Genomic DNA, 57,671 nt, shown 5'->3' with positions numbered 1-57,671 from the left:
CTTATCTCGCGTCTTAGCTCCAATGATTTTCTTCGTAGGTCGTTTTGTTATCATCAGTAATCACTCCTTCTTAGAAAGGCAGATCATCCGAGTTAACATCAATCGGTGCCTTTGAATTTGCAAACGGATCTTCATTACCCTGCATATAACTCGGTTGATTGTTATTACCGCCATATTGCCCCTGTGAACTGCCTTGATACTGTCCACCTGTATTTGTACTAGATTCGTAGTTTGATGCGCCCTGTGAGCCTCCTGTGCCGTTTTTCGGCTCTAAGAATTGGATACTGTCTGCTACAACGTTCGTAAAATAGATTCTTTGCCCGTCTCTCTCATACGAACCAGTGCGTATAGATCCTGTTATCCCTGTTAAACTACCTTTCTTTAAGTAGTTAGCAGCATTTTCAGCAGTTTTTCTCCATGCTTCAATCTGGATAAAGTCAGCTTCATTCTCGTTATTCTGATTTTTGAAAGTTCGATTAACAGCTAACGTAAAACGTGCTCTTGCAATACCTGATTGAGTGTACGAAATCTCGGGATCTTTAGTTAGCCTTCCGATAAGCTGCGTTTGATTCAACTTTTAATCCCTCCTTATATTCTCTTTTGTACCTCTTTACCGTTGTTGTACTGATGCTATATTTCTTAGCAATATCAATATTTCTCGAACCATTTTTGAATTCCGTTTCTAATACCTCATAAGGAACCTTGGTTCTAACATCTTTATTGCTTCGTATTTGTATTCCATGTTGTTCAAGCAGCCTTTTGATTGTTTTGCCATCACACCCTATTTGCTTCGCAATTGTATTGCAACCAATGTTTCTGTCTTCTAAATAGGTCTGAATTATCAACTCTTCTTTATTTTTAATAGACCAATCTCTTTCGCCTGAACGATATGCATGAACAAGATTTTCTGAATGTGTACACCATTCCAAGTTTTCTACATTGTTGTTAATAGGATTAGAGTCTATATGGTTAACCAAATTCTTTCCTTCAATGATTGGTATGAAAGCAAATGCTACTAACCGATGTACTTTAAGAGATTTACTTTTTTGTCCAGGTTTCACTAACTCCACTTTTTGATAACCCGTAGTTGTTTTAGATTGTTTTAATACTCGACCCTTCATATAACAATGAAATTTGTCACCTCTATAAACTGGCCTATCCAGGGATCGAACTTGCCCTCTATTACTAACTTCATACAGCCCTTCATAACCAACAACAGGTTTCCAAATCTCATCATCTTCAAAATGAAATGCCAGTTGTTCAGTTAATGTCATGCTGTTACCTCCAGTAGTTCAGGGTTTTCGTATATGTTGCCGACGACTTCGATATAATCGTTTTCACCATCCAATAAACATTCCTCACAATGTTTAACAACAGCTTGTAAATAAGAAACATCAGGACAATATTCATTTATTACAAATCGTTGAACATCGTCACAATCTGCCCAATTCGGAATGTATAGCTCCAGTATGTCACCTTCATATATCTCCTTGCCGTACTTATCTTTTAAGCCTGTCCATCGCCCTCTAAACTTAAATTTAGCCCGTCTGTAAGTCTTAGACATCAATTCTTTTAAGGTGTAAATTTGCACAATATTTTTATCTCGATCGTATAACCTGAATTTCATTTCACTGAAAATCTCTTCTTCAGCAACAAATTGGCCATTTGGATTTCTAGCTTTAAAATGCTCTTCAATGTAATGTTCGCTAGGTGTTGTTAATTTTAAATTTTGAATATTATTATTCGAACGGTCTCCATCTATATGATGAACAAGCTCTTTTCTAGGTGTTAAATAACGTCCCAGGTAATTCTCCATAACCAACCTATGCAAAGGAACGTAACCTCTTTTATTTGCGTATGGGTGATATGGTGCTTTTGCTAGTACATATCCATTTTGCTTATAAAACCCTTTACATCCTGCGCGAATTTTCATTTTCTTCGCATCCCACGCCCGAAACTTAATCTCTCTACTCATGCAGCCATCGCCCCTTCCATTCGTGAAATAAGATAATCCGTAGCCTCATCAGCATCTTTAAGCCCTACCAAGGCTCTCAATTGCTCCAAACGTTTATAAGCCATGGTTTCGTTTTGTTTGCCTCCGAAGCGCTGAAACTGCCCTAAATACAAAATGATTTGGTCTATTAAAAATTGTTCATTTATCATCCCTTCACCCTCCATCAAGGGGCTGTTGCCCCTCACTGATTTAAAATTGCATTGAATTTACTCAAGCGACCTTTAGCGATTTCTCTTCGAAAACTAGTAGCCTCATTTTTAACTGGTTGCGACATTTCGATTAATCTATCAGGTATCCTCTTGCCTATTTGCTCTGGTAAATCTTTTGGATTGAGATTTGATGTTGCTAGAATAGGTTTTTTTCTACGACTACGGCCATCAAATATTTGGAACATAGTTTCTAGCACCCAATCACTTATTTTTTCTGCCCCTAAGTCGTCGATAATCAACAAGTCACAAATCATTAATGCTTTCATGATTTGTTGTTCACTCTCGTTATTGTTGCGATTGAAGGTAGCTTTGATTTTGCTTAGTAACTCTGGCATTGATATGAAAACTATTACCTTACCTCGAGCAGTTAAATAATTGTGTACTGCTGCAGCTAAATGAGTTTTACCATTCCCTACATCGCCCCACAACAAGAGAGATTCAGCACCAAATTCTTCGAAATGTTCTGCATAGTATTTAGCAGCCTTGAAAGCTTTTTCAGAACCCTGCCGCATTAAGAAATTATCAAAACTAGCATTCAAGTATTTATCACCAATATTGCTGATAGAGAATAAAGTACGTACCTCATTTTCCTCTTTAGCTCGTATCAAACGTTCAACCTCTGCCTTTTTAATGTCCTGCTCACATTGGCATACAGGTTGCACCCAGCGAGTTCTACCAAGGACCTCAACTGGAATCGCCTTGATTTCATTTCCGCAATGGCTACATACTTCGCTAGAGTGAGAGGCCGTCATATTCTTCGTTACTATGTCGTTCATAGCTTTGGCTATTGGTTGCATCTCGTTGAACCTCCTTCATTTTCAACCGCAATTGCTGGTAAGTAGTGATCATGTCTTTACGCCAGTTGATCAATGTACCTTCTGCATATTTAATTTTGTTACGAGCGTTGTTTAATACCGCGTTTTGTAATGCTGCTAAGATTAAATCCACGTCTTTGTAATCATCCAAGATGTAACCAAGGTGTTCAGCGATTGTTGGAAGAACAGGTGTAATGTTTTGATTTGTAAATTCAACTAATCTAGCAAAATCAGATTGAGAAGAAACCGACTGACCGACTTCACTGTCTGTTGTTTGTTTTTCTTTTTTATTTTCTTTTTGTTTTTGTTTTTCTGTTTGTTTTTCTTTTTGTCCACGTATCGTATTTAAATAATTACGTAACGTATACGTATCGTAAATTTCGTTTTTGACAGCTACAGTTATCGAAACATTTGCCTCTGCTCGTTCGTATTCAAACTCTTTCAAAGTGTTTATTTTTGCAATTACAGTTTCATAATTGACTGGAATTTCAGGATGTTTTAAATTCCAGAAATCTACCACTTCCCTTAAATCTGTTGTTCCAGATTTTAAATTATTAAATTTGTTGTAAGAGACTACTAGGTTTGAAATCTCTGAACCCCCACCGTTTACTTGAGGATTGATATGATCCAGTTCAATATCTTTTAATTGAAGTTTTAACCCTGTGTAGAAGCATCTTTGACCATCACGCAAAATGATGTAATCACGTTTAGTAATGTTGTCCAAATCTTTTGGTTTAGATTGTTTAGATGGTTCAGCATAGTTACTAGCACCGTTCAACACATTGGTATACAGCTGCTTCAAACTTTCATGGGATACTGAACCAACAACAAACTCTAATAAAGAAGTATCTTTAACATCCTCTAATTCACGTCTAACGCAGTCCATTATTGGTTTACCTGCTTTTATGAGGTTGTAACGGCCCCAGTTCCGTATCGCAATTTCCCTTGTTTCTTCGTTGTAGCGAATCAATTTATGGTGATCCAAGAAACGCTGCATTAACGCATTTATTACTTCTGGCGAATAACCCAATTCGAATGCCATATGCTTTTTTGTAATTTGATAAACACCGATTTGCTTCGTGTGTTCATTTGTTAATAAATAAAGGAAAAATAATTTGTCTTCTGGTGTAAATTCTTCAATTACTTTGCCGTCTGTCCATAATGATGTATAAACATATCTAAATTTAGCCATTTGCCCTCGCCCCTCCTAGTACGTTTTCACTGGCTCCCAATCATTTGCATATGCTGCCTCATTGAACTTATCTACTGGCATATCAATATTGACTGGCTCATATGTTTCAAGCCATTTTGCGACATCGTAACTGATGGAAGCTCTATTACCGAATTTTTCAAGCATGTAAGCTTTGTATGCCTCTGAATGTGCTATTACTTCATCTATTTCTGGTTGCCCTGGCTTTTGACGATCATTCCGAACGATGATGAAAGCGTCTTGAATATCATCCATTGTGATATCACCATCTGGATCACTGAAATCTGCTACTTCAATATCTGCAGCTAGATAACGTTCATCTTTTTCTTTGTGCTTTAAAACAATGACAGGAACAGTAGAAATAATTTCATCCTCTCCACCAAAGATGTTTTGTTGAAATACTTTCATGGTTCGCCCTCCATATTTTCAATATTCAAATTTTTAATCACAGACATATTCACAAAATCCACAAGAAATAGAATTTAACATCACTAGGATTACGTTTTCGTTTCTCAATGGCCTCGAAAATCACCTCTGTTGCATTCTCCTTAAATGGCATTGATGGTATTTCTGGAACCTCACTAGGTTTAACCTCATGACCATGTTGTGAGTATGGCGTGTCTGTTGCTAAGAATTGTTGACTAATGCTATTTCCTGTTAGCATTACAGCATCTTTCGAGTGGATTGAAACGTGTCTATACTTACCACTCTGTTCAAGTTCCGATTTCTTTTGTCTGATGAATTGTTGTAGTTGAATACCCATACATTTGTCCCTCCACACTTTTTAAATTAGACCCCTATAAACCTTTAACTTCTGAATCAGCTCATAGCATTGTTCTTCATCCATCATGCCGATATGAGCCTTTTCAGGTGGTAAATTCATTAATTCTTGCATTACTTGATACGCCTTGCCCCTACCCATTTTTCGATATTTTCCTTTCCATAAAGGATCAAACATCGAATGAGCTGTTTTTCGCATTGAACGTAATCGTTTATTTGCTAATGTACCAAGTGGTGTTTTCCCTTTTCCATGCGTTCCTACATAAGCATCACAAGGTCTACACACGTACATATTCACACCATAATCTTGACCATAAAATTCTTTACTGGACATAAACTCAGCCTCGTTACCACAGTAGCCACAAATCATTTCTAAACCTCCTATAACAACCTCTGTTCACGCTCACAAACTGCAAAACTACCACCCACTTTGATAATTCGATAGTTTGGGTAACGTTGCATGTACTGCAGCACCAAACGTCTGATTTCATCGTTATCCTTCGCCTGCTCAAATATCCAAGCAGGCAGAAGGACTTTGTGAGGTATATTACTGTTCAATAATCATTTCCTCTTGAACTGGTTCTTCTTCAACAACCGAATAGTCAGTTACATCAATAACTTCACTCATATCCTTTGAAACCTCTGTTTTAATAGTTTCATCAGCCTCAACAACCTTTTGAAGCTCAATTGACTTAGGAGCAAACTTTAATACTTCTTTTAGTACTGTCTTTTTGGCCATTGCGTCATAATTGGTCTTCCAAGGACTTGTCCAACCCTTCTGAACTGCTTGAGAGAACTTGTGAGCATGTTTTTCAATTCGTTCTCTTGTCCAGTAAACAAAGTCGTATCCTCCGTTTTTCAAGTGGTATACAGCATAGTAGCCGATTGGCTCGCCCTCTGGGTTTTGTGAAGGAACATGTACTAAATCTTTGTGTAATCCGTAAGAGTATGAAAATTCATCTTCTTGGTACACTTCATGGGCATAAATAGCTTTGTATTGACCACTTCTAACAGCTAGGTCAATTAAGCCTTTATAACCTAACTGGAACTGAACCTGTTTTCCGTAAGGGATTAAGTACGCTTGCCCTAGCCCTGTATTTGGTTCAACACCTAGTTGAGCTGATTGCATAAGTGCTGCTACAAAACTGATTTGGTCGCACTCTAGTAATTTTGGTGTTGTTCGAACTGCTGTTAATGCAATTCGAGCGATACGATCAGAATCCATGTGTTTCGGTAAAGCGCGTTGGATTTCAGGACCCATCTTTTTTAACAATGCATTTAATGATGATTCAGGCGTTACTTGCTTTGATACTTGATTCTGTGACTTTGCTTTTAATTCATTTGTAGTAGCCATTTATTAAGCCTCCAATTTTTTAATAGTTAGTCGTCGTGAAGATGATGGTTTAATGAATTTTTCATATACATCTGGAACTTCAACTTTTAGTCGCTTACTATCAACATGATTCGAAACAACTGTTTTATATGTCACCTTATGACGTTGAGAGTGCCCCTCTGAAGCGTTTTCTAACTTTAGCTTTAGCTGATTCTCGTACTCTTTCTTTTGCTGCTCTAACGCTTTAATTTCGCATGAAATGGAATCAATAGCGTCCAACAATACATCATCATCTTTCGTGAGCATGATGGCCGTTCCATCGTCTTGAGGGTACATTTTTTTGATCAATTCATTGGTAGCATCCGAGCCGTCAATTGGTGGAGCTAAATCTTTTAGGACATGGTTTTCCCAAAAGTCTTTCTCTCGATCTATGAGAATTTGAATAAATTCCTCGTCACGTTCAATTTCCTTCCAGATGAATTTATTGCCACCAACAAGTACAGCGATATATGCCTTTTCAAAGCCTGTAACAGCTAGATAATGATGGACTTGGCATAAATAACTTGCTGGAATTTCTTCACCCTCCCAAGCATCTTTCACGTACTCACTAGCTGTTTTACACTCAAGCACTGCTCTTTCTCCAACAACAACCCTATCAAGGTTAGCAAGCATAAAATCATGTTCTGGATGGACTAACATCTTATTTAATCGACGAACCTTTTTTCCTGTTCGTTTGGCAAACTCTTGAGCTACAAAATCTTCTAATGCATTCCCGAAATATACAGCTTCGTTATCGACTTCCTCATGATATTGACCAGTCTTTTCTAAAAACACTTGATAAGCACTTTTATATTGATTGAATCCCATAATTGCACCAACATCTGACCCACCGATACCAGCGCGACGAGCGTCTAACCACTCGTCGCGACTCATATCAGCAGTTGTAATTTTTGCTAAAACCATGCAAATTACTTCCTTTCGTGATATGATGGTAAAAATGATTTGTTAAGCCACTATTACGAGTAGTGGTTTATTTTTTTGTGTAAAATTTCGCATTGTAGTTATCCTCTAAATACGTATGGATGTTGTCTAAATGAACGATATCGCCATTCGAAAACTCCATATAATCATCGTTATAAACGATTAAGCTACCGTAGATATCTCGAAAATCTCTCTCAATATACCGAAATGTAGGTACGCTATTTACGGATTCAATCGTTCCCAACACCATTGGATTTTCAACTTCCATAAGTTGTCGCATGTGCTCACCTTCTTTCTGATGGCATCCCATCAAGCAACTTACAGTGGCAAAGCATAACCGTAGGGAGACGGTGCTGTAAGCTGCTTGACGAGAGCGAGATAAATCTCGCAAACGTCGTAACTTGTGGTATAATAGATTTGTATATAAGTTGTCATGGCTGTTTAATCTTTCGCTCAGATTAAGCAGCTTTTTTATTGCCATTTAACTTCTCCAACACCCTCTTATCACAGAAGAAATGTACATAAATTAACCTCTGCTTTAGTGTCATGTGTCGCCACGCTCTAGGCTTGATGCGCAAGTTTCTTCACCACCTGAACTAGTATTCCTCGTTGGTTTAAATCAGCAACCGTTGCCCATAACTCTTTTCGCTTATGAAGTTTTTCTAGTTGATCCAGTGAATTATGTAGGTCTCGTTCTAGTTGTTTTGCTATGTTGATACGACCTGCTTTTACGTGTAGTTTGATTACATCTGTTAGATCATCTATGCAAGCTAGTTCTCTTTCAATTTGTTCATCTATATTCATTTAATAAATCCTACCTTTTGAAGATATTTATAATGGTCCATCCATACACCTGTGTAGCTTATGCCAAGGTGCTCAGTGGTTACTGCGATAAAGTTTGCCAGTGCTGTTGCTGCCTCGACTGCTTCCTCAATCATGTCCATGATGTTTTTCCTTTCGAAGTGCTCAATGGCATCACTCGGTTTTGCTAGGCTTGTACTAGTTATGGCATCCAAGGCTTCTTGGAGTTCTTCTATTGTTTTCTCACGCACACTACAGCGATGGAGGTCTACGTTTGGGCCGTTCAAGTAAATAGGGCCTGTTCCTGTATACTCATGCTGCACTGCTAAAGCAAGCTTCGGATTATCAAACCGATTAACCAGTGTTCTACTAATATCCGATGGCACTTTAGCACGGCCATTTTCATATCGAGAAAGCCGTTCCCTTCCAACACCAATGTCTAAGCCAAGACTTAGCTGTGTCTCACCACCCCTTAATTCTTTTATTACTCCCCCAACTGTATTTTCAGTGACATTCACATTTACCACCCTTTCTATTTAATTAAGGTCACATTTCAGTCTAAAGTTAACTTGGTTGCAACCATCAAGTTTCAGTAATTTGTGTATAATAATGGTTAAGAGGTAGATTTGCCCCTACCTCTTAGATTTCTACTAGATTGGTAGTTTGATTTATCTTGAGGCCATTTGCCCTGGCCTCTCCTATGCTCTTAATAATCTAAGCCTTTCATTTTCACTCACATAGATACCAAGACGTGAGTTCATGTATGACACATTATTGTTTTTCCATGCCAATACTTTGTCTCTTGGATAACGAGCACTTAATGCTAAACACTTTGGAAAGCCATCCATGCGAATTATTTTTTCTACTGTTGGTAATTCGCAATTGAATATTTTAGCTACATCTTCTTTTTTTAAGTTTGGTGGTAGAGAATTTTCGAATTTCGCTTTTTCTATCTCTCGGCCATCTTCTACACCCTGCTTATATGCTTTTTGAAACAAATCAGCTAATTCAGCGTTTAATAACGCTTCTTTTAGTTCATCTATTGTTAGATTCATAGTTTCGCCTCCAATCTCAAGCGCTGGTATAGCGCCTATCTTATTCGTTAGAAACTTTTTTTAAATACTCATTTGCAGCATGTAGGAAACCTTTCGAAGTATCGATGCCGTTTTCTTCTAAAATAACTAACAATTTTTCAATTCTTTTTTCATTCAAATCCGAAGTTAGACTTGTAACAGATTCTATTATTTCAAGCGATTTTTTCATCTCTTTGTTGAAATCAAACAGCGGATCATAGAAGCTGAACAGAGTTACACCTCCTACATCTTCTAAATACTCATCGAAAAGATTCGAGTTTGATCTGGTCACTTTTTCGAAATAAACGCCCATCGGATAAGAATCTGTTTCTTCTTCTCTAACGAATGAATAGTTGTAACAATCAACATTTAATTTTTCTGCTATTTTCAATACGTCGTCACTGATTTCTTTGGCAATTAAACAAACCCTTTTGATATTTTTGTCAAAAGAATATTCAAATGTTTGATAAACGTCCTTCCTCTTTGATTTGCCGATTTTCAATTCTAAAGCGAACTGGCCGTTTATCGAAATATCAGATCTTCCGAACCCTAAGTATTCTTGTCTTTTAATGCTTTTTTCATCACCGTAATAATCAATGAAATCTTTAAAAATCATGTTTTCTAAATCCTTTTCGAAACGGAAATTTTCTTTTTCAATTTGAATTCTTTCATCACAGATTAATAAATTTTTATAATTGCGACCAAACAAGATTTCTTTTTGATTCTCTTGATGCAACTTATATTCTTCATCTTGAACAACGACTCCGTTATACGCATCAATGAAAATTTCATAAGCATCGAAACTGGATTGTACGAGCAAATATTTTGCATAAGCATGGCAATATGAAACGAACGTTGAAAAATTTTGTTTTTTACCAAAAACTCTGAAATATTCACTCTTATAATGTGGGTGCATCATATTTATTACAGCTAAATACTTAATGTTGATTACATTAGACATTTTTAATCCTCCTATGCTAGTTGTTTATTACCTTCAATGAGCTTTAACTTCATTCGCTCCATCGTTGGTAAAATGCCTTTTGCTTTTAAAGTTTCGTAAAGGAATAAACGCCCTTTTTGCGTCCACTTTGTATGAAGTCTTACACCAGTGGAACCATCTGGCTTTTTGTATTCTTTCGTTTCAGATTTTGTGTAGCCTTGACCTTTGAACTTGCTATACAGTAACCATTGTTTATTCAAGCTGTATTGAATGCCATGCTCGTTTAATAATTTATTTAGTGCGTATGCACTCATTCCGTAATCCTCTGCAATCTGCGAAGTTAGGAGTAAATCAGTACATTTCAGTACTTCGTCAACGTAAGTTACGATTGGTTGCATATCATCTACTTGTTGCTGATACATTTGCTTTTCGATTTCAAGTTGTTCGTTCTTTTCAACTTCTTTGACTAACGCCAATAAGGCTTCTTTGTAATTAGTTGGTAATTGTGGTTGCGTTTGAACGATTTTCAATTCACCTTTACGCAAACTTTCTAATAAGTCGTATACGAAGTCGTAAAATTCATCTGCTTTTGGTTGTTGGCTTTTTCGGATGACTTCGTAAATACCTTTTTCGTTGTAGATGAACGTTTCGTATTGCTTACCATCAGTTCCGACCAGTTTGGTCTGTACTGAAAATTGGTCAAGACGTTCCTCGTGTCGCTTATGAATTTTACGAATAGCTGTTTCTGGTTCTGAATATTCAAGCGCTTCACCTATTTGTTTGCGCGTCATAAACACATCGCCATTTTCGTTTTGCCATAAATCACATACAACAGAATTGAATGCTCGGCTTTGAACTAAGATTAAATTCATTGTTATTCCTCCTTGTATCACGCTGTTTTCTCTTGTGCATTTTTTGCACAAAATTCAATAAAAAAAATCGTCCAGTCAATACCTAATACTTTAGCAATAGCTTGTGCAACTTTTACACTTGGTTTTAATCCATTCTCTATTTTGGTGTAATAAGAGCGTTCAATTCCCACCATATTTGATACTTGTTCATGGGATAATTTGAGAGCTTTTCGCTGTTCCTTTAAAATTTCTGGAAACATGTCACCACCTCCTTTGTGCATTTCTTACACATAGTATATCGTGCATTTTTTGCACAGTCAATACATTTTGTGTAGTTTTTTCACAAATTATTTATTGTGCAAAAAATTCACCTATAATAGAGAGAATAGAAAGGAGCGTACTGTATGAAATATGGCGAGATATTAAAAAAATTACGAACTGAAAAAGGTTTGTCTCAAAAAGAACTAACTGACCGCCTTACAATCAATAGATCAACATATGCTCGTTATGAAACTTCTTCAACACAACCTGACTTTGAAACCTTAAGTAAATTAGCTGACTTTTATGATGTATCTGTAGATTATCTACTAGGTAGAACTGATAACAAGAATGCTTTACATAAACAAGCTGGTATCTCGGACGATGACTATAACAATTTAAGTGCATATCAAAAAGAAGTTATTGATTTCTTCTTAACTAGAGAAAATTTGTTTTTTAAAAACCAACCCGAAAATTTGCTTGATGCTTTAGAGCAATTCGAAGTTTATTACGAGGTATGGAAAAAGCAACAAGAAAATAAGAAGTGATTTTACATTCTTATGTAGACTTTCCAGACATTTAAAAATTCGCCTTTCCACTGGTGAATTTTTTTGTTAACATCAAAAGAACATATGTTTGTAAAAGAGGGATGTTATGACGTTTGTTTATACTCATTTAGAAGATTACGTTCGCGATTTATACACTAGTATTGGGGTAACTAAACCTTCTCACTTAGATCCGCGGATAATTGGCCCGAAGCTTGGCTTCACAGTAATTTACTTACCAACAGATTCAGTAAGTTACGACAATATAATAATTATAGATTCAAGATTATCTAAGCAAGAACAATGGCAAGAATTTTGTCATGAATTAGGCCATGTAATCTCACATTCTGGCAATCAAACAAAAACTCACCCTTTATTTAGAGAGTACCAAGAATGGAAAGCGAATAATTTTGCTTTGCAAGCTTGTGTTCCTACTTTTATGTTAAATAAAATTAGACTTCCTATAGATGAAGAATTGGCGACTATTAAAATTTGTCTACTTTTCAAAGTTGAATATGACTTCGCTGAAAAGAGACTCAATCATTACTTTAACAATCATTTTTTTAAGAATTGTAATCTAGTTGAAAGGAGTTATTAACATGGGATATGTACAGAAAATCAGTAAGAACAAATTTAAACTTATCGCTGATTTAGGTTATCGGGGTAATCGTCGGATTCGTAAAACAAAAAATGTAGAAGCGAAAAATGAAAAAGAAGCGCTACGATTACTGATCCTGTTCGAAGAAGAAATGAAACAAAATAAAGATGTCTATTTTAGTGATATTGAATCTATCACTCTAAATAATCTATTTCCACGATGGAAAGAAAATTATGCAAAACAACATTATAGCGCACGATCATTTCATGATAACTGTACACATTTAGAAAAGCGTATTCTTCCTATTTTCGGCGATATGAAATTAAAAGATATTAAAAAAGTGGATGTAGTTTTTTTTGTTGGTGACTTACAAAAGAAAAAGCGTAGATTAGATGGTGATGAAAGTGAACTGGCCCCCTCAACCATCCATAACATATACAAAGCATTCGCTAGTATTATGAATGTAGCTGTTGAATGGAATTTAATCGAAGAAAGTCCATGTAAAAATATAAAACTACCCAAACTCAAATATGAAGAAGGAAAAGCCTACAATGAGGGACAAGTTAAATTGTTGTTTGAGCGATTAAATAATAGAGAGACTGCTGAAAAACGATTGTTAGTTGAACTGGCTGTAGTAAGCGCTGCTCGACAAGGTGAACTAGTAGCCATCGAAGAAAAACACTTAAACATAGAAAACAATACCTTATTAATTGAACAAGCTTTAGTTAATTTAACTGGAGAAGGAATCATTGTAAAAGAGACGAAAGGTAAAAGAAAACGAGTTGTGACTATCCCTTCAAATATCATGAATGATTTAGTTACACTTGCTGCAGTAAAAAAATATCAATTAGAAGAAGCTGATGACGAGCGAGAATGGGAAGGACATATTTTTCTTTTCTCAAATGAGTTTGGTAAACCCTATCGTCCAGATTCAATAAGTCAGTGGTGGGATCGTTTTATGAAAAGGAATCCAGATTTGCCTAGAATTCGTTTTCACGATTTAAGACATACTTCGGCTACCCTATTAATTCATGCTGGTGAACATCCTAAAGTTATTCAGTCGAGATTAGGTCATTCTAATATCACAACTACAATGAATACTTACGGACATCTTTTACAAGAAACAGATCAACGAGCTAGTTCTCATTTTGATAAACTTTTCGATGAAAAAGAATGATTTGGGCACCTCTTGGGCACCAAACAAAGAATTATACATTCTTGCATAAAAATAAAAAGCCTTACAACCGTTGTGGCTGTAAGGCTTTGCTTGACGTCCCAGGAGGGATTCGAACCCCCGACCGACGGCTTAGAAGGCCGTTGCTCTATCCAGCTGAGCTACTGAGACATGATGTCGTTTCTTATGTATTCCATAGGAAGGACAATATTTATTATATGTACTTTATAGCATAATGTCAACATTAATTTTACTATGCAGGCAAGGTTTCCCTCATATATTTTATCATATGTTGCTACAGCATCCATTATACCATTTCTTCACCCTCTTAACAGGACGGATAGCAAAATATTTGCTACACTATTGGCGATAAAAAAGTAGGAGGTTTGTGGATGTTTAAAGATTTAGTCGTTATTGTCACAGGTGGTGCACAAGGGATTGGTAAGGGTATTACGCTTGCATATGCACAACAAGGTGCAAAAGTGGTGATTGCTGATTTGAATGCAGGCTTAGGTCAACAGTTAGAACAGGATATGCTTGCTCAAGGCTACTCTGCATTATTTGTGCCAACGGATGTGACAAAGGAACAGGATATCATCCATTTAATGCAGCGAGCTGTTGAGCAATATGGGACCATTCATATTTTAATTAATAATGCTGGGAAGTTCCAGCATCAATCTCCCTATGAGGTGACGTTTGATGAGTGGCAGGATTTGTTGCAGACGAATTTAACGGGTACCTTTTTCTGTGCCAGAGAGGCTGCAAAAGTGATGCGGCATAATGCAAAGGGTGGTTCCATTGTTTCGCTGGCCTCAACGCGAGCTGAAATGTCAGAGCCTCATACAGAAGCTTATGCGGCTACAAAGGGTGGTATCATCGCGTTAACACATGCTTTAGCGCGATCTTTAGGGCCAGATCAAATTACAGTGAATTGTATTTCACCTGGGTGGATTGAAACAGGTGATTACGAGGCACTACGGCCAATCGATCATGCGCAGCATTTGTCAGGAAGGGTTGGTCTGCCTGAAGATATTGCACAGGCTTGTCTCTATTTAACAAACCCGATCAATAACTTTGTGACAGGTATTAATCTTACAGTTGATGGTGGCATGACGAAGAAAATGATGTATGAGGCGTAATTTTGTTGTCTCTTCTTTTCTTTCTTGTTCTTCATACTCCGAGATTCCTTAGAGTATGCTACTGTAGGAGAAAGAACAAGAAGGAGTGAAGCCTTGTACCCCTATTCAAATGGTTTTTCATTAAGCCAGCTGTATCATGCCCCCTATACGCAGTATACGGCTCCGATTCGTCACATTTTACAGTCAAATGATTACCGACGCTGTATTAGTAAAGACGAAGCAGACTTTATGGCTATGAACCGCTTACTTTGGATGGAGCATGTGAATTGGACACGGATGACTATTATTAGCATTGTGTTTAATTTGCCTGATTTACCCTTTGTGCAGCAGCGTTTGCTACGCAATGCAACCGATTTAGGGAATTGTTTACGCCCCTTTTATGGTGACTCCATGGCGGATCATTATGCAGCTTTAATTAAAGAGCATCTGGTAATTGCGGCTCAATTAGTGACAGCTGCTGCGAAAGGTGACGCTACCACAGCGGAAGCTAAAGAGAGGGAATGGTATCGTAATGCAGATGATATTGCTTTCTTTTTGCATACAATCAATCCATACCTAACTAGAGAGGCCGTACAAAAAATGTTTTATACGCATTTAGCTTTAACGAAAAATGAAGCTGTCACGATGATACAAAAAGATTATCAGGCAGATGTAGAGGTATTTGATGAAATTGAAGCAGAGGCACTTGCGATGTCAGATATGATAGCCAGCGCCATCGTTATGCAATTTTGTTACCTCTTTTAATGCAAAAATCTTGATGGATTTATGATCATTTTATGCTCAACTGCTGGAGGAAAAACTCTCGCTGTTTTGTTTTTAGCATAATGAGCACGAGGCTGCATGCCCTGAAGTTTCCCCTTCATAAAAGAGGCTAATGTATTGCTTTCAATCGTTACGTTGGCTCTTTTTAATTCCCATGGGGAGTGGTGAATATCAATGCGAAAAAGTGTATCCTTCCATTTCGCCCATGAATGGTAGCGCTCTACAATCCATCGGTCAAAATTAGTATTGGTCTTGTCTCCTATTGTATAAATAACCCTCAATCTTTCGTCACATGCTTTGTAATGGCTTGTGTATGAATAGTGATTCCCTCTTTGTTTTACTAGGATGTTGGAATGGCGATATGGCAAGCTACCTATTGCCGTAATTTTTGATAAGAAATAATTCGTCACATCTAAATGAAAAAAATAGATGCCTTTCATGCCGTTATACTCCACATATGTTCGGACATTCAATTGTAAATAGGTATTCATCCCAGGAAGAGGTGGTAGAAAGCGTAGCCGATGTCGATAAACTTTAAAAAGGACAGCACTAAGCCAGGCATTTTGTTCAAAGAGATCGAGCTTCAGTTCTTTAGGTACATGTTTTTCAAGTTCTTGAGGGGCTATCGGCCAATGTAAAAATAGAACATCTTGCCATGTTTGAGTCATCATCCACATAGTAAAACTCCTTTCTAATCACTAGTTTTTCCTAGAAAGGAGTTCTTCAAACAAACGGTCTATTGATTTTGCTCAGCAGACTCTATTTCGACATAACGATAATATAAGTTTCGTAATTCAGATTCTTTATATAAGCCTAAATGACTTTTAAATTGAGGATGAACCATTATTCCATGAGCACGTAAAACTTTGACAAACCAACCCTTTGAATACTTATGCACCGACCCTATTCTCCTTTATTTTTATTCATACATAGAATATGCGTTTGAATACGGTAGAGTGCCTTTATACAAATAAAAAACGAGAGAATAAATAACTCTCGTTTTTTACTTATGTGCCACAAAACGTACGATATGGTTGATTAGCGTGTTCAGGTAATGAAGCGTATTCTTGTTGTTCTTTCGCATGAGCATAAGGCTGAGCTAGGACTTTTAGTAGGTTGTTCATCACACTATAATCGCCTTGTTCTACAGCCGCTTCCAAAGCTTCTTCTACCCTGTGGTTACGCGGAATAACAGCTGGATTATGTTGGCGCATTAATTGTTGTGACATGTCTTTGTTTTGCTGCTGTCTTGCTAATCGAGCTTGCCATTTGTGATACCAGTCCTTAAAAGCTGGTGCGTTAAATAATGGGGAATCCTCCAATTGCTCAAACGATAAGGCGATAAATGTATTCGTATAATCTGCTTGATATTGCTGCATAAGCTGAAGAAGCTCTTCAACAAGCTGGATGTCTTCTTGCTCCTCATTAAAAATGCCTAGCTTTGCACGCATTCCTTTCAACCAATTTTCTACATATAATTTTGGATACTGTTGTAGCGTTTCTTGTGCCAGTTGAATGGCTTTTTCTTGATCATCATCAATTAAAGGTAGTAAGGACTCTGCTAAGCGCGTTAAATTCCAGCCACCGATATTGGGCTGATTTCCATAAGCATAGCGTCCTTGGTGATCAATCGAGCTAAACACAGTCGCAGGATCATAGATGTCCATGAATGCACAAGGACCATAATCAATGGTTTCACCGCTAATGGTCATATTATCGGTGTTCATGACGCCATGGATAAAGCCCACTAACTGCCACTTTGCTATAAGGGAGGCTTGTTTCTTTATGACTTCATTTAACAAATAAAGATAACGATTTTGATTGCCAATATTAGCTGAGTAATGTCGTTCTATTGCATAATCAGCTAAAAGCTGTAGCTCCTCATCTGTCCCCCATTGCGCAGCATATTGAAATGTCCCTACCCGCAAATGACTACTTGCAACTCTTGTGACAATAGCGCCTGGTAGTTCCGTTTCTCGAATAATCATTTCACCTGTAGTGACTACTGCTAGACTACGTGAAGTTGGAATCCCTAGTGCAAACATCGCTTCACTAATAATATACTCCCTTAGCATTGGACCTAATGCGGCTCGCCCATCTCCACCCCGAGAATAAGGTGTTCTACCTGATCCTTTTAGAGCAATATCATACCGTTCCTTTTGGGGTGTGATTTGCTCCCCATATAATAGAGCCCTACCATCACCTAGCATATTAAAATGACCAAATTGATGCCCTGCGTAAGCCTGTGCAATCGGTTCGCCACCTTCTGGGATTGTATTACCAGCTAAAACGGCTAATGCTTCCTCACTCTTTAAAGCCTGAATGTCTAACCCAAGTGAGGCTGCAACTGATTCATTTAATAAGATCAATTTTGGTGAACGAACAGGATTTAACGATATGTCGGAATAAAAAATACTTGGTAGTTGAAGGTAACTATTATCAAAATGCCAGCCAATTGTTTTTTTCATGTTTTCTCCTTTATTGCCTTTACGATTTATTTTTGCTATTTCAGCATGAATCATTCATAGGCAATTTTACCATTATCAGTAGCCCAAATAAAAATCCGCATACTTTACTAGTTATGCGGATTTTCTCTATTATTGTCGATCAAATGTATATGTAGCCATACATTGATTATCATCTGTCATGCAATCAACTTTAAAAGATGTCGCATTGATTTCCACAACAGCAAAGCTTTTCTCTTTACGACCACGTGGTTTTAATAAGCTGCCTGGATTTAAAAATAGGATATCATCCATCATTTCGGCACCAAGAATATGTGAATGACCAAAGCAAACGATCTGTGCACCTACTTCTTTAGCACGATAGGATAATGATAAGATGGAATTTTTCACATTGAATAAATGACCGTGTGTCACAAAAATCTTTACATCATGGACCATGAACATTTCTTCTTCAGGGAAAGCCTTCTCACGATCACAGTTTCCACGTACTTTTTTCAATCCTTCTAATGCCTCATGTGAATAGGGAAGTTCACTATCTCCACAATGAACCACAATATCTATTTCAGGATAAAAACCTTTAACCTTTTCGATGACATGGCTGTCACCATGTGTATCGCTCATAACAAGCATTTTCATGGATATCACCTCTTATTTGATAAGATTCGGTAATTGCTCCTTTAACTTGCGAATTGCATTGCCTCGGTGAGAAATAGAACCCTTTTCCTCTGGTGAAAGCTCAGCCATCATTCGATTTAAGCTTGGCACAAAAAAGATTGGATCATAGCCAAAGCCATTCGTTCCACGCTTTTCATGGGCAATGACGCCTTCACATGTACCAAATACCGTTGTTGTTGCGAAATCAGGTCCTGCAATTGCAATACAGCAGCAAAAACGTGCTGTACGTTTGTCATCTTCGACACCTTGTAAATTTTCTAACAGTTTAATCATGTTTGCTTCATCGTCATGGTCACCAGCATAGCGAGCGGAGTACACACCTGGCTCACCATTTAATGCATCTACTGCTAAACCACTGTCATCTGCAATAACAATGGTATTAAGCTCCTTCGCCAATGCTTCTGCTTTTAAGATGGCATTTTCTTCGAATGTTGTTCCTGTTTCTTCTATTTCCATATCTGGTGCCACTTCAAACATTGTTACGACTTCATAACCAAGTGGTCCAAATAATGCTTCAAAATCTTTTGCTTTTCCTTTATTTTTTGTGGCGATGACTACTTGTTTCATATTATTGATTCCCTCCAACTTTGTGTGCCAGTTCACCAAGCGTTATTTTTTGAAGCTCAACTAATTGTTGTATGCCTTTTTCACCTAATGCTAACAATTCATTTAGTTCTTCACGAGAAAAAGTAGCTTCCTCACCAGTACCTTGTAATTCAACAAATCGTCCTGCGCCTGTCATCACAATGTTCATATCAACAGCTGCAGCCACATCTTCTACATAATTTAAATCAAGAATAGCGCCTTGTTCTTCAACGATCCCAACACTTGTAGCTGCTAAAAAGTCTATTACTGGGAATTTTTCAAATGGCTTTTCTTCAGCAAATTTAGCAATGGCCTGTGTCATGGCAACAAATGCTCCCGTAATGGATGCTGTACGAGTACCGCCATCCGCTTGAATGACATCACAGTCAATCCATACAGTACGTTCGCCTAGCGCTTCTAAATCGACAACAGCACGCAATGCACGCCCAATCAAGCGCTGAATCTCCATTGTACGACCATTGACTTTCCCACGAGAGGATTCACGTGGTGTCCGTTGAGCGGTTGCACGAGGCAACATGGAATACTCGGCTGTAATCCACCCTTTCCCTTGCCCACGTAGAAAACCAGGTACCTTGTCTTCAATCGTTGCGGTGCAAATTACTTTTGTATTGCCTACTTGAATTAATACGGAGCCTTCAGGGTGTAATAGATACTCACTATCTATTTTCACAGGTCGTAGCCCATCTGCATTTCTACCATCATATCTTGTCATATATTTCGTTCCTCCTAAAAACTTTCGCGCCCTCATCTTATCATAATTTGTGCCATCAAAAAAGTACTCGGTGGCTTATGTACAATGCTGAAAACGGCAAAAATCAGCCTAGCCTGTTGCTAAGCTGATTTTTTATTTTAATGTGATACGTTTTATGTCGAGAGTACCTTGCTCTAACCAATTCTCAGCAATCGAACGGAAAATTGGGACAGAACCAGTTGCAAAAAATCTATGAGCAGGCACCGCATTTGCATTTGCTAAAGTGCCATTATACGCTAACATTTCCTGTACATCCTTTGCTGTTTCCTCCGCAGAAGATAAAACATTCACATCTTCTCCGACAACAGCTTCAATTTGTTTTTGTAAAATAGGATAATGTGTACACCCTAAAATAACCGTATCAAATTGTCGATTTTTCAACGGCTTTAAGCCTTCTGCTATTAAATTATTTGCAAAGTCACCTTTATATTCGCCACTTTCTACAAGTGGTACGAATGTGGGACAAGCTAGTGGAATAATATGTGTTGACGTATTGAGTGACAATAAGGCTTCTTCATACGCCCCACTTTTAATTGTTCCTTCTGTTGCAAGCACAACGACTTCATGTCGCTTCGTTTTTTTTACAGCTGCACGTGCGCCAGCATTGATAACACCTAGTACTGGAAAAGGCATATTTCTTTGTAAACTTTCGAGTGCTACTGCAGTCGCTGTATTACAAGCTATAACGAGCATCTTAACATTCATTTTTTCGAGTGCTTTTGCCATTTGCCAAGTAAAATTCCGTACTTCCTGACGACTTCTTGGACCATACGGACACCTTGCTGTATCGCCAATATAATAAATCGTTTCGTTTGGCAATCGCTTCATGATTTCTTTTGCTACGGTTAAACCGCCTACTCCTGAGTCAATAACGCCTATCGGGGCATTCATACTTTCCGCCTCAATCCTGTTTCATGTGTACATGTAGTTTTTCTAAATAGCTTGATAATTGCGCGACTTCTTGTTCATTAAAACCAACAAGCATCTCTTGCAAATATTGCTGTCTTTTTTCAATTACTTCTTGAATGATACGTTCGCCCTTTTCGAGAAGATGAACGACAACGACACGGCGATCATTTTCATCACGCACACGCTTGACTAATTCATTTTTCTCCATTCGGTCCACTAAATCTGTTGTCGTGCTAAAAGCTAAATATAAACGGTTTGATAATTCGCCAATTGTAATATCACCAAGCTCTTCTAACCACTGTAATGCAACAAATTGTGGCGGCGTAATCGCATAATCGGAAACAATTTCTCTTCCCTTTTGCTTCACGATGGCCGCTATATAGCGTAATTCCTTTTCAACCGTTGCAACGGTTTCAGGTGAGTGCTTTGTTACTTCATCCGACATATAACTATTTCACTCCTAAAAATACGTTGAATAGTTCTATTTTGTCGTTTTTTTCACGAAATAGCAAGTGTCCATTAGTCTAATTTAAATTCTTCCAAGCGTAACAGCTCAATTAACGCCTGAGATCGATTCGTTACACCTAGCTTTTGAATTGTATTGGAAATGTGATTTCGCACTGTTTTTTCACTAATACCAAGCTGCTCTGCAATATCTCTCGTTGTTTTTTCAGCTAATAAAAGCGCAAATATTTCACGTTCTCGGTTTGTTAAAAGAGAACGATGATGAGAGCCATTCATTCAGTTACACCCTCCTCCCCCGCACGTATTGTAACTTATGTTAAGGGGCAGGAAGCGGTGACGGCTATTTGCATGATTATTCCATGTTTCCTTAAAAATTTCGAAAATTACATTGTTACATTCATAAATTTTACGTAAAAAGCAAAACCTACTATTTCAATAAATTCACATATACTTATATGTTGAACTAGTGGGGCAGAATGGCCAACTGAATGAATTTCGTTTTTTCTTCCTCTGAAATCGGCACACTTTTACCTGTACGAGGATCCATTTGTACAATTGTCCCACGACCAGTGAAACAGATTTCGTCCTTTTGATTTTTTGCTAGATAGTGAATGTCCATCGACGAATTCCCAACTTGCGCGATTTTTGTATAGATTCGTAGTACATCATCAAAGAATACCTGCTTTACATAATCGCATTGTAAATCGGCTACAATAGGTATAGATTTCACATTCTCTTCTCCAACTGGGGGCATTAAAATTCCTAAATGTCGGAAGTAATCAATTCTTGCTTGCTCAAAATATGTAAAGCTAATCGTATTGTTCATATGACCATACATGTCTGTTTCTGAAAATCGCACTCGTACCTCGCTAAAAAATGAAAAACCCTTTTCCCACTCTTGAAAATTATCGATATAATTTGCCTTCATGATATACCATCCCCTGTCATGTAATTGCACGTCTTTTATCAATCAACGGCAAACAAAATGAATATATATTCATTATAAAAGAAAATGCTATATTATCATAGAAAAAATGTAAATAAACAACTTGATAAATTTCATTTCTATAACTATAAAAAACTCCCTTACACTTCGTGTAAGGGAGTTCAGCTTGTCCGTATATTAGTCTACGTAGTGGTCAGAACCGAAGAAGTTACGGAACATTTGCACTGTAGTTGCACGGTTTAATGAAGCGATGGATGTTGTTAAAGGAATACCTTTTGGACATGCAGCAACACAGTTTTGAGAGTTACCACAGTTTGCAAGGCCACCGTCACCCATAATCGCATTTAAACGTTCATCTTTAATCATAGCACCAGTTGGGTGAGTGTTGAAAAGACGTACTTGTGATAATGGAGCTGGTCCGATGAATGAAGCTTTTTCAGACACGTTTGGACATGCTTCCATACATACACCACAAGTCATACATTTAGATAGTTCATAAGCCCATTGACGTTTACCTTCTGGCATACGTGGACCTTCACCTAAATCATACGTACCATCGATTGGTACCCATGCTTTAACTTTTTTAAGCGCGTTGAACATACGTTCACGGTCAACTTGTAGGTCACGAATAACAGGGAATGTTTTCATTGGCTCCAATTTAATCGGCTCTGTCAATTGGTCTACTAGTGTAGAACATGATTGACGTGGACGGCCATTGATCACCATTGAACATGCACCACAAACTTCTTCTAAACAGTTCATATCCCATGATACTGGTGATGTGTTTACACCATCTTCAGTAACAGGATTTTTTTGAATTTCCATTAAAATTGAAATTACGTTCATACCATGACGGTAAGGCACTTGGAATTTTTGCCAGTAGCTATTGCCGCCTTGTGTATCTTGACGTAAGATTTCCACTTTGACCATTCTTCCAGTATTAGCTGCGATTTGCATAACTTTTAGTCTCCTTTCGCAGAGTAGTCGCGTTTACGTGGTGGGATTAATGAAACGTCGACTTCTTGGTACGTGATGATTGGATTACCAGTAGCTGGGTCAAACTTCGCCATTGTTGTTTTTAAGAAGTTCTCATCATCACGGTTAGGGAAATCAGGTTTATAGTGTGCACCACGAGATTCATTACGTAATAGTGCACCTTTTGTCATTACTTTTGCAAGCACTAACATATTTTTAAGCTGACGTGTAAAGTGTGCGCCTTGATTGCTCCATTTTTGCGTATCATTGATGTTGATGTTGTTCCAACGCTCAGTAAGCTCATCAAGTTTTTTCAATGTATCTTCAAGCTGATCATTGTAACGTACTACAGTCATTGTAGCAGTCATCATTTCACCAAGCTCTTTATGCAGTAAGTAAGCGTTTTCTGTGCCTTCCATTTTCATGATAGCATCCCATTTCGCTTGTTCCTCTTTTACACGAGCATCGTAAATCTCTTGTGGAAGATCTTCAGCATGCTTTTTAAGGTGTTTTACATAGTCTACTGCGTTTGGTCCTGCAACCATACCACCGTAGATAGCAGATAATAATGAGTTTGCACCAAGACGGTTTGCACCATGTTGAGAGTAATCACATTCACCTGCTGCAAATAGACCAGGAATTTCAGTCATTTGATTGTAGTCAACCCATAATCCACCCATTGAATAGTGAACTGCTGGGAAAATTTTCATTGGTAATTTACGTGGGTCATCCCCTACGAATTTTTCGTAGATTTCGATGATACCACCAAGTTTAACGTCCAATTCATGTGGATCTTTATGTGAAAGATCTAGGTATACCATGTTTTCGCCATTGATACCAAGTTTTTGGTTTACACAAACGTCGAAAATTTCACGTGTCGCAATATCACGTGGTACTAAGTTACCATAAGCTGGGTATTTCTCTTCTAGGAAGTACCAAGGTTTACCGTCTTTGTAAGTCCAAATACGACCACCTTCACCACGAGCTGATTCTGACATTAGACGGTTTTTGTCATCTCCAGGAATCGCTGTTGGGTGAATTTGAATGAACTCACCATTTGCATATGAAGCACCTTGTTGATAAACGATAGATGCAGCAGAACCTGTGTTAATAACAGAGTTTGTTGTTTTACCGAAGATAATACCAGGGCCACCAGTCGCCATAATAACAGCGTCTGCACGGAATGATTTAATTTCTTCTGTACGCATATCTTGCGCTACGATACCACGACAAACGCCGTCTTCATCGATAATAACACCAAGGAATTCCCAGTGTTCATATTTATTTACTAAACCAGCTACTTCATGAGAACGAACTTGCTCATCTAGCGCATAAAGTAATTGTTGACCTGTTGTTGCACCAGAGAAAGCTGTACGGTGCATTAAAGTACCACCAAAACGACGGAAATCTAAAAGTCCTTCTGGTGTACGGTTGAACATAACACCCATACGGTCCATTAAGTGGATAATGCCAGGTGCTGCATCACACATACCTTTAACTGGTGGTTGGTTCGCTAGGAAGTCCCCACCATAAACTGTATCATCAAAGTGGATCCATGGAGAATCCCCTTCACCTTTAGTATTTACCGCACCATTAATTCCGCCTTGCGCACAAACAGAGTGTGAGCGTTTTACAGGAACTAATGAGAATAAATCAACTTCAGTACCAACTTCAGCTGCTTTAATCGTTGCCATCAGACCGGCAAGACCACCGCCGACAACAATTATTTTGCTTTTCGCCATGATTATTTCTCACTCCTCTTAAAAAATTGCAATGATTGCATGTGCTCTATCGTAGCTTCTATTGAATTATACGAAAGCTAAAATAGCAGCCACACCAACTACACTTAGAATTACGAAAAGAATGTTTGTTACGTAAGTAGCGATCTTTTGAGACTGAGGAGATTGTGTAATACCCCAGCTTACTAGGAATGCCCATAAACCGTTAGATAAGTGGAAAGTTGCTGATAAAATACCAACAATGTAGAATCCAAGCATGAATGGATTAGCAACAATATTCGCCATCATGTCGTAATCAACGTGTGTGCCAAGTGCTTTTTGAATACGAGTTTGGAAAATATGCCATGCAATAAATATCACTAAGAATACACCAGTAAAACGTTGTAAAGAGAACATCCAGTTACGGTACGTGCTGAAACGTCCTGTGTTTGGTGTAGCAGTGAATGCAATGTAGACACCATAGAATGCGTGGAACATTAATGGAATATAGATGACAATCCATTCAACTAGGATAAGGAATGGAATCTTTTCCATTACTGCGGTAGCATCGTTGTAACTTTCTGCCCCGCCTGTTGCTGTAAAGTTAATGAACAGGTGCATCGTTAAAAACAGACCTACTGGAATGATCCCAAGTAGAGAATGTAAGCGACGCCATAAAAACTCTCGATCTTTCGACAAGACTGTTACCCCCCTTAGTACTTAAAATAGCACAACAAAAGAAGTCATCATTTTGTAAATGATACTTCATTGACTGTGTATTTCATCATGGTACAATATTATGACATGTTTATTGTACTCTCAAGAGCTACGAGCGTCAAGGCAACTCGGAGTTTTTCATAGAGCTTATTAAAGAACTAATCTAGTACATGATGCGTCGTTTTTTCTCGAAAAATCTATCATTACTTTATTACCGTTAAATTTTAAGAAAATTCTAAGAAAGAAGGATAACAATGTTAAACACTCCATCTCCTACAATCTCATCATTTGGCTATGAGATCATTCGTGATCATATTCTATCTTCTATACTCGGTAAACATGAAGATGACGTCCTTTATTGGGCAGGTAAAGAGCTTGCTCGCAAGTTCCCATGTAAAAGTCAAGATGAACTTATCGCATTTTTCGCAGATGCCTGCTGGGGTACATTAGAACTCATAAAGGAATCAAAAGATGGACGTATTTTCCAGTTGACAAATGACCCTGAAATTCTTCAAATAAAGCAGCGCAGCTTTAAACTTGAAGCAGGATTTATAGCAGAGCAAATTCAACTAGCTAAAGGCTATCTGACAGAATGCTATAATGAAAAACGGGAAAAGCAACAATACGTCATGTTTACAGTCAAATGGGACGTTAAAGAACGTATTATGAATACCATTCCCTCAGAATAATTAAAAAGGATTGTTTCCCATTAAAGAATGGGATGACAATCCTTCTTTTTTCTTCCTTTTATTTCGGTCAATTACATAAAATGCTGTTTCTTCTATTATTATATGTAAAGTGCTTGCTCTAAATTAAACTCATCATGGAGAGCATTAGCTGCTTGGATCATATCATCCTGTGGTACAACAACGGACACTTTTATTTCAGAAGTACTAACCATTTTTACAGGGATATTTTCACGACGTAACCGATCAAACATACGAGCAGCAACGCCTGGATTAGAAGCCATGCCTGAACCAATAATAGAAACTTTTGCTAGTCCAATTTCGAAGTCAGCAAAACTAAATCCAAGTGATAATTTACTATCCTCTAAAACACGTAATGCTTCCGCAAATTCCTCTTTTAAAATGGAAAACGATACAGTTGGCTTCAACCCATCAATAATGGCTTGGACAATAATATCTACATTAATACGGTTCTCTGCAAGAACCGTAAATATATCTGCTAATGAAGCATTGGAAAAAGCATCATACCCTACTGTTAAACGAATAATATCTGATTCAAATGCAACACCACGAACGACTAAATTTTTTTCCATTTCCACTTCCTCCTTCAATAAAGTGCCTACTGATTCTATTAAACTTGAACGTATAATAACAGGCATTTGAAATTTCTTCGCTAACTCCACCGCACGAGGATGTATGATATGAGACCCTAAATTCGATAATTCCAACATTTCATCATAGGAAATTTCTTGAAGCTTTTGGGCATTGGGAACATATCGTGGATCTGCTGTATAAACACCGTCCACATTTGTATACATATCTACTCTCTCCGCTTCCAACGCTATGGCAAGTGCAACAGCAGTTGTTTCAGCTCCACCTTTCCCAAGCGTGGTGATATTGTGCACTTCGTCAATCCCTTGTTCTCCAGCAATAACCACAATTTGTCCCTGTGCAAAATGTTCTTCCATACGACTAATATCTATATAGTCGATACGAGCCTGTCGATACATACCATCCGTATGTATACCAGCTTGCCATCCAGTTAGAGACACAGCCTCATAGCCTGCTTCCTGCAAAGCGATGGCAAATAAAGCACTAGATAATTGAGAGCCAGTTGACAAAACTGCATCTAATTCTCTTTTCGACACATCGTCAGTTAGTTGGTGTACCATCATTTTCATCTCTTTCGCAGTGTGTCCCATTGCTGCAACGACCACTACTACATCCAATCCTTTGTCCTTTTCAGCAATCGCTTTCCTAGCAGCCTCTTGGATTTGTTCAGAAGAAGCTAATGCAGCTCCTCCAAACTTCATCACGATTTTAGCCATTTCTTTCGTTCTCCCTTCCAGTTCATGTATTTCACCAAATTATGGGGGGTAAAACCGTTTCTAGAAAACTAAAAGGCAGCCTCCACATAACGTGAAAGCTGCCTATAACATGTACAATAATCGTAACTTGCGCATGTGTGATAGCTCTCCGAAACGTTTAGAATCGACAGTCTTACATTTCTTAAATGCAAAACCAGTACAGCAATGGAACAACAATACTGTACTTCGGCAAGCTCCCCTTTCACACAATATCTCTGGACTTGTCCATCCTCCATCGTGTTACTCTTGAATCTTGCACCTCTATCATCACTTTAAAGTGAATGTATTCAATTCATTAAGCCTTAGCGTAAACAAACTAGTCACGCAGTTGGCTCTCCATAACATTGAAAACAATGTTATTTATAACCATAGCACATGCCTATTCCTTTGACAATGATTGTTGCTGAAAATAGCTAAAAATTTGGCTTGCTAAATTAGCGGGCATCCCAGCCTCCTGTAATGCTAGCTCGCTCGCCTCTCGAATTTTTTTGACTGAACCGAAATGTTTAAGCAGCTGTTGCTTTCGTTTTGGTCCTACCCCTTCAATATGATCTAATACAGATTGAATGGCATGCTTCTCATGCTGTTGACGCAAGAAGGTAATAGCAAAGCGATGGACTTCGTCTTGAATTCGTTGTAATAAATAAAAGCCATCACTTGTACGTTTTAAGCTAATCACTTCTGGTGGATCACCAAACAAGAGCTGAGATGTATTATGCTTATCATCCTTGGCTAAACCAGCAATCGGTATAACAAGACCAAGCTCATCTTCTAGTACTTCACGGGCTACTTCCATTTGTCCCTTACCACCATCAATTAAGACTAAATCTGGTAATGGTAGTCCTTCCTTTAAAACACGTATATAGCGACGACGTATAACCTCCTGCATTGCACCGTAATCATCATGCTTGGCTGCTGTACGCGTTTTATATTTTCGGTACTCCTTTTTCGCAGGCTTCCCATCAATGAAAACAACCATAGCAGACACTGCATCCGTTCCATGCATATGACTATTATCAAAAGCTTCAATTCGTAAAGGTGAACTAATACCCATTGCTTCACCAAGTGCCTCACAAGCACCAATCGTACGTTCTTCCTGACGCTCTATTAGCTGGAATTTAGCTGCCACAGCAATTTCAGCATTTTTGGTAGCTAATTCAACCAATTCCTTCTTTTGACCTCTTTTCGGTGTGAGCACTTTAATTTCTAATAATTCTGTTAAGATAGCTGCATCAATGGCTTGTGGAATAAAAATTTCTTTTGGCTTAATATGCTCTGGCTTTTCATAAAAGCGCCCAACAAATGTTAAAAATTCTTCCTCTGCATCTTGATAGATGGGAAAAATTGAGACATCGCGCTCAATCAGCTTTCCTTGACGCACAAAGAAAACCTGAACACACATCCATCCTTTTTCAACAGCATAGCCAAATACATCTCGATTTGTAGTATCACTTGAAACTATTTTTTGTTTCTGCATAACCGTATCAATATGGGCAATTTGGTCTCGGAATTCCTTCGCTCGCTCAAATTCTAGGTTTTCTGCAGCTGCTAGCATTTTAACTTCAAGCTCTTTTTTGACTGCCTCCACACCACCATTTAGAAACTTCGTCATATCCTCAATCATTTCTTGATAAACCTGACCATCAATTTCCTTCACACAAGGTGCTAAGCATTGACCCATGTGATAGTACAAGCAAACCTTGGAAGGTAATTGTACACATTTGCGCAGCGGATACAATCGATCCAATAGCTTTTTCGTTTCACTTGCTGCATAGGCATTCGGATAAGGACCAAAATATTTTGCCTTATCCTTTTTTACCTTCCGTGTCGTAATCAGACGAGGATGTTTTTCATTCGTAATTTTTAAATATGGATAGGTCTTATCATCCGTTAACATGACATTATATTTTGGATCATGTAATTTGATGAGATTCAGCTCTAAAATAAGTGCTTCAATATTTGATGACGTTACAATATACTCAAAATCTTCTATTTCACCTACAAGCCTTTGCGTTTTCCCTTCATGTGTTCCCGTAAAATAAGAACGTACACGGTTTTTTAGAACTTTTGCTTTACCGACATAAATGATAGTCCCTTGTCGATCCTTCATCAAATAGCAGCCAGGTTGATCTGGTAAAATATCCAGTTTTCGCTTTATTAAATCGTTCATTACCTACCTGCCCCCCCTAAGTAAAAATTCCCCTCATTAGAATAATGTTAGTTATTTTCTTTATTATATAACGAAAAAAAGCCGAACACATCAATTGATGGCTCGGCTTTGTGAACTTCATTCATTACGCATGTTTTGCGATAAATGCTTCTAAAGCTTCTTTTGGTTGGAAGCCTACTGTTTTGTCAACTAATTCTCCATCTTTAAATAATAGTAAAGATGGGATTGACATAATTTGATACTGAGCTGCAGTACCTTGGTTATTGTCAACGTCAACTTTTACAATTTTAGCCGCACTACCTGCTGCGTCCATTTCTTCAAGAACTGGCCCAATCATTTTACATGGTCCGCACCAAGCAGCCCAAAAGTCTACTAGTACTAACCCTTCTTTAATATCGTCCTGGAACGTAGCATCTGTTGCATGTACAATTGCCATTTGAAATCCTCCTTAAACTTACTATGCTTGTAGTATAGCATGGATAAATTCACTTGAGCGAACAATCTGCCTACAATGTATTTTTTATGCAAATCTGTGTCGAAAAATCAATACACAGTCATTAATTGACTTGATAACGACCCTTCAATACATAGGTTAACGTAATAAAAAGGTAAATAGCTAACGTAATGCCTGTCACAATAATAGATGTGGTGAAAATAATTCCGATGAGAATCGCACTTAACGCCAATATAGCTATCCAAGTCGTATAAGGGAACCATTTTACTTCATAGGCACTTGTGTGCTCTGCTTGTTTTTTACGTGATTTTAAATGTGCAATCGCAATAATTAACCAAATAAATAACACAGTATAACCAAGTGATCCCATTAGAAAATCAAATGTTTTGCTTCCCGCATATAAAGATAAAATGACCCCTAAATACATCGCTAAAGTACACATTAAAATAGCATATACTGGTACTTTTCGTTTCGATAAATAAGCAAAGATTTTAGGCACACGTCCATCTACAGCCTGTGTATATAGTACGCGTGATGAACCATACAGTCCTGAATTCATTGATGAAATAATGGCAAGTAAAACAACAGCGTTCATAATATGGTCTGCCCCTGGAATACCAACCATTTTAAAAACCATGACAAACGGGCTTTCAGGAACCCCATTTACTTCATTCCAAGGAATCAAGCTTACGATAATAAAGAATGGCAGTAAGTAAAAAGTAACAATACGTACTAATGTACTGCGAACAGCTTTTGGCACTACTTTTTCAGGATTTTTCGTTTCAGCTAATGTAATCCCGATGATTTCTGTCCCACCATAGGAGTAGATAACTACAAGCATTGCAGCAATTAATCCCGTCGAGCCATTAGGGAAAAACCCACCATGCTCCGTTAAGTTAGCAAAACCAACAGCACTATGATTTCCAAACGTCACAAGCAATAAAATAAGTCCTGCAATGATAAAGACAATAATAACAGTAATTTTGATTAATGCTAGCCAATATTCTGTTTCTGCAAAGATTTTTACGGATAATAAATTAATCGCTGTTACTAACACAGAAACAGATAGTGCTAGTATCCAAATTGGATATTCTGGTAACCAATATTGAATAAAGATAGCAGCCACGACAGACTCTGCTGCAATATTTAAAACCCACATTTTCCAGTAGATCCAATCTAGGAAATACGCAGGGTATTTACCTAACACGGATTGCACTAAATCTCTAAAGGTTCTTGCTTCTTTATTACGCACGGCCATTTCTGCTAAGCCTTGCATAACAAATAATAAAATAATGCCGCCGATTAAATACGCAATCAGCACAGATGGTCCTGCCATATCAATGGCTGCACTACTTCCTTTAAATAATCCCGCGCCAATGGCACCACCTAACGCCATCATCGTGATATGACGCGAGGTCATTGTTCTTGTTAATTGTTGCTTGTTTTTTTCCACTTTCTTACCTCCTAAATATCAAAAAAGCATACCATCTATTCCTTCATCATCAAATGAAAGAAGAGACGATATGCTATCAGCAAACCGCGGTACCACTCTAATTGGCTCTTGAGAACCCAGCTTAAAAAACCTTGTAACGAAGGTTAACCGTCAAACAAATAGAATAATCTGATAATTCTATTTGTGTTACCACTCCTAGGCAAGTTCAAAGTCTTATTGGTCTGCGTTGCACCAACCCGCAGCTCTCTTCACCGAATAACGAGCTTTTACTACTCCTAATCTTTGCGTTTCAAATCATTAATGTATCCATCACTATAATGTCTATCGTTAATTATGTCAATATTTTATTTTGCAATAATTTTCAAATAGTACTTTTTAAAATGGAAAGCAATATAAAAAAACAGGAAGGGTTACCCCTTCCTGCATCTGTATTATGCATTCACTTTTAATGCTTTAAATTCTTCAATTAGAAGCGGAATAACTTCAAATAAATCTCCTACGATACCATAATCCGCTACTTTGAAAATATTTGCTTCAGGATCTTTATTGATAGCAACAATGACTTTTGAATTGGACATTCCAGCTAAATGCTGAATCGCGCCCGAAATACCTGCTGCAATATAAAGATCTGGTGTTACAACCTTACCTGTTTGTCCGATTTGAAGCGAGTAATCACAGTATTCAGCGTCACATGCACCACGTGATGCACCTACTGCACCGCCTAGTAAATCAGCTAGCTCTTTTAATGGCTCGAAGCCTTCTTCTGACTTCACGCCACGACCACCTGCAACAACTACTTTCGCTTCTGAAAGATCTACACCTTCTGAAGATTTACGAACAACTTCTTTAATAATTGTGCGCAGATTTGTAATCTCTACAGAGATGGCAGACACATCACCTGTTTTACCTTCTGCTTTTTCTAAAGGTGTAATGTTATTAGGACGAATAGAAGCTAAGACAACGCCTTCTTTAACTTTTACTTTTTCAAAGGCTTTACCAGAGTAAATTGGTCGGATGAATACCACATCATCGCCTGCACCTTCAATAGCAGTGACATCAGATACTAGACCTGCTTGCAATTTGCTTGCAATTTTTGGCGATAAATCTTTCCCATTTGCTGTATGACCAAAGACAATACCTGCTGGTTGTTCTTGCTCGATAATAGCTAATAGTGCTTGACTATAGCCATCAGATGTATATTGTTTTAAATGCGGGTGTTCCACTGTTACTACTCGATCAGCACCATATTCAAATAATGGACCTGTTAAACCTGCTACAGCATCCCCTAAAAGTACCCCAACAACTTCGCCACCATCAGCGATTTGTTTTGCAGCTGCAATTGCTTCGAAAGAAACATTACGTAAGCTTCCTTCACGAACTTCACTTAATACTAATACTTTTTTTGACATAGCATATTCCCTCCGTTACCCTTTAAGATTCGATTGACATCAAATAATTAAACAACTTTTGCTTCCGTGTGAAGTAGATTTACCAGTTCTTTTGCTTGGGCAGAAAGGTCGCCTTCTAAAATACGGCCTGCTGCTTTTTGAGCTGGTAAGAAGATGTCTACGGTTTCAATCTTCACTTCTACATCATCTTCATCGATATCTAAATCATCTAACTCAAGCTCTGCAAGCGGTTTCTTTTTCGCTTTCATAATACCTGGTAGAGATGGGTAACGAGGCTCATTTAAACCTTGCTGAGCAGTTACTAATAACGGTAAAGAAGTTTCAATTACCTCTGAATCACCTTCGATATCGCGAACAATTTTCGCAGATGTTCCGTCAATTTCAAGTTTTGTAATCGTAGTTACATAATTCATATCCAATAAATCAGCAACACGTGGACCAACTTGCCCTGAACCACCATCAATCGCAACATTTCCTGTTAAAATTAAATCTGCATCTTTATCTTTTAAGTATTCTGCTAGTAGATAAGCTGCTGCATGTGGGTCCAGCTCATCTAAATCATCTTCTGTATTAATAAGCACTGCTTCGTCTGCTCCCATAGCAAGTGCTGTACGTAATTGCTTCTCTGCATCCTCGCCACCAATTGTCACCACTGTTACCTTACCACCAGCAGCATCGCGAACTTGGATTGCCTCTTCAATGGCATATTCATCATAAGGGTTGATAATGAATTCTGCGCCGTCCTCTTGGATTTTACCACCCGACACAACGATTTTTTCTTCTGTATCAAATGTGCGTTTAATTAATGCAAAAATGTTCATATATCCATACCTCCTGGAACGTTTTATAATTCTAAGTAAACTTATAAATATTATATATTTTCAGTTTCGATAACGCCGATAACATACTGAACGTTGCTATCGACATTTGGAAAATTATTTGCCAGTAAACACAGGCTCACGCTTTTCAATGAATGCTTGAATTCCTTCTTTGGCATCTTCTGTGACAAATACTGTCCCAAAGGATTTAGCCTCTGCTTCAATGCCTTCATAGAATGATGCATGCTTTGCATATTGCAATGTTTGAATAGCTGCTTTTAAAGCAATTGGGCTTTTCTTAGCAATGCTCTTAGCAATCTTTAACGTTTCTTCTAGCAATGCTTCGTCTGAGAATGAACGGTTTGCTAAGCCCCACTGAACAGCTTCATTACCAGAGATTGGTTCACTCGTAAACATCATTTCAGCAGCCTTTGCTACTCCAACATAGCGTGGTAAGCGCTGTGTACCACCAAAACCAGGAATAAGCCCTAATTGTAATTCAGGTAAACCTAATTTTGCTGATTCAGTGACAAATCGCATATGACAGCTCATTGCTAACTCAAGCCCTCCGCCTAATGCCGCACCATGGATGGCTGCAATTACAGGCTTAGAAAACGATTCAACACGCTCAAAAACCTGCTGCCCGTTGCTAGCTAGCTTTGTAAATTCCTCACCAGATTCTACCCCAATAAATTCTTTAATATCTGCCCCTGCAGAGAAGAAACGGCCTTCACCATGAAGTACAAGGACTCTTACAGCATCATCGTGTTCTACAGCATCAAGCACAGCGTTAACTTCTGCAATAATACCGCGAGATAATGCATTTGCTGGTGGACGTGCAATTGTAATAATCGCTACTCCATCTTCTACTTTCCAACTTAGAAATTCCATTTCTCCACATCCTTTTAAGCTTTAATACCGTTCAGGATTAATGCCTGAACCTTTGGAACCTGTTCCATCAAATCATATCGATAGTCATTCATAACCCACGACGTAATAGTTTCATCAATTGTTCCAAAAACCATTTGTCGAGCCAAGCGTACATCCATCGTCTGATTGAACTCACCTGTAAGCATACCCTCGATTAAAATTTGATCAAGTAGCTGTAAATACTCGCGCAATACGGAATTAATTTTTAATCGTAAGTCTTTGTTTGACTGGCGAAGCTCTAATTGTGTGACAGTTGCTAGGTATCGATCTGTCGCTAGAACATTAAAATGATTTTCAATCATTCGTGAAAGTTTGTCTTTAGACGTACTCCCCTTTTCTATTATATCTTGTAATGACTCTACAAAAACAGCCATTTTTTCATTAAAGACAGAAATTAATATATCTTCTTTATTTTTAAAATATAAATAGATTGTTCCATCGGCCACCCCTGCCTGTTTGGCGATTTTCGATACTTGCGCTTGGTGATACCCATTTTCCGCAATAACGATGACAGCTGCATCAATAATTTGTTTATATTTTGGCTTATCTCGTTTCACTTTTATATCACCACCTAAAAAACATGCGCACGTCGATATGACGTGTAAACCTAAAAAAATATGAAAATATGAATGGTCATTCATTCATATTTTCATATTATATTTTACAGCATTGCTTGTCAATACTTTCACACGTATTTATTTCGCTTCTTTATTCGCTAATTTTGTTTTTTCTTCTTCAACTAACGTACGACGCAAAATTTTTCCTACAGCTGTTTTTGGCAGCTCTTCTCTAAATTCATAATAACGCGGAACTTTAAAAGCTGCTAGATGCTGACGGCAATATTTATTTAATTCGTCCTCAGTAATCGAATATCCTTCTTTTAATACAATATAAGCTTTAACTGTTTCACCACGATACGGATCAGGTATGCCTGCTACTACGCACTCTTGGATCTCTTCACGTTCATATAACACTTCTTCTACTTCACGTGGATAAATATTAAAGCCGCCTGCTATTATTAAATCTTTTTTACGATCTACTACATAGAAGAAGCCTTGCTCATCCATATAACCAAGATCACCTGTTAAAAACCAACCGTCAGCAAATGTCGCAGCTGTATCCTCTGGACGGTTCCAGTAGCCCTTCATTACTTGTGGTCCTTTAACAGCAATTTCACCAACTTCACCAATAGGTAGCTCTTCTGTATCACCTGTACGTAAAATAACCGCTTCTGTATTTGGCCAAGGTAAACCAATCGAGCCAATCACCCGCTTCCCCCAAATTGGCGTAGCATGTGTTACAGGTGAGGTTTCTGTTAACCCATATCCTTCTACTAGCTTTCCACCAGTCACTGCCTCAAACTTCTCTTGCACTTCAATCGGCAATGAAGCAGAGCCACTTAGGCATGCCTTAATGGATGATAAATCATAATTCGCAATGTCTGGGTGATTTAAAAGGCCGATGTATAAGGTTGGTGCGCCGGGGAACAGTGTTGGTTTTTGTTTATCAATCGTCTTTAATGCCGTTTCAGCATCAAACTTCGGTAAAAGCACCATTCTATTTTGAGTAAATACAGATAAAAGCATAACAGTTGTCATGCCATAGACGTGGAAGAATGGTAGAATGCCCATAATGGTTTCTTCACCATGAACACATTTATACATCCAAGCATCACACATTGTCGTATTGGCAATTAAATTTTTATGGGTCAGCATAACGCCTTTTGGAAAACCTGTTGTCCCTCCCGTATATTGAAGGAGTGCTAGGTCTTCTTCAAAATCAAATGGCATATTGTCAATTATCTTAATTGGTGCTGAACGCATAATTTCTGAAAACAGATGATTTTGGCCGCTATGTTCAACCTTGACACTAAAGCCATACTGCTTTTTTTGAATAAATGGATAGACTAAATTTTTTGGGAATGGTAAATAATCTTTAATAGCTGTCACAATGACATTTTCAAGAGCTGTCTCTTTCATAATTTTCATGACTCTCGGATATAAAATATCCATTACGAGAATCACCTTTGCTCCTGAATCAGCCATTTGATATTGAAGCTCACGTTCAGTATAAAGTGGATTTGTTTGTACTACAACAGCACCTGCATACATGGCACCATAGTAAGCGATTACACTTTGTGGCGTGTTAGGCAGCATAATTGCTACTCGATCTCCCTTTTCCACACCTAGTGCTTGTAAATAGTTTGCGAACCTTAAAGCTGACTCATATAGCTCGGTGTACGTCAAATCCTTTCCCATAAAATGAATCGCTACTTTGGATGGATTCTTTTTATAGGCACGTGTCAAAAACTCTTGCACTGGAATTTCCTCAAACGTTAAAGACGATGGTACTTCTTCAGGATAATTTGCTAGCCATGGTTTTGCTGTCATACGTCCTCTCCCCTTTGTCCCAAACTTTGTCAATTCTTATATTTATTATAATGAAAAAGAAATACAGTTTCAAACAGAAAATAGAAAATAAATGCTTTTTCGATTAATTATTATGCAATTAACAACATTAATATGATTGATATTTATCGGGATTTATTTGAATACACCTTATGAATGCTCGTTCATTATTGAGTTACTCCATAAAAAAATAATCAGCATATTCCTATATTATAAAAATAATTTTTCTACCCTTTAATAGAGTTATATGAAAGAAAGTTAATAGGTTGTAGTAGAAATTTATGCTATGTACAATTAACAAAAAACGCATCCTCATAAAGAGAATGCGTTTTTTATTTAAATCGTTAACATATAGTAGACACCTACTGCCAAAAATGCAATACAGACAACGATTAGTACTTTTGCTAATTTTTCCATGTCATGACACTCCTATGCAATACTTGCCCCAATTACAAACGAAAGACCGACTGAAATGGTAAAGGAAATGAAACCAACTGAGCGATTATCATTGGCAATCTCTTGATCAACGTTAAAACGAGGTGTCATAAATTCAAATAAGAAATACGCTACAATCAATAATGTAAAGCCAAAAAGGCCCCAACCGATCATTTCACTTAATGTACTATGACGTGCAATGGAAAAGCGGAAGATATTACAAATCCCTAGTATTTTCCCACCTGTTGCAAGAGCCACAGCGACATTACCTTTTTTAATTTCTTCCCAATTTTTATATTTCGTAACGACTTCGAACAATGCCATCGAGACGACTAAACATAATACTACAACACTAAAATATCCTGCCGTTTCGATAATTGGATATCGCCAAAAGCCAGAATTCAGCATTTTTCTCCGTCCCCTTTATAGCTTATTTCAATTCAACAATTGTGACGCCTAAGCCCCCTTCACCGGCTTCACCAAAACGGAAGGATTTTACGCGCTTATGCTTTTTCAAATAGCTTTGAATACCTTGACGTAAAGCCCCTGTACCAACTCCATGAATAATGGACACACGACCATAATTAGAGAGTAATGCATCATCAATATATTTCTCTGTTCTTACGATTGCATCCTCATAGCGTTCACCACGTAAATCTAATTCTAGTTTCACATGACTATTTCGATTTTTCACACCAGCTGTTCGTAATACAGGCTCTTTTTCAGGTTTAATATACTCCAAATCACTATCTGAGATTTTCATTTTTAAAATCCCCATTTGGACAACCCATTCGGTATTCGACACCTTTTCTAACAAAGTACCTCGTTGACCATAGCTTAACACCTTTACCTCGTCTCCGACAACTAAGTTTTGTGCACGAGCTTTGACTTGTGCCGCCTTTTTTAGCACTTTATTGTCTTCAAGTGGTGTTGCTTCTTCCAAGCGTTTACGTGCTTCAATCAATTCATGCTCCTTGACAACTTGATCAGCATTTTTACGCATTTCTCGAAGCTCTGCAATAATCACTTCTGCTTCACGTTTTGCTTCATCAACAATTTTACGCGCCTTTTCCTTCGCCTTCTTATCAAGCGCCTCTTTACGCTCCTCATAAGCTTGCAATTTATCTTGAAGCTCTTTACGTAATGTTTCTGATTCTAATAGCAATGCATGCGAACGCTCTGCATCATCTTCAGATTGGCGACGTGTTTCTTCCAATGAGGCAATCATCGATTCAACCTCATGTCGATCGGTTCCAGTAAAGCCTTTAGCACGATCAATAATGGATTCAGGTAAACCAAGACGACTGGAAATTTCAAATGCATTTGAGCGCCCAGGTACACCGATAAGTAGACGGTAGGTCGGGCTCAAAGTTTCAATATCAAATTCTACACTGGCATTGACTACACCTGGTCGATTATAGCCATAAGCTTTTAGCTCAGGATAGTGAGTTGTAGCCATTACACGAGCACCGCGCCCATGTACTTCGTCTAAGATTGAGATGGCTAAGGCTGCCCCTTCCTGTGGGTCAGTACCTGCCCCTAACTCATCAAAAAGAACAAGTGATTCGTGATCAAATTTTTGTAGGATGTCAACAATATTAACCATATGGGACGAGAACGTAGAAAGTGACTGCTCAATTGATTGCTCATCACCAATATCGGCAAATAATTGCTCAAATACAGCAAGTTCTGAGCCATCTAATGCTGGCACTGGTAATCCAGCTTGTGCCATTAATGTACACAGACCAACCGTTTTTAATGTCACCGTTTTACCACCTGTATTAGGACCTGTAATGACAATAGCTGTAATGTCTTTACCAAATTCAATATCATTTGGAATAGCTGATTCTATTGGTAGTAGTGGATGACGTGCACGTATTAGTCGGATATAGCCATCCTGATTCATTTTAGGCATTGTACATTTATTGGCTTGGCCATATTTGCCCTTTGCTAAAATGACATCGATATCACCTAATACCTTCACTAAGTTAAATAAATCTGATGCTACTTCTTGCACCATTGCACTTAATGCTAGTAAAATACGTTCAATTTCTGCCTGCTCTTTCATTTTCAAGCGATGAATTTCATTGTTTGCTTGGACAACAGAATCTGGCTCAATAAATAAGGTTTGACCAGAAGAAGATTGGTCATGGACAATCCCACCATAGTGGTGACGATATTCCTGCTTTACGGGAATAACAAAGCGATCATTACGAATTGTCACAAGTGTATCAGAAAGCATTTTCGCTGCATTACTTCCCCGAATTAAACTTTCCAGCTTAGAGCGGACTTTCCCTTCTTCAGCACGCAAAGATTGGCGAATAGAGCGCAATGTTTGACTAGCAGAATCTAAGACAGCTCCATTGTCGTCAATACAGTTATTAATTTCATGTTGCAACCCTGTTAGGACAGGCATTGCTTCCTTTTTGGAGATGAAATGGGGAATATCAATCACTTCATCGGCTTCTAAATCTTCAATAAAATTACGTAGAATTCGGCTTGCTCGAATCGTGCTCGAAATTTCCATTAGTTCTACTGCTGCTAACATGCCTCCTATTTGAGCACGTCTGGCAGAGGGACGGACATCAAAAATTCCGCCCATTGGTACATTGCCCTTCACACGCAAAATGGAAAGTCCCTCATCCATTTCCTCTAATAATTGTACTACTTTATCAAAATCTGTTTGTGGCACAAGCTCCTCAATGGCAGATTTACCAATGGAGGAAGTACAATAGGAAGCCACTTGTTGCCTAACTTTATCGTATTCTAGTGTTTTCAATGCGCGTTCTGCAATCACTGAGAACACCTCCTCAGCCTATTTATTTCGTTGTATGAACGCTTCAAACTGTTCACGCGTCCATGTATTCACAATCATATCTTTCGGTAACCATGCTCTATTTGCATAGCGAACCCCAATATCCATAAAACGTAAATGTGCAATATCATGCGCATCTGTGTTGATGGCTACTGGCACACCTGCAGCGCATGCCATTTCTAAATGTTCTACACATAAATCGAGACGATACGGATTTGCATTTAACTCTAAAATTTTACCATATTCCTTTGCCCAGGCAATTAACTGTTTCATATCAGGATTATAACCATCGCGATCTTCAATAATTCGACCAGTCGGATGGGCAATCATATGAACATAGGGATTTTGCATAGCTGTTAGTAAACGTGCCATAATTTTATCTTGTGATTGTGTAAAACTAGAATGAATGGAAGCAATAACAAAATCGAGCTCTTTTAACACCTGATCTTCGAAATCAAGGGAGCCGTCTGGTAAAATATCCATCTCCGTCCCTTTAAACAAATGAAAATCTGGATGTGCTGCATTAAATGCCTCAATTTCTCCACGCTGCTTTTCTAAACGCTCTGGCGTTAATCCATTTGCTACTTTTAGGAATTGCGAATGGTCTGTAATAACGCTATATTGATAGCCCCGTGCTAGTAACGCCTCGCCCATTTCTGCAACAGAGTATGCTCCATCCGACCATGTTGTATGCATATGCAAATCAGCTTTAATATCCTCTAGTCGAACTAAGTTTTGAATTATGTTTGTTTTGTCAAATTCTGCTGTTCCTGTCCGTAAGCTCGGTGGAATCCAAGGTAGATCAAAATGAGCGAAAAATGCTGCCTCGTCTTGGAACGTTAAAACGGTACCATCTTCCTGTTCCACTCCATATTCACTTATTTTTTCACCACGGGCTTTGGCAATTTGCCGCATACGAACATTATGATCTTTTGAACCTGTGAAATGATGCAACGCAGTCGCATATTCATTGTCTTTCACTAAACGGAAATCAACGCTAACTGGTTCATCTAAGTCTAAAATCACCGAAATTTTTGTATCCCCTGCCGCCACGACTTCTTGAATGGCCAAGCTATTTAACAAGTTTTCGCGTACTTCCTCAACTGCTTCTGTCACAACAATAAAATCAATATCTTTGCTAGTTTCTAATGCTCGACGGAAACTCCCAGCAACTGAAAACCGGTCTACTTCCTTCATACTACCTAGAAGCGCCTCAATTTGTAAAACCACAGGCTCAAGCTGCCAAATTGGTAGTCGTTCTGAACGATTTGCTAAATTGGCTAGCTCCTTTAAAATCTTCTCCTCAGTTTTTACAGCAAATCCAGCTAATTCACGTACTTTTCCTGCCTCACAAGCTGCCTTCAAGCTTTCTGCAGAGTCAATACCAAGCTCTTGGTGTAGTTTCGCAATTTTTTTTCCTCCCAAGCCAGGTAATTTTAGCAATGGCAGTAACCCTTTAGGTACAACCTCTTCTAACTCCTTTAACAAACTCGATTCACCTGTTAACATTAAGTCCTCTATTACAGCCGCAGTACCCTTGCCAATACCTTTGAGTTTTGTTACATCATCCATTTCGCTTAATGAACGCTCGTCCCCCTCTAGTGCTGCCGCAGCCTTTCGAAAGGCTGATACCTTGAATGGATTTTCTCCCTGTAGTTCCATATATAAAGCAATTTTTTCGAGTGTGCGAATAATTGTTTTTTTATTCATTGGTAATTCCTCCTATCGTAAAAACACTTCCCTCAAGACAGAGAGAAGTGCACAGTTACTATTGCATATAAATATACCACCAGTTTTGGAACATCTTTGTAATAATTGGTGTATGCTCCAACATCAGACCACTTAACAATGACTTCGACATTAAATTTTGTATGGCATCTACTGGTAATAAAGCGCACACATATAGCAAAATAAACATAATTAAATAGTTTTCAATCATGCCAAGTAACGCCCCAAGCCAACGATTCACTGTATTTAGCACAGGCAAATACGCGATAAAGTCAAATATCGATGCCACGATTTGCAACGTTATTTTTACTGCAAAGAAAATAACAGCAAAGGCAATTACCCGATAAAAGGTGCGGTCTAAATCTAGACTATCAATGACAACGCCAAGGCTACCTGTGTCAGTGACACCTGGATACGGAACCCAAAATACAAATTTTTGTGCTAATGGCTTATAATAAATATACGCAACAATTAGGGCTACTACAAAGCTGACAATATGCATCATCTGTACAATAAAACCTCGTTTTGCACCGACGCCTATACCAGCTAACAGTACCACTAATATGATTAAATCTAACATTCTCTTCAACCCTTTAACTTTTTCAATTCTTCTTCTAATTGCTCCATTCGTTCTTTTAATAGTAAATAATCATGAACTGTATTTACTGCTGTCAGAACAGCAAGTTTTGTGCTATCAAGTGAGGGATTATGTACGTTCATCTCGCGCATACGGTCATCAACAATCGAAGCAACAAGTCGCATATGGCCAATGGATTCAGAGCCGACCATTTTATATGTATGACCATATATTTCAACAGAAATTTTATTCTTTTCTTGTTTTTCCATAGTCGCACCCTCCTATAAATTCGATGCACACACGATTTTAGAGGCTTGTGAGCACCATCACACAAAAAAGCTATTTATTATCATACCATGAAAGGTATAAAATTGTGAACAACGAGGACAGAAAGGAACGATTAAATGGCAAATATTGTGCTTTCCATTTCAACAAATATTCAAAAAGAGGTGATGGCTTACTATGCATCGCACTTTATAGAACGAAAGGCTCCGGGAGTCGTTTTTGCGGCAAAACTACCAGATACAGCCATAACTATGTATAAATCAGGCAAATTAATGTTTCAGGGGGGCGGTGCTGAACGTGAGGCAGCACGTTGGGGAACTGTTGAAAAAACTGCTACTCCACTCTCCACTATCGGGGCAAAAGGGGATGTACTGCCTAACAATTTCGCAACCATGTCTGTCTTAGGCTCAGACGAAACAGGCACAGGTGATTATTTTGGTCCAATCACTGTAGCAGCAGTATATGTGCCTACTTCCAAAATCGAACTCATGAATGAGCTTGGCGTAAAAGATTCAAAAATGCTAACAGATGACTATATGAGGAAAATTGCACCTGATTTGCGTGCAGCCTGTGTCCATAGTGTTCTCGTCTTACGCAACGAGAAATATAACAACTTACAAGCGAAAGGCTATTCCCAAGGTAAAATGAAAGCCATGATGCATAACAAGGCACTACAAAACACACTATCAAAAATGGCACCTGAAAAACCTGAATTTATCTTAATCGACCAGTTTGCTGAACGTGGTGTCTATTACAATTATTTAAAAAATGAACGTGAACTTGTACAAGAGAATGTCTACTTTTCTACTAAAGCAGAACAATTACATGTAGCTGTGGCTACAGCATCTATTTTAGCTCGTGCTGCCTTTTTAAAGGAAATGGACCGTTTGAGTGACATTACAGGGCTTACATTAATGAAGGGCGCCTCTAACAAGGTAGATGTGCAAGCAGCCCGAATCTGGCGTAATCAGGGCGAAGAATTTCTACGCTCCATCACAAAATGGCATTTCGCCAACACTGATAAAGCACGGAAGATGAAGTAAATCATACTATTGGTTGCTTAAAAAAGCTTTTTTGGGGTTCCTGATGAGCGTGAGACGCATTAGGAACCTTTTTGAGCGCTTTCCTCATTTTTTGGATCATTCATTCTTCACCTTTTGGATCATCATCTTCACCATTCTCAAACAAAAAAAGACTGCCTCGTAAGACAGTCTTTTTTCATATATTAGCGTACTTCTGTGCCTGCAATCGTAGCAATGGCTTTTAACACTTTGTTATGTGCGGCCACTACTTCTTCGTCTGTTAAAGTACGTTCTGGATCAAAGTATGTGAGTGAGAAGGCAACCGATTTTTTACCTGCTTCCATTTTCTCCCCTTCGTAAACATCGAATACGCGGATATCTTTTAATAGTTTCACACCCGCTGCATCAATAGCTTCCATTACTTCGCCCGCTGTTGTTGTACGGTCCATTATAAGAGCGATATCGCGAGACATAGCTGGGAAACGAGGTACTGGTGTATAGGCAAGTGGTGCTTCTTGTGCCGTTGCACTTAATAGCGCCACTAAATTCATTTCCATTACATACGTGTCTTTTACACCCCATGCTTTTTGCTCTGCTGGGTGAAGTCCACCAATGATGCCGACTTGCTTGCCATCCAATAAAATGCTAGCCGTACGACCTGGATGTAAGCCATCCACTTGTGATTTCACAAATGTCATGCGATTTGCTAAGCCAAGTTTGCCAATGACACCTTCGATGATACCTTTTAGCACAAAGAAATCTACAGCTTTTTTCTCACCTTGCCAAGCATGGTCTAGCCATTTGCCAGTTAGTACTGCTGCCACATGCTCTTCCTCATATGGTTGCCCCTCATCTGATTGACCAAGGAACACGGAGCCAATTTCATATAAAGCCACGCCTTCAGCTTGACGTGCAACATTATAAGCCGCCGCTTCGATTAAATGTGGAATAAGGCTTTGACGTAATGTAGAACGCTCCTCACTCATTGGCATAAGCAAGCGAGTTACCGGCTCTGCTTTCAAAGCAAAACGTTGTGACAATGCATCCGACGTTAACGAATAAGTTACCGCTTGATATAGGCCAGCCCCTTCCATGTAATGACGAACAACACGTCGATTTGCTTGGTAAGGTGATAAATTACCTACTTGTGTTGCACCCTCTGGTAATGTCATTGGGATTTCATCATAACCATAAAGACGAGCAATTTCCTCCACGATATCCTCTTCAATTTTAATATCTTGGCGACGTGTTGGTGCATCAATAATTAATAAACCATTTGCTGCCTCTACACCAAATTTTAAACGCTCTAAAATAGAAAGCATATCTTCTAATGCAATCTTCATACCTAAACGTTCATTAATAAAATCTGGGGAAACGACTACTCGCGCTGGTGTTTTATCTAACTCATCTACTAAACATGTACCTTCTAATACTTCGCCTCCTGCTAATTCAGCAAGTAGAGCGGCAGCACGTTCAGCAGCTGGTAAGACACGATTTGGGTCTACCCCTTTTTCGAAACGAGCCGATGCATCTGAGCGTAGGCCAAGATGACGAGACGTTTGACGCACTGTTAAACCATCAAAATAGGCTGACTCAATGACAACAGTCGTTGTTGAATCTGTTACCTCTGAATTAGCACCACCCATTACACCAGCAATGGCTACTGGCTCTTTGCCATTTGTAATGACTAAATCTGAAGCTTTTAATGTACGTTCTTGGTCATCTAATGTTGTAATTTTTTCACCTTCTGTTGCTTTACGAACAACGATTTCACCCGTTGCTAGACTATCATAGTCAAAAGCATGTAAAGGTTGACCATATTCCATTAATACATAGTTCGTTACATCTACGACATTATTGTGTGGACGTACTCCCGCAGCCATTAGACGATTTTGTAGCCACATTGGTGATTCACCGATTTTTACGTTTTTCACAACTTTTGCTACATACATAGGATTTGCTTGTAAATCTTCTACATGAAGCTTCAGGTAATCCTGTGCTTTTTCACTAGCAGTTCGATAGGAAATTTCTGGATATTTAATTTCCTCTGAAAGAATGGCACCTACTTCATACGCTACACCTAGCATTGAAAGGGCATCTGAGCGGTTTGGTGTTAGTCCTAGTTCTAACACTGTATCACGTAGGCCCAATATAGCCAGTGCATCTGTGCCTACTTCTGCATCTGCTGGTAGGACAAAGATACCTTCTGAATACGCCTTAGGAACAAGCTTTCCTTCGATTCCAAGCTCTTGTAAGGAACAAATCATTCCGTTCGATTCATGACCGCGAAGTTTTGCTTTTTTGATTTTAATGCCACCTGGTAAATGTGCACCTGGACGAGCAACAATGACTTTCTGACCAGCATCAACATTCGGTGCACCACAAATTATTTGTTGAGGCTCTGCTTCGCCAACGTCAACTTGGCAAATATTTAACTTATCAGCCTCTGGATGTTTCTCCTTAGAAACTACATAACCAACTACAACTTTATCCATAGCATTAGCACGATCAATTACTGCATCTACTTCGATCCCAGAGCGTGTAATTTTTTCTGCTAATAGCTCAGGTGCTAAGTCCTGCGTATTGATATAATCTTTTAACCATTCTAATGATACTAACATGTTTTATCCCCCTTACGCTTCTGTTCGCTCGAATTGTGATAAGAAGCGAGTGTCACTTGTATAGAAATGACGAATATCGTCAACACCATATTTCAACATCGCAATACGTTCTGCACCAATACCAAATGCAAATCCAGAAACTTTCTTTGGATCATAGCCAGCCATTTCTAATACGTTTGGATGCACCATACCTGCTCCTAGAATCTCAATCCAGCCAGTGCCCTTACATACGTTACAGCCTGCTCCACCACATTTGAAACAAGAGATATCCATCTCTACAGATGGCTCAGTAAATGGGAAGAAGCTCGGACGTAGTCGAATTTCGCGGTCTGCACCAAACATTTTTTTCGCTAACGTATCTAATGTTCCTTTTAGGTCACTCATGCGAATATTTTCGCCAATGACTAAACCTTCAATTTGCATAAACTGATGTGAATGTGTTGCATCATCATTATCACGTCGGAATACTTTACCAGGACAAATTATGCGAATCGATTCACCTTTTTTGGCTTCCATCGTACGAGCCTGTACTGGTGAAGTATGGGTACGTAATAATATTTCCTCGGAAATATAGAACGAATCTTGCATATCACGAGCTGGATGACCTTTTGGTAAATTTAGTGCTTCAAAGTTATAGTAATCCTTCTCCACTTCTGGACCTTCAGCAATTTCATAGCCCATTCCAATAAATAAATCTTCAATTTCTTCAATGACACGTGTTAAAGGGTGACGGTTCCCCACTTTAATTTCACGACCTGGTAAAGTGACATCAATCGACTCACTCGCTAATTTTTCAGCAATGGCTGCCTCTTCCAACACGGTAATCTTTGTTTCTAATACTGCCGTTACATTTTCACGAACATTATTCACTAAAGCACCCATTTTCGGACGTTCTTCAGCTGATAATTTGCCCATCCCTTTTAGTAAATCAGTGATAGGTCCTTTTTTTCCTAAATACGCAACACGTACTTCATTCAATTCTTTTAAATTTGCAGCTGCTTCAATTTTAGCAAGTGCTTCTTGCTCTAATTGTTTTAATTGCTCTTCCATGTTATAACCTCCTCAGAAAATAAATGCCTGCTTTTTAGGCATAAAAAAACTCGCCCCTAAAAAGGGACGAGGACATTTTCGCGGTACCACCCTAGTTATTGCAAAGCAAAGCCTTACAATCACTTCATTGACATAACGACTTGATAAAGCCGGCTTACCTTTACAGCAGTACACTGGTCCCGGTAGCTGCTCGCGGGCTGAATTCAAAACTGCATTGATACGGCGTTGGCTCTCAATCTCTGGCCTACGCTCCCTGTCGTCCATTCACAATCTTTACTACTTCCCGGTCAAAGCATTTATTATTTAAACATACATTTTAGAATAAATTATACAATAATGGACTGTAGCAAATCAAGAGACAACTGCCTCAATCCCACAATGAACAATTAATTATTTGGCAAAGCCATATAAAACAATACCTGTTGCTACTGCGACGTTTAATGATTCGGCCTGTCCAAAAAGAGGAATGATCATATTTTGATCTGTCATCGCTAATAACTGAGGCTGAATGCCACTTCCTTCATTCCCCATAATAATCGCAAATGCACCCGTATGCTGAATATCACTATACGGCACCGCTTCCTCATCTAATGCAGTACCAAATACTGGTACACCTTGATCCTGTAATATATCTATCCATTCTGCTAAATCTCCACGCACTACCGGAATATGGAAATGCGAACCTTGAGCAGCACGTAGTGTTTTAGGGTTATAAAGATCGGCACAGCCTTTTCCTAAAATTACAGCATCTAAACCTGCAGCATCTGCTGTACGAATCATTGTTCCAATGTTACCAGGATCTTGGACAGCATCAATTAATAACACTTTTCGCCAAGTAGTCATCACATTATCCTCTAAAACGGGCTGTTTACATACAGCAAAAACACCTTGGGAAGTTTCTGTCTCCGCAAATTCCTTCGCTACCGCAGTCGATACCTCTACAATAGCTATATCATCGATTGGCCATAACATTGGCAAATCGATACCTTCACGCACTATAATTTGTAATACTTGGTTTTTATTTTTTAATGCTTCTTCAACAAGATGAAAGCCCTCTACTAGGAATTCACCCGAACGTTCACGCTCTTTTCTTGTTGTCGCTAACTTTTTCCAATATTTCACTAACGCATTTTGCGTAGATTCAATTCTCTTCATCGCTACCTCTTACCGCCTTTTTCCTATATATTGACCACTATTATACCCTACGAAATAGCAAATTTCATAGCTAAGTAAGAAAACTGTTATTTTCCTGTGGTGGCAAGTGGCGTACAACTTAAACATGCTATAATCATACATATCTAACGAAGACACAAAGTGAGGTATATAAATGAAAAAAACAATACATGTAGTAGGGGCTATAATTGAAAATGAGCAACAAGAAATTTTCTGTGCTTTAAGAAACCCCCAAATGGTATTAGCAAATTATTGGGAATTCCCTGGCGGTAAAATAGAGCAGGGTGAAACACCAAAACAGGCACTTTCTCGAGAAATTCTTGAGGAATTTAACTGTACGATTCAAGTAGGTAAACAAGTGGCTGTAACACTCCATGAATACGAACAATTTTTCGTTCATTTAGAAACATACAAAGCTTCAATTATTAAAGGCACACCCCAAATTCTAGAACATGCTGAAGCAAGATGGGTTCCCCGCAACCAATTGCTTGACCTTCCATTTGCTCCAGCAGATCTTCCTTCTATTCAAAAATTAATGGCGGAATTGTAAAGGCTAGTCACTTTATCTCATGAAAATGAGTGACTTTGTTTCGTCCGTGCTCTTTCGATCCATACAGTGCTTTATCTGCTTTTTTTATCAATGTCGTCTCTGTATCTTCTGAAGTTACTGTGGCAATTCCCATACTGATCATAAGACTGCCTGTTGGCCAACCATCCTGCTCCACGGTGTGTCTAATTTTTTCGCCGATTTCTTTTGCCGCAGGTATCTCGGTCTCAGGTAGGATGATAATAAACTCCTCCCCACCATAACGAGCGACGATATCTTCTAGACGTACTTGTATTTGTAATAGTTGTGCCAATTGTACGAGGACATCGTCTCCAACTTGATGACCATATGTATCATTGACCTTTTTGAAATGATCGATATCTAAAATGCATAACGAAAAAGTTTCTGCTGTCTCATGAAAATGATTAAAATGTTTTTCGAGTTGTTCCTGGAAAAATCTCCTGTTTTTCAAGCCGGTCAGTTTATCAGTCATTGATAATTCTACTAAAGCAGCATTCATTTCCAATAATTTCGCCTGCTGATGTTCTATTTCAACATGAATTTGCTCCAAATTAGCTAATGCACGATCCTTTTCTTGATAGGCAGCCTCAAGTAGTTTTTTGGCTGATCGTAATTCTTGTTCATAATCTATGCGCTTTTTCATCTTTACTAAAATACAATCAATGCGCTCTACCAAATCCTCTTTGTATAATTTGGCATTCATTAAAAACGGAACCGACATTCCGTCCTTCTGTTTAAGATGAATGAATAATTCCTCTACTTGCCCCTCTAGATTAATCATAGGATAAAAATAAGAGTGAAAAATCATCTTATTGGGCGTAGATAGAAGAATTTCTAGATGCATATGTAATAATTCCTCTTGCTCATAGCCGATCCAATCTAGCAGGGTTCGATTGATTTCTGAAATAAGCCCTTCATGTGTGATGGAAAGAAATCCACATGGTGCATTGTTGAGTCGTTTTTCCATTGTTGAAAATCCTTTCATTTTTCCCTACAAAAAATCTGCAATACATTGTATCGTTTCATTTGGGTGACTAATATGTGGATAATGACCTTTTGCTTCCATTAATTGTAACGTGCTATTTTTGAGATGCTGATGCAAATAATCTCCAACACTACTTGGCACAATACTATCTTCCGAGCATTGGATAATTAACGAAGGAACAGAGACCTTTGGTAATTCACTTCGATGATCAGATAAAAATGTGACCTCAGCAAATTCCTTTGCAATGATAGGGTCTGCTGCTATAAAGGTTTGCTTCAATTCCTGTGTTAATGCTGGCTGTTCAGGATTACTCATTGCAATAGGTGCCATATAGCTAGCCCAACCTGTAAAGTTCATTTCCATCATGTCTAGTAACTTTGCTATATCACTTCGCTCAAATCCCCCTCGATAACCATCATCATTTAAATAACAGGGAGAAGGACCAATCATAATCAATTTCTTAAAATAGTCAGGGTGCTGGATAGATGCGAGCAGTCCTATCATGGCACTAATGGAATGCCCTACAAAAATACTATTTTGTAATGATAGCGTTTCAATAATGTCCAATAAATCTTGTACATAGCCCTGTAACGATTGATATTTCTCTGATGAATAGGCATTTATATCTGAGTTACCTGAGCCTACATAATCGAATAATATAATCTTATATTTGTCCATAAATGCAGGCGTAATGAAACGCCACATATTTTGATCACAGCCAAATCCATGTGCAAAAATAAGCGGTTGGTCCCCTTGTCCGAGTATTGTTACATTATTACGAACAATAATATTTTCCATTCCAATCAATCCTTTTAGAAATATATGTAATAGTTTTATTGTGACCCCTTAAACAGTATTTATCAAGCTAAAACGTGAAAATCAAAAAGGAGCAGGAGTGCCGCTTCACCTGCTCCATTCTCCAGCTACAACCACTTCCTAATAGGTGGGATACTCTGCTGAAATTGAAATACATTATACGGATCATATTTTGTTTTCACTTCACGAAGCCTTCTAAAATTACGTCCGTAATAGGCTGTATGCCAGTCCTTAATATATCGATCTGGAAAATTCACATAATCACCAGACGTATAAGGTGATAAAGCTTGACGTAAATTTTCTACCCACTTAATATTTTGTTCTTCCTCTTTCGGTTTTTTCCAGGAAGTATTATATTCTTGAGCTATTATCGCATTGCGATAGTAATAGGCTGTATGCTGGGGAGCAATTTCACCTACTGCTCCTCTTAAAGACTGTTGCCATATTGTTGTATTTGAATTAGGTGCATGGGCTAAAAATTCTTTCATCCTCTGAATCGCCTTATATGGAAACGGTCTCTCCAAAAATGACCCTGATCTTTTTCGATAGGCAGGCTGATTACCGCTTGGTAAATCAAAAAATTCTATTGCCTTGCTATATGGCACTTCCTTTATCCAAATACTTGTTGGCAAGCCTGTTTTTCTAAGAGGGCGAAGCAATTTCTTTAATTCAGCTGCTGTTCCTATAAACTCACCTTGTGCGACTATCTCACCTACTTCCTTTGTTTTTAGCTCAATCTGTGAGGTTAGACGCTTATCTGTATAGGGAGCCCATTTTTGCCATGCATCAAAGGCCACTTCAAAGTCATCCCATCCCCATGTAATAGAGAACAGTGATACCTCATTAATCGCATGAAGCTTGAATGTCAAAGAAGTGACTATACCAAAATTGCCTCCTCCTCCACCACGACTTGCCCAAAACAAATCATGATGTTGTTGCTTATTCGCTCTGATTACCTGAGCACCCTCATGTTCACTAGCTACCACCGTTTCGATTTCAATAAGATTGTCACAAGTTAATCCAAATGGTCGTGATAGCATCCCAATCCCACCACCAAGGGTCAAACCGACCACCCCAACACTACTTTCTGTACCAGCAGGAATGGTAACACCATGCTCCCATAATGTACGGTATACGTTTCCCATATTAGCTCCAGCATCAATTCTAGCCGTCATTTCTGATAGATTTACCGAAATATCATTCATATCACTTACATCAATGACAAGCCCTTTATTTACTAAAGAAAAATTTTCATAGCTATGACGACCACTTCGAATTCTGAAAGGCTCATTGTTTTCTCTAGCCCATTTTAAGGCATTAACCACATCTTTCGTTTTTTGACAAAACACAATGACACTCGGATATTTGGGATTATTTAAATTATTATTCGTTCTCGCTTGTTCATAATCCGAATCTTCAGGCGTGACGATTCTTCCTGTGAGCTTCGCCTTTTTCAACATCAAGCCCCTTTCTCACAATGATACTTATCCTATGCAACTCATTGAGAAAGAATTTAAAATTTCAGCTTTTTTCTAGAATCACACTAAAATACTCTTTTTCACACTTGAAACATATGATGCACTAATAACAACAACGTGTTGGAGGTGTTCTATGCTTATCCATGTGGTAAGTGCTGGCGAAACACTGTGGCAAATCGCTAATCGTTATGCTGTACCCGTACAATCTATTAGCCAATTAAATGCATTAGCTACTCCTGATCAATTAGCCATCGGACAATCACTGGTTATCCCTTCTCCTTATACAATTTATACCGTTCAAAAAGGAGATACGTTATGGTCAATCGCACAGAAATTTAGCGTTCCCTTGCAATCTATCATATTAGAAAATCATCTAACGAATCCCGATCAATTAACACCAGGAACGAAATTAATTATTCCACCCATTGTTCATATCGTGCAGCCAGGAGAAACTTTATGGCAAATAGCACAGCGCTATGGTACGACCGTTCAAGCCATTACTATAGAAAATAAACTAAACACTCCCAATATGCTTTATGTTGGTTCACAATTGATGATTCCAAGAAAATTACCAACGATTGAAGTCAATGCTTATTCCTACCAACCTTCAGATGAAGCTGTAGACTCCATTAATGCTATTGGTCATCTACTAACTTATTTTAGTCCTTTTGCTTATAAGATGAAGGAAGATGGGACATTACAGCCCATTAATGATGAAAATATGATAGCGGCAGCAAAGGCTAAACATATTATCCCAATGTTAACGCTCACTAATTTTACTTCTACAGAAGAAGGCTCTAATTTAGTACATGTCGTCTTGTCCAGTCCAGAGTTAAGTAAAAAGGTCATGAATAATGTATTACAGGTGATGCAAGATAAAGGTTATCAAGTATTAAATATTGATTTTGAAAATGTTTTACCTGCTGATCGCGAAAATTTCAATGCCTTTATTCAATTGGCTGTGGATACCCTTCATCCAAAAGGCTATTTAGTTTCAACAGCGCTCGCACCTAAAACAAGTGCTTCACAAACTGGGACATTATATGAAGCGCATGATTACGAAGCACATGGGAGAATAGCAGATTTTGTTGTATTAATGACATATGAATGGGGCTATCGTCTTGGCCCTCCACAAGCTATTTCCCCGATTAATGAAATGCGAAGAGTCGTGGAGTATGCTTTAACTGAAATACCAGCTGATAAAATCTTATTGGGTTTTGAGTTGTATGCGCGTGATTGGCTCCTACCTCATGTCAAAGGCCAAGAAGCCGAAACGTTTAGCCCCCAGGAAGCGCTCAATAGGGCCATCAAGTACGGGGCAACAATCCAATATGATCCAACGGCCCAATCTCCTTTTTATCGATATGTTGATGAGCAAGGAAGGCAGCACGAGGTATGGTTTGAAGATGCGAGAAGTGCACAAGCCAAATTCGACATGACTAAACATTACAATTTACGTGGCATTAGTTATTGGGCATTAGGATTCCCGTTTCCTCAAAATTGGGTTTTATTAAACGATAATTTTTCTGTTAAAAAATCTTAATACTCATTATTGTTCGCAATAAACAAAGAGCTATGCGAATTTTTCCTTGTAAAGTGCGATCTGTGCTGACGGGATAAAAAGTTCATTTCAAAGCCATATTAATTTATATCAACAGGAAAGGAGCAACTCACATGGGAAGAGACAATAAACAAGGTCAAAGCAATAATAAAGGCTCATTACCTCAAACGCCAAAAAACCAAAAGATTGCACCAAACAAGGTGAGTGAGGAATTTTCTCAAGAGTTTATGGAGCTAATTAACACAGTCACGCAAAATAAGAATAAGCAGAAAAAATAAGGGGGGCTTCAGTTGGATTTTCAACGTGCACAAGAAATTGTCGCCTCACCTTTAGAATTTGAAGTGAGCTATAATGGTGTTTCCATCTGGATCGATCAGCTCCACGATGATGAAAAAACAGCGACAGTTCACCTACGCCGTTCTTTAGAAGAGCGATCTGAAGTAGCTATATCCGAATTAAAAGAAGAATATCTCGTTCACTAAACAGCAAGAACCTGCTTACTCAATAGCAATAAGCAGGTTCTTTTTTTAAATACTATAATCTTCAATATATTGAAGTTGTGTTAATACTTCCTCCACACGATGATGTAAATCTTTATAGGTTTCCGTAATTTGCTGTGGGGATATTGGCTTACTGAATAGATAGCCCTGAATATAATCACAGCCACCATCTATTAGAAAAGATAATTGCTCCACTTCTTCAATGCCCTCTGCCACAACCTTCAAACGTAAATGTTTAGCCATCGAAATAATCATGGAAACAAGTGCTTCATCATTCGGATTATGTGGCACGTTTCTCACAAATGTTCGGTCAATTTTTAAACAATCAATTGGGAATTCCTTTAAATAAGATAGAGAGGAATAACCTGTTCCAAAATCATCTACAGCAATTTGGATGCCTAATGCCTTTAACTCATGTAATAGCTGTGTCATTTGATCAATATTCATCGTCATACTTTCTGTAATTTCTAATTGTAAAAATGACGGATCTAAATTGGTACGATGTAAAATATCTTGTACCATTTCTACTAAATCCTGTTGAAATAACTGGCCAAGTGATAAATTCACTGCCACTTTCATCGGAGGTAAGCCTTGTTTCTCCCATATTTTCGCTTGAGTGCATGCGTTTTCTAAAATCCATTTACCTAGCGGGATAATAAGGCCACATTCTTCAGCAATAGGAATAAAGACATCAGGTGGAACAAATCCCCGAGTTGGATGACGCCAGCGAACCAAAGCTTCGACCGATTCAATGGTGCCTGTTTTTAAGTTGACCTGTGGTTGATAGTCTAAATAAAATTCATTATTGGCTAACGCATTATGTAAGTCTTGCTCTAACAATATTCGATCTGCAATACCTTTAGACATGTATGGTTTATAAAAAAGAAATCTTTGAGGTATTTGTCTAGCTTCTCGCATCGCTAACTGTGCATGCATTAATAGCTCTTCACCAGTCCATTGCTCCTCATAAAGAGCAATCCCAATATTTAGACTGCCATTCAATGAAAATAATTGGACCTGTAAAGGATCTGCCATGGCACTTTTAAGATTTAAGCAAAATTGTAGTAGTTCCTCAATCGTCTTTACATGGTCAATATAAATAACAAATTGTCCTTCACGCAGTTTAGTTGCAAAATAATGTGGAGGTACAATCGATTGAATTCGCTCTGCAACAAGTTTCATCATTTTATTAGAGTTACTAATCCCAATGGACGAACGAATCGCCGCAAAGCGATCAATTTCTATGGCAATGATAGCCTTTTGCGCTTTATGTTCATGTAAATTTTCTTTTAACGTCTTAAGTAAAAAATGTTCATTTGGCAACAATGTAATATCATCATGATAAGCTTGAAATCGAAGCTCTTTTTGAGATTGTTCAAGATCCTTTTTAATTTTCAACAGCTGCTGAAAGGGTTTTTCCACAGATGTATAATAAATCGCCTTTAGGAAAAAATAGAATGCTAAAAACTGATAGATCAGTGCTGAGAAATCCCATATCGCATTTTGATCTTGACTAACAATAAAGAAGACATCACTCACAATAAGGGAAATAGCTGCGCTAATTAGCCACATGGAACGCTTTGGTAATTTTTTTACATATGTACTAACAATAGCAATGGTTAAAATTTGAAGAATAATAGCAATTAAGTGTACCATATTATCAATCGTATCTAACCAATTTTTAGGCAATACTTTGGGCGAATAATAAGCCAGAAAAACGCTTCCTAGAACGAAAAGCATCGAACAACCATATGTCAGTATCCGATGATTCATGGTTAATCGCTTTTTAGGGTTTAAAATAATAAGTATAAATCCAATGGCTAAGTATAAACGTATTAATATATGTAGGGGCTCGTTCATAAAGTTCCATTCTCTAGATTGGCTAAAAAACAAGCTAACTAATTCTAATAAGGCAATAATGAAAAACATGTTTCCTATGTATAAAGTTTGATTGGATAATAAGTGTGAAAATACTAAATAGGATTGGATCGCAATTGCCATTGTAAAAACAATGATTAATATTTGTATCACCAATTTTATATCTTGATACATGTTACCTTGGAAAACACCATATATTTGATTGCTAAAGCTCAGTAATGGTATGACAAGTAATAAGGGTAATACCATATACCAAATTTCTTTTTTCTCTATCTGATTAAACCATCTCTCCACTCCAAACCCTCCATACTACTATATAAACATTCACTAGGAAATTTTATCTATCTATATCGATTATTTAAATTTGAATTGTATATTTCTTTGACTTCTTACAAATCATAACACTTTTATCGGAATTTGTATGCACCTATGTGAAGTATGCTAATATTCATTTTATTTCAATATTAGCATACTTTTGATATTTTTAGTTCTTTATTCCACCCTGGAAAGTTGATGTTTCAATCTCTGGATGATTCTACCTCTTCTTTTTTTAATAGCAACAGCGGATAAGCCTAATGCATTAGCTATTTCTTGATCACTGTAACCTTCTACATAATAAAGTAGTAATATTTCTCTTTCTATCTGCTTAAGCTGAGACAACTTAATTTCAAGTAAGCTAGGATTTTTTTGATTGTCCCATCCCTCCATATCACTAAGAATAAAATTGAGTGTTTCACCATCAACAACCGTTATTCGCTCTGAATAGTTTTTTTC

General features: G+C 38.1%; 65 protein-coding genes, 1 tRNA gene, 1 riboswitch and 1 other annotated feature (2 of these 68 running past the window's edge). Of the genes, 11 read left to right on the top strand and 55 right to left on the bottom strand.

What is annotated here, in order from left to right; genetic code table 11:
- From AAJG31_RS20250 to AAJG31_RS20160, 19 genes are all read right to left on the bottom strand, one after another.
- Positions 1-54: the 5' portion of a hypothetical protein gene (locus AAJG31_RS20250; protein ID WP_279495695.1), read on the bottom strand. The gene continues 126 nt to the left of window position 1, outside the view; the window shows 54 of its 180 coding nt (coding positions 1-54); the start codon lies at positions 52-54; its stop codon lies beyond the left edge, outside the window.
- A gap of 16 nt (positions 55-70) precedes the next feature.
- Positions 71-574 carry a single-stranded DNA-binding protein gene (gene ssb / locus AAJG31_RS20245; RefSeq protein ID WP_279495696.1) on the bottom strand — a complete coding sequence of 168 codons (504 nt, stop codon included), beginning with the start codon at positions 572-574 and terminating at the stop codon, positions 71-73.
- Positions 540-1,274: an NUMOD4 motif-containing HNH endonuclease gene (locus AAJG31_RS20240; protein WP_279495697.1), complete on the bottom strand. Its 735-nt coding sequence runs from the start codon at positions 1,272-1,274 to the stop codon at positions 540-542. The genes ssb and AAJG31_RS20240 overlap by 35 nt, the downstream gene beginning before the upstream one ends.
- Positions 1,271-1,975, bottom strand: coding sequence for a YopX family protein (locus AAJG31_RS20235; RefSeq protein ID WP_279495698.1), 705 nt, complete (start codon positions 1,973-1,975; stop codon positions 1,271-1,273). The genes AAJG31_RS20240 and AAJG31_RS20235 overlap by 4 nt, the downstream gene beginning before the upstream one ends.
- Positions 1,972-2,163 carry a hypothetical protein gene (locus AAJG31_RS20230; RefSeq protein WP_279495699.1) on the bottom strand — a complete coding sequence of 64 codons (192 nt, stop codon included), beginning with the start codon at positions 2,161-2,163 and terminating at the stop codon, positions 1,972-1,974. The genes AAJG31_RS20235 and AAJG31_RS20230 overlap by 4 nt, the downstream gene beginning before the upstream one ends.
- Before the next feature lie 32 nt (positions 2,164-2,195).
- Complete coding sequence (gene zapE / locus AAJG31_RS20225; protein WP_258860841.1) at positions 2,196-3,020, bottom strand: AFG1/ZapE family ATPase; 825 nt, start codon at positions 3,018-3,020, stop codon at positions 2,196-2,198.
- Positions 2,956-4,230, bottom strand: coding sequence for a DnaD domain protein (locus tag AAJG31_RS20220; protein ID WP_279495700.1), 1,275 nt, complete (start codon positions 4,228-4,230; stop codon positions 2,956-2,958). The genes zapE and AAJG31_RS20220 overlap by 65 nt, the downstream gene beginning before the upstream one ends.
- A gap of 15 nt (positions 4,231-4,245) precedes the next feature.
- A complete protein-coding gene (locus AAJG31_RS20215; protein ID WP_279495702.1) occupies positions 4,246-4,656 on the bottom strand; it encodes a hypothetical protein in 411 nt (136 codons plus the stop codon).
- A gap of 49 nt (positions 4,657-4,705) precedes the next feature.
- Positions 4,706-5,011 (bottom strand): hypothetical protein, encoded by a 306-nt coding sequence (locus tag AAJG31_RS20210; RefSeq protein WP_279495703.1) that lies wholly within the window; start codon positions 5,009-5,011, stop codon positions 4,706-4,708.
- Positions 5,012-5,032: 21 nt separating this feature from the next.
- Positions 5,033-5,398 carry a zinc-finger-containing protein gene (locus tag AAJG31_RS20205; protein WP_279495704.1) on the bottom strand — a complete coding sequence of 122 codons (366 nt, stop codon included), beginning with the start codon at positions 5,396-5,398 and terminating at the stop codon, positions 5,033-5,035.
- Between the two features lie 177 nt (positions 5,399-5,575).
- The gene (locus tag AAJG31_RS20200) at positions 5,576-6,382 is read right to left on the bottom strand and encodes a recombinase RecT (protein WP_279495705.1); all 807 of its coding nucleotides are present in this window, start codon (positions 6,380-6,382) and stop codon (positions 5,576-5,578) included.
- Between the two features lie 3 nt (positions 6,383-6,385).
- Positions 6,386-7,324: a lambda-exonuclease family protein gene (locus AAJG31_RS20195; RefSeq protein ID WP_279495706.1), complete on the bottom strand. Its 939-nt coding sequence runs from the start codon at positions 7,322-7,324 to the stop codon at positions 6,386-6,388.
- 67 nt (positions 7,325-7,391) lie between these two features.
- Positions 7,392-7,622 carry a hypothetical protein gene (locus tag AAJG31_RS20190; protein WP_279495707.1) on the bottom strand — a complete coding sequence of 77 codons (231 nt, stop codon included), beginning with the start codon at positions 7,620-7,622 and terminating at the stop codon, positions 7,392-7,394.
- A gap of 281 nt (positions 7,623-7,903) precedes the next feature.
- Entirely contained in the window at positions 7,904-8,146 is a 243-nt protein-coding gene (locus AAJG31_RS20185; RefSeq protein ID WP_279495708.1) for a hypothetical protein, read from the bottom strand.
- Entirely contained in the window at positions 8,143-8,661 is a 519-nt protein-coding gene (locus tag AAJG31_RS20180) for a helix-turn-helix transcriptional regulator (RefSeq protein WP_279495709.1), read from the bottom strand. Before AAJG31_RS20180 ends, AAJG31_RS20185 begins: the two co-directional genes overlap by 4 nt.
- Positions 8,662-8,841: 180 nt before the next feature.
- A complete protein-coding gene (locus AAJG31_RS20175; protein ID WP_237898392.1) occupies positions 8,842-9,198 on the bottom strand; it encodes a hypothetical protein in 357 nt (118 codons plus the stop codon).
- 40 nt (positions 9,199-9,238) lie between these two features.
- Positions 9,239-10,177 (bottom strand): hypothetical protein, encoded by a 939-nt coding sequence (locus AAJG31_RS20170; protein ID WP_279495710.1) that lies wholly within the window; start codon positions 10,175-10,177, stop codon positions 9,239-9,241.
- A gap of 11 nt (positions 10,178-10,188) precedes the next feature.
- The gene (locus AAJG31_RS20165; RefSeq protein ID WP_279495711.1) at positions 10,189-11,028 is read right to left on the bottom strand and encodes a phage antirepressor KilAC domain-containing protein; all 840 of its coding nucleotides are present in this window, start codon (positions 11,026-11,028) and stop codon (positions 10,189-10,191) included.
- Between the two features lie 17 nt (positions 11,029-11,045).
- Positions 11,046-11,267 carry a helix-turn-helix transcriptional regulator gene (locus AAJG31_RS20160; protein ID WP_237898398.1) on the bottom strand — a complete coding sequence of 74 codons (222 nt, stop codon included), beginning with the start codon at positions 11,265-11,267 and terminating at the stop codon, positions 11,046-11,048.
- A 144-nt stretch (positions 11,268-11,411) separates the two neighbouring features.
- Between AAJG31_RS20160 and AAJG31_RS20155 the strand changes: the two genes are divergently transcribed.
- From AAJG31_RS20155 to AAJG31_RS20145, 3 genes are all read left to right on the top strand, one after another.
- The gene (locus AAJG31_RS20155) at positions 11,412-11,813 is read left to right on the top strand and encodes a helix-turn-helix transcriptional regulator (RefSeq protein WP_237898400.1); all 402 of its coding nucleotides are present in this window, start codon (positions 11,412-11,414) and stop codon (positions 11,811-11,813) included.
- Positions 11,814-11,919: 106 nt separating this feature from the next.
- Complete coding sequence (locus AAJG31_RS20150) at positions 11,920-12,408, top strand: ImmA/IrrE family metallo-endopeptidase (protein ID WP_279495712.1); 489 nt, start codon at positions 11,920-11,922, stop codon at positions 12,406-12,408.
- A 1-nt stretch (position 12,409) separates the two neighbouring features.
- The gene (locus AAJG31_RS20145) at positions 12,410-13,585 is read left to right on the top strand and encodes a site-specific integrase (RefSeq protein WP_279495713.1); all 1,176 of its coding nucleotides are present in this window, start codon (positions 12,410-12,412) and stop codon (positions 13,583-13,585) included.
- Between the two features lie 94 nt (positions 13,586-13,679).
- Here AAJG31_RS20145 and AAJG31_RS20140 read toward each other — a convergent pair.
- A tRNA-Arg gene (locus AAJG31_RS20140) sits at positions 13,680-13,753 on the bottom strand.
- 221 nt (positions 13,754-13,974) lie between these two features.
- On the opposite strand from AAJG31_RS20140, the gene AAJG31_RS20135 reads away from it, so the two are divergent.
- Entirely contained in the window at positions 13,975-14,721 is a 747-nt protein-coding gene (locus tag AAJG31_RS20135) for a glucose 1-dehydrogenase (RefSeq protein WP_279495714.1), read from the top strand.
- A 93-nt stretch (positions 14,722-14,814) separates the two neighbouring features.
- Positions 14,815-15,465, top strand: coding sequence for a hypothetical protein (locus AAJG31_RS20130; RefSeq protein WP_279495715.1), 651 nt, complete (start codon positions 14,815-14,817; stop codon positions 15,463-15,465).
- On the opposite strand, the gene AAJG31_RS20125 is transcribed toward AAJG31_RS20130, so the two are convergent.
- The 13 genes from AAJG31_RS20125 to AAJG31_RS20065 all read right to left on the bottom strand — a co-directional run bounded on the left by AAJG31_RS20125 (position 15,462) and on the right by AAJG31_RS20065 (position 25,692).
- Positions 15,462-16,160, bottom strand: coding sequence for a DUF2071 domain-containing protein (locus AAJG31_RS20125; protein WP_279495716.1), 699 nt, complete (start codon positions 16,158-16,160; stop codon positions 15,462-15,464). The genes AAJG31_RS20130 and AAJG31_RS20125 overlap by 4 nt on opposite strands.
- Before the next feature lie 59 nt (positions 16,161-16,219).
- A complete protein-coding gene (locus AAJG31_RS20120) occupies positions 16,220-16,381 on the bottom strand; it encodes a DUF2639 domain-containing protein (protein ID WP_016991537.1) in 162 nt (53 codons plus the stop codon).
- Between the two features lie 109 nt (positions 16,382-16,490).
- Positions 16,491-17,951 carry a protein adenylyltransferase SelO family protein gene (locus AAJG31_RS20115; protein ID WP_279495717.1) on the bottom strand — a complete coding sequence of 487 codons (1,461 nt, stop codon included), beginning with the start codon at positions 17,949-17,951 and terminating at the stop codon, positions 16,491-16,493.
- Positions 17,952-18,080: 129 nt separating this feature from the next.
- Positions 18,081-18,584, bottom strand: a complete 504-nt coding sequence (locus tag AAJG31_RS20110) for a metallophosphoesterase (protein ID WP_009373890.1) — start codon at positions 18,582-18,584, stop codon at positions 18,081-18,083.
- 12 nt (positions 18,585-18,596) lie between these two features.
- Complete coding sequence (locus tag AAJG31_RS20105; protein ID WP_004226443.1) at positions 18,597-19,190, bottom strand: XTP/dITP diphosphatase; 594 nt, start codon at positions 19,188-19,190, stop codon at positions 18,597-18,599.
- A gap of 1 nt (position 19,191) precedes the next feature.
- Positions 19,192-19,941, bottom strand: a complete 750-nt coding sequence (gene rph / locus AAJG31_RS20100; protein ID WP_066037525.1) for a ribonuclease PH — start codon at positions 19,939-19,941, stop codon at positions 19,192-19,194.
- 132 nt (positions 19,942-20,073) lie between these two features.
- A complete protein-coding gene (gene racE / locus AAJG31_RS20095) occupies positions 20,074-20,871 on the bottom strand; it encodes a glutamate racemase (protein ID WP_004226440.1) in 798 nt (265 codons plus the stop codon).
- 10 nt (positions 20,872-20,881) lie between these two features.
- On the bottom strand, positions 20,882-21,334 hold the full coding sequence (locus AAJG31_RS20090) for a MarR family transcriptional regulator (protein WP_016991542.1): 453 nt from the start codon (positions 21,332-21,334) through the stop codon (positions 20,882-20,884).
- 74 nt (positions 21,335-21,408) lie between these two features.
- Positions 21,409-21,630: a LuxR C-terminal-related transcriptional regulator gene (locus AAJG31_RS20085; protein WP_004226437.1), complete on the bottom strand. Its 222-nt coding sequence runs from the start codon at positions 21,628-21,630 to the stop codon at positions 21,409-21,411.
- 187 nt (positions 21,631-21,817) lie between these two features.
- Positions 21,818-22,282, bottom strand: a complete 465-nt coding sequence (locus AAJG31_RS20080; RefSeq protein WP_066037526.1) for a thioesterase family protein — start codon at positions 22,280-22,282, stop codon at positions 21,818-21,820.
- A 195-nt stretch (positions 22,283-22,477) separates the two neighbouring features.
- On the bottom strand, positions 22,478-23,257 hold the full coding sequence (sdhB, locus tag AAJG31_RS20075) for a succinate dehydrogenase iron-sulfur subunit (protein ID WP_004226431.1): 780 nt from the start codon (positions 23,255-23,257) through the stop codon (positions 22,478-22,480).
- Positions 23,258-23,262: 5 nt separating this feature from the next.
- Positions 23,263-25,017, bottom strand: a complete 1,755-nt coding sequence (sdhA, locus tag AAJG31_RS20070; protein ID WP_004226429.1) for a succinate dehydrogenase flavoprotein subunit — start codon at positions 25,015-25,017, stop codon at positions 23,263-23,265.
- A gap of 66 nt (positions 25,018-25,083) precedes the next feature.
- Complete coding sequence (locus tag AAJG31_RS20065; RefSeq protein WP_004226428.1) at positions 25,084-25,692, bottom strand: succinate dehydrogenase cytochrome b558 subunit; 609 nt, start codon at positions 25,690-25,692, stop codon at positions 25,084-25,086.
- Between the two features lie 272 nt (positions 25,693-25,964).
- Here AAJG31_RS20065 and AAJG31_RS20060 point away from each other — a divergent pair, with 272 nt between their 5' ends.
- Positions 25,965-26,399, top strand: coding sequence for a YslB family protein (locus tag AAJG31_RS20060; RefSeq protein ID WP_048393678.1), 435 nt, complete (start codon positions 25,965-25,967; stop codon positions 26,397-26,399).
- A gap of 98 nt (positions 26,400-26,497) precedes the next feature.
- On the opposite strand, the gene AAJG31_RS20055 is transcribed toward AAJG31_RS20060, so the two are convergent.
- The 14 genes from AAJG31_RS20055 to zapA form a co-directional block, all read right to left on the bottom strand.
- Positions 26,498-27,724 (bottom strand): aspartate kinase, encoded by a 1,227-nt coding sequence (locus AAJG31_RS20055; RefSeq protein ID WP_279495718.1) that lies wholly within the window; start codon positions 27,722-27,724, stop codon positions 26,498-26,500.
- Positions 27,725-27,857: 133 nt separating this feature from the next.
- Positions 27,858-28,035: riboswitch (Lysine riboswitch) on the bottom strand.
- Positions 28,036-28,142: 107 nt separating this feature from the next.
- Positions 28,143-29,933 (bottom strand): excinuclease ABC subunit UvrC, encoded by a 1,791-nt coding sequence (uvrC, locus tag AAJG31_RS20050; RefSeq protein WP_279495719.1) that lies wholly within the window; start codon positions 29,931-29,933, stop codon positions 28,143-28,145.
- A 124-nt stretch (positions 29,934-30,057) separates the two neighbouring features.
- The gene (gene trxA, locus AAJG31_RS20045) at positions 30,058-30,369 is read right to left on the bottom strand and encodes a thioredoxin (protein ID WP_004226420.1); all 312 of its coding nucleotides are present in this window, start codon (positions 30,367-30,369) and stop codon (positions 30,058-30,060) included.
- Positions 30,370-30,490: 121 nt separating this feature from the next.
- Positions 30,491-31,840, bottom strand: coding sequence for an amino acid permease (locus tag AAJG31_RS20040; RefSeq protein WP_048393672.1), 1,350 nt, complete (start codon positions 31,838-31,840; stop codon positions 30,491-30,493).
- Between the two features lie 58 nt (positions 31,841-31,898).
- Positions 31,899-32,132: a binding site (T-box leader), on the bottom strand.
- A 139-nt stretch (positions 32,133-32,271) separates the two neighbouring features.
- Positions 32,272-33,249 carry an electron transfer flavoprotein subunit alpha/FixB family protein gene (locus AAJG31_RS20035; protein ID WP_048393670.1) on the bottom strand — a complete coding sequence of 326 codons (978 nt, stop codon included), beginning with the start codon at positions 33,247-33,249 and terminating at the stop codon, positions 32,272-32,274.
- 47 nt (positions 33,250-33,296) lie between these two features.
- Complete coding sequence (locus tag AAJG31_RS20030; protein ID WP_279495720.1) at positions 33,297-34,070, bottom strand: electron transfer flavoprotein subunit beta/FixA family protein; 774 nt, start codon at positions 34,068-34,070, stop codon at positions 33,297-33,299.
- Between the two features lie 114 nt (positions 34,071-34,184).
- Positions 34,185-34,958, bottom strand: coding sequence for an enoyl-CoA hydratase (locus tag AAJG31_RS20025; RefSeq protein ID WP_004226413.1), 774 nt, complete (start codon positions 34,956-34,958; stop codon positions 34,185-34,187).
- A gap of 14 nt (positions 34,959-34,972) precedes the next feature.
- Complete coding sequence (locus AAJG31_RS20020) at positions 34,973-35,593, bottom strand: TetR/AcrR family transcriptional regulator (RefSeq protein ID WP_306461356.1); 621 nt, start codon at positions 35,591-35,593, stop codon at positions 34,973-34,975.
- Positions 35,594-35,692: 99 nt separating this feature from the next.
- Positions 35,693-37,387 carry an AMP-binding protein gene (locus AAJG31_RS20015; protein WP_048393666.1) on the bottom strand — a complete coding sequence of 565 codons (1,695 nt, stop codon included), beginning with the start codon at positions 37,385-37,387 and terminating at the stop codon, positions 35,693-35,695.
- Positions 37,388-37,834: 447 nt separating this feature from the next.
- Positions 37,835-38,248, bottom strand: a complete 414-nt coding sequence (locus AAJG31_RS20010; RefSeq protein ID WP_008179180.1) for a DUF350 domain-containing protein — start codon at positions 38,246-38,248, stop codon at positions 37,835-37,837.
- Between the two features lie 22 nt (positions 38,249-38,270).
- Complete coding sequence (locus tag AAJG31_RS20005) at positions 38,271-40,637, bottom strand: endonuclease MutS2 (RefSeq protein WP_279495721.1); 2,367 nt, start codon at positions 40,635-40,637, stop codon at positions 38,271-38,273.
- An 18-nt stretch (positions 40,638-40,655) separates the two neighbouring features.
- Complete coding sequence (gene polX, locus AAJG31_RS20000; protein WP_279495722.1) at positions 40,656-42,365, bottom strand: DNA polymerase/3'-5' exonuclease PolX; 1,710 nt, start codon at positions 42,363-42,365, stop codon at positions 40,656-40,658.
- A 58-nt stretch (positions 42,366-42,423) separates the two neighbouring features.
- Positions 42,424-42,963 carry a CvpA family protein gene (locus AAJG31_RS19995; RefSeq protein ID WP_004226395.1) on the bottom strand — a complete coding sequence of 180 codons (540 nt, stop codon included), beginning with the start codon at positions 42,961-42,963 and terminating at the stop codon, positions 42,424-42,426.
- 5 nt (positions 42,964-42,968) lie between these two features.
- Positions 42,969-43,229: a cell division protein ZapA gene (zapA, locus tag AAJG31_RS19990; protein WP_016991554.1), complete on the bottom strand. Its 261-nt coding sequence runs from the start codon at positions 43,227-43,229 to the stop codon at positions 42,969-42,971.
- Between the two features lie 135 nt (positions 43,230-43,364).
- On the opposite strand from zapA, the gene rnhC reads away from it, so the two are divergent.
- Complete coding sequence (rnhC, locus tag AAJG31_RS19985; RefSeq protein ID WP_279495723.1) at positions 43,365-44,288, top strand: ribonuclease HIII; 924 nt, start codon at positions 43,365-43,367, stop codon at positions 44,286-44,288.
- 182 nt (positions 44,289-44,470) lie between these two features.
- Here the strand turns inward: rnhC and pheT are convergent, their stop codons facing one another.
- From pheT to AAJG31_RS19970, 3 genes are all read right to left on the bottom strand, one after another.
- Complete coding sequence (gene pheT, locus AAJG31_RS19980) at positions 44,471-46,888, bottom strand: phenylalanine--tRNA ligase subunit beta (protein WP_279495724.1); 2,418 nt, start codon at positions 46,886-46,888, stop codon at positions 44,471-44,473.
- Between the two features lie 12 nt (positions 46,889-46,900).
- Positions 46,901-47,938 (bottom strand): phenylalanine--tRNA ligase subunit alpha, encoded by a 1,038-nt coding sequence (pheS, locus tag AAJG31_RS19975; protein ID WP_004226385.1) that lies wholly within the window; start codon positions 47,936-47,938, stop codon positions 46,901-46,903.
- Between the two features lie 390 nt (positions 47,939-48,328).
- Positions 48,329-49,093, bottom strand: a complete 765-nt coding sequence (locus tag AAJG31_RS19970; protein WP_048393656.1) for an RNA methyltransferase — start codon at positions 49,091-49,093, stop codon at positions 48,329-48,331.
- 172 nt (positions 49,094-49,265) lie between these two features.
- Here AAJG31_RS19970 and AAJG31_RS19965 point away from each other — a divergent pair, with 172 nt between their 5' ends.
- A complete protein-coding gene (locus tag AAJG31_RS19965) occupies positions 49,266-49,661 on the top strand; it encodes a (deoxy)nucleoside triphosphate pyrophosphohydrolase (protein WP_048393654.1) in 396 nt (131 codons plus the stop codon).
- Positions 49,662-49,668: 7 nt separating this feature from the next.
- Here AAJG31_RS19965 and AAJG31_RS19960 read toward each other — a convergent pair whose 3' ends face one another.
- From AAJG31_RS19960 to AAJG31_RS19950, 3 genes are all read right to left on the bottom strand, one after another.
- Positions 49,669-50,646 carry a sensor domain-containing diguanylate cyclase gene (locus AAJG31_RS19960; RefSeq protein ID WP_279495725.1) on the bottom strand — a complete coding sequence of 326 codons (978 nt, stop codon included), beginning with the start codon at positions 50,644-50,646 and terminating at the stop codon, positions 49,669-49,671.
- 24 nt (positions 50,647-50,670) lie between these two features.
- Positions 50,671-51,462: an alpha/beta hydrolase gene (locus tag AAJG31_RS19955; RefSeq protein WP_279495726.1), complete on the bottom strand. Its 792-nt coding sequence runs from the start codon at positions 51,460-51,462 to the stop codon at positions 50,671-50,673.
- 125 nt (positions 51,463-51,587) lie between these two features.
- Entirely contained in the window at positions 51,588-52,937 is a 1,350-nt protein-coding gene (locus AAJG31_RS19950) for an FAD-binding oxidoreductase (RefSeq protein WP_054549973.1), read from the bottom strand.
- A gap of 154 nt (positions 52,938-53,091) precedes the next feature.
- Between AAJG31_RS19950 and AAJG31_RS19945 the strand changes: the two genes are divergently transcribed.
- The 3 genes from AAJG31_RS19945 (at position 53,092) to AAJG31_RS19935 (ending at position 55,001) form a co-directional block, all read left to right on the top strand.
- Positions 53,092-54,501: a LysM peptidoglycan-binding domain-containing protein gene (locus tag AAJG31_RS19945; protein ID WP_269897626.1), complete on the top strand. Its 1,410-nt coding sequence runs from the start codon at positions 53,092-53,094 to the stop codon at positions 54,499-54,501.
- Between the two features lie 131 nt (positions 54,502-54,632).
- Positions 54,633-54,797 carry a YfhD family protein gene (locus AAJG31_RS19940; RefSeq protein WP_004226371.1) on the top strand — a complete coding sequence of 55 codons (165 nt, stop codon included), beginning with the start codon at positions 54,633-54,635 and terminating at the stop codon, positions 54,795-54,797.
- Between the two features lie 12 nt (positions 54,798-54,809).
- Entirely contained in the window at positions 54,810-55,001 is a 192-nt protein-coding gene (locus AAJG31_RS19935) for an H-type small acid-soluble spore protein (RefSeq protein WP_004226369.1), read from the top strand.
- Between the two features lie 45 nt (positions 55,002-55,046).
- Here AAJG31_RS19935 and AAJG31_RS19930 read toward each other — a convergent pair whose 3' ends face one another.
- Entirely contained in the window at positions 55,047-57,191 is a 2,145-nt protein-coding gene (locus AAJG31_RS19930; RefSeq protein ID WP_241489998.1) for an EAL domain-containing protein, read from the bottom strand.
- 198 nt (positions 57,192-57,389) lie between these two features.
- Positions 57,390-57,671, bottom strand: partial view of a sigma-70 family RNA polymerase sigma factor gene (locus AAJG31_RS19925; protein WP_054549971.1) — the 3' portion only. It continues 246 nt past the right edge of the window; only the last 282 of its 528 coding nucleotides appear in the window; the start codon falls outside the window, past its right edge; the stop codon is at positions 57,390-57,392.

It is taken from the genome of Lysinibacillus sp. BS3, assembly GCF_039614735.1.
GTDB classification, from domain to species: Bacteria; Bacillota; Bacilli; order Bacillales_A; family Planococcaceae; genus Lysinibacillus; species Lysinibacillus capsici.
Note: the sequence above shows the minus strand (reverse complement) of the source record. Positions and strands in the feature narration are given on the sequence as shown.

Bases quoted from the DNA above. Each gene is read 5' to 3' on its own strand.
- AAJG31_RS20240 (WP_279495697.1), bottom strand. From the start codon at position 1,274: ATGACATTAACTGAACAACTGGCATTTCATTTTGAAGATGATGAGATT.
- AAJG31_RS20235 (WP_279495698.1), bottom strand. From the start codon at position 1,975: ATGAGTAGAGAGATTAAGTTTCGGGCGTGGGATGCGAAGAAAATGAAA.
- AAJG31_RS20230 (WP_279495699.1), bottom strand. From the start codon at position 2,163: ATGATAAATGAACAATTTTTAATAGACCAAATCATTTTGTATTTAGGG.
- zapE (WP_258860841.1), bottom strand. From the start codon at position 3,020: ATGCAACCAATAGCCAAAGCTATGAACGACATAGTAACGAAGAATATG.
- AAJG31_RS20220 (WP_279495700.1), bottom strand. From the start codon at position 4,230: ATGGCTAAATTTAGATATGTTTATACATCATTATGGACAGACGGCAAA.
- AAJG31_RS20215 (WP_279495702.1), bottom strand. From the start codon at position 4,656: ATGAAAGTATTTCAACAAAACATCTTTGGTGGAGAGGATGAAATTATT.
- AAJG31_RS20210 (WP_279495703.1), bottom strand. From the start codon at position 5,011: ATGGGTATTCAACTACAACAATTCATCAGACAAAAGAAATCGGAACTT.
- AAJG31_RS20205 (WP_279495704.1), bottom strand. From the start codon at position 5,398: ATGATTTGTGGCTACTGTGGTAACGAGGCTGAGTTTATGTCCAGTAAA.
- AAJG31_RS20200 (WP_279495705.1), bottom strand. From the start codon at position 6,382: ATGGCTACTACAAATGAATTAAAAGCAAAGTCACAGAATCAAGTATCA.
- AAJG31_RS20195 (WP_279495706.1), bottom strand. From the start codon at position 7,324: ATGGTTTTAGCAAAAATTACAACTGCTGATATGAGTCGCGACGAGTGG.
- AAJG31_RS20190 (WP_279495707.1), bottom strand. From the start codon at position 7,622: ATGCGACAACTTATGGAAGTTGAAAATCCAATGGTGTTGGGAACGATT.
- AAJG31_RS20185 (WP_279495708.1), bottom strand. From the start codon at position 8,146: ATGAATATAGATGAACAAATTGAAAGAGAACTAGCTTGCATAGATGAT.
- AAJG31_RS20175 (WP_237898392.1), bottom strand. From the start codon at position 9,198: ATGAATCTAACAATAGATGAACTAAAAGAAGCGTTATTAAACGCTGAA.
- AAJG31_RS20170 (WP_279495710.1), bottom strand. From the start codon at position 10,177: ATGTCTAATGTAATCAACATTAAGTATTTAGCTGTAATAAATATGATG.
- AAJG31_RS20165 (WP_279495711.1), bottom strand. From the start codon at position 11,028: ATGAATTTAATCTTAGTTCAAAGCCGAGCATTCAATTCTGTTGTATGT.
- AAJG31_RS20160 (WP_237898398.1), bottom strand. From the start codon at position 11,267: ATGTTTCCAGAAATTTTAAAGGAACAGCGAAAAGCTCTCAAATTATCC.
- AAJG31_RS20155 (WP_237898400.1), top strand. From the start codon at position 11,412: ATGAAATATGGCGAGATATTAAAAAAATTACGAACTGAAAAAGGTTTG.
- AAJG31_RS20150 (WP_279495712.1), top strand. From the start codon at position 11,920: ATGACGTTTGTTTATACTCATTTAGAAGATTACGTTCGCGATTTATAC.
- AAJG31_RS20145 (WP_279495713.1), top strand. From the start codon at position 12,410: ATGGGATATGTACAGAAAATCAGTAAGAACAAATTTAAACTTATCGCT.
- AAJG31_RS20135 (WP_279495714.1), top strand. From the start codon at position 13,975: ATGTTTAAAGATTTAGTCGTTATTGTCACAGGTGGTGCACAAGGGATT.
- AAJG31_RS20125 (WP_279495716.1), bottom strand. From the start codon at position 16,160: ATGTGGATGATGACTCAAACATGGCAAGATGTTCTATTTTTACATTGG.
- AAJG31_RS20115 (WP_279495717.1), bottom strand. From the start codon at position 17,951: ATGAAAAAAACAATTGGCTGGCATTTTGATAATAGTTACCTTCAACTA.
- AAJG31_RS20110 (WP_009373890.1), bottom strand. From the start codon at position 18,584: ATGAAAATGCTTGTTATGAGCGATACACATGGTGACAGCCATGTCATC.
- AAJG31_RS20105 (WP_004226443.1), bottom strand. From the start codon at position 19,190: ATGAAACAAGTAGTCATCGCCACAAAAAATAAAGGAAAAGCAAAAGAT.
- rph (WP_066037525.1), bottom strand. From the start codon at position 19,941: ATGACAAGATATGATGGTAGAAATGCAGATGGGCTACGACCTGTGAAA.
- racE (WP_004226440.1), bottom strand. From the start codon at position 20,871: ATGAATGCCCCGATAGGCGTTATTGACTCAGGAGTAGGCGGTTTAACC.
- AAJG31_RS20090 (WP_016991542.1), bottom strand. From the start codon at position 21,334: ATGTCGGATGAAGTAACAAAGCACTCACCTGAAACCGTTGCAACGGTT.
- AAJG31_RS20085 (WP_004226437.1), bottom strand. From the start codon at position 21,630: ATGAATGGCTCTCATCATCGTTCTCTTTTAACAAACCGAGAACGTGAA.
- AAJG31_RS20080 (WP_066037526.1), bottom strand. From the start codon at position 22,282: ATGAAGGCAAATTATATCGATAATTTTCAAGAGTGGGAAAAGGGTTTT.
- sdhB (WP_004226431.1), bottom strand. From the start codon at position 23,257: ATGCAAATCGCAGCTAATACTGGAAGAATGGTCAAAGTGGAAATCTTA.
- sdhA (WP_004226429.1), bottom strand. From the start codon at position 25,017: ATGGCGAAAAGCAAAATAATTGTTGTCGGCGGTGGTCTTGCCGGTCTG.
- AAJG31_RS20060 (WP_048393678.1), top strand. From the start codon at position 25,965: ATGTTAAACACTCCATCTCCTACAATCTCATCATTTGGCTATGAGATC.
- AAJG31_RS20055 (WP_279495718.1), bottom strand. From the start codon at position 27,724: ATGGCTAAAATCGTGATGAAGTTTGGAGGAGCTGCATTAGCTTCTTCT.
- uvrC (WP_279495719.1), bottom strand. From the start codon at position 29,933: ATGAACGATTTAATAAAGCGAAAACTGGATATTTTACCAGATCAACCT.
- trxA (WP_004226420.1), bottom strand. From the start codon at position 30,369: ATGGCAATTGTACATGCAACAGATGCTACGTTCCAGGACGATATTAAA.
- AAJG31_RS20035 (WP_048393670.1), bottom strand. From the start codon at position 33,249: ATGTCAAAAAAAGTATTAGTATTAAGTGAAGTTCGTGAAGGAAGCTTA.
- AAJG31_RS20030 (WP_279495720.1), bottom strand. From the start codon at position 34,070: ATGAACATTTTTGCATTAATTAAACGCACATTTGATACAGAAGAAAAA.
- AAJG31_RS20025 (WP_004226413.1), bottom strand. From the start codon at position 34,958: ATGGAATTTCTAAGTTGGAAAGTAGAAGATGGAGTAGCGATTATTACA.
- AAJG31_RS20015 (WP_048393666.1), bottom strand. From the start codon at position 37,387: ATGACAGCAAAACCATGGCTAGCAAATTATCCTGAAGAAGTACCATCG.
- AAJG31_RS20010 (WP_008179180.1), bottom strand. From the start codon at position 38,248: ATGCTGAATTCTGGCTTTTGGCGATATCCAATTATCGAAACGGCAGGA.
- polX (WP_279495722.1), bottom strand. From the start codon at position 42,365: ATGAATAAAAAAACAATTATTCGCACACTCGAAAAAATTGCTTTATAT.
- AAJG31_RS19995 (WP_004226395.1), bottom strand. From the start codon at position 42,963: ATGTTAGATTTAATCATATTAGTGGTACTGTTAGCTGGTATAGGCGTC.
- zapA (WP_016991554.1), bottom strand. From the start codon at position 43,229: ATGGAAAAACAAGAAAAGAATAAAATTTCTGTTGAAATATATGGTCAT.
- rnhC (WP_279495723.1), top strand. From the start codon at position 43,365: ATGGCAAATATTGTGCTTTCCATTTCAACAAATATTCAAAAAGAGGTG.
- pheT (WP_279495724.1), bottom strand. From the start codon at position 46,888: ATGTTAGTATCATTAGAATGGTTAAAAGATTATATCAATACGCAGGAC.
- pheS (WP_004226385.1), bottom strand. From the start codon at position 47,938: ATGGAAGAGCAATTAAAACAATTAGAGCAAGAAGCACTTGCTAAAATT.
- AAJG31_RS19970 (WP_048393656.1), bottom strand. From the start codon at position 49,093: ATGAAGAGAATTGAATCTACGCAAAATGCGTTAGTGAAATATTGGAAA.
- AAJG31_RS19965 (WP_048393654.1), top strand. From the start codon at position 49,266: ATGAAAAAAACAATACATGTAGTAGGGGCTATAATTGAAAATGAGCAA.
- AAJG31_RS19960 (WP_279495725.1), bottom strand. From the start codon at position 50,646: ATGGAAAAACGACTCAACAATGCACCATGTGGATTTCTTTCCATCACA.
- AAJG31_RS19955 (WP_279495726.1), bottom strand. From the start codon at position 51,462: ATGGAAAATATTATTGTTCGTAATAATGTAACAATACTCGGACAAGGG.
- AAJG31_RS19945 (WP_269897626.1), top strand. From the start codon at position 53,092: ATGCTTATCCATGTGGTAAGTGCTGGCGAAACACTGTGGCAAATCGCT.
- AAJG31_RS19940 (WP_004226371.1), top strand. From the start codon at position 54,633: ATGGGAAGAGACAATAAACAAGGTCAAAGCAATAATAAAGGCTCATTA.